We start from the raw sequence: 57,671 nt of genomic DNA on the forward strand, positions 1-57,671 counted from the left end.
CCTTTTCGAGATTTCCTACACCACGGTTGTAGTCATTCTTTGCATAAGAATCATAACCGTTATCATCAATTTCTTTTTTGGTTTCTACTGCTGTACTGTAATTTGCAAGCAGATTATAACGGTCGATGATTGATTTTGCTGCTGCATCCGGATCATCACTGTCTTTAAGACCATTAAGCAGATAATCAAGTTTATTCATCTGGTCAGGACAATTTTCCTCTGCGCCTGCATCAATTGCAGCCTGTCTGGCATCATTAATCTGTTCCATAAGCTGAGCAAGTTTTGCAGCTTCTGAAAGACCCTCATCTTCAATATTCTCTGATAAATCTTCTACTGCTTCTGTTACTTCCGGAGCCTCTGGAGTTTCTTCTTCAGCGGCTGGTTTTGAACCGCAGGAAATGAAAAACAGAAGTGTGATAATAGAAAGAAGGATTATACTAACTTTCTTCATATTTACCTCACGTTTAAAATATATTAACTATAATTTTACTATAAAATTTCTAATCTTACAACGATAATTTAATTAGTCGTGTAAAGTTCAGTTTCTCCCGGTAAAAATGGCACTCGCCAACGGGGATGATGTTGTCGAGTACCATTTTTACCTGCGAAACTGAACTTACATAGCTGTCAATTTATTATCGTTGTAAGTTACTAAAGGAGGCGGAAGGAATGGATGATTTCTCATTTAAAATCGAAAAGAGTCTTGGAACTGTTGCTGAAGGTAAAGGCGGCTGGAACCTGGAATTGAACCTTGTTTCCTGGGGTGGAAGACCTGCAAAGTATGATTTGCGCAGCTGGTCACCTGATCATCAGAAAATGGGAAAGGGGTCGACTTTTACTGAAGATGAGCTGAAGGCTTTGAAAGAATTATTGAATAAACTTGAGTTTTAAATACGGTGATTTCGATACACCGCTTCGCGGCACTCAATCACCGTAACACCATTGATTACTCAACCACCGCTGTATCATAGATAGATAACTGAGCGCCGTTTTTAATTACTATCTCGTAAATCATTTTCTCCAGAAGTACATCTTCCATCTGTGTACCTCCGGAACGTATTTCCATATCAGTTGAGGCAAGCACTGCTAAGACTGCTGCAGCCTGTCCCATTGTCCAGACCTTAGCAGCAGAGCGGTACTGCTTTTGAAGCATCTGCTGAGGGATTGCCTGCTCTCCCCTTCTATGCCAGTCCTGCAATCTTCTGAAGCAGGAAGCAAGGCCCGCAATAATCATTACAGAAGAATTTTCTTTTGACAGTCTGATTTTCTGAAGAATCTGAAGGCCCTTTTCTAAACGCACCGGCGCAGGGTCTGAAGAATTTGCAAGTTCCTTAAAAAGGCTGAAGGCATTTTCTTCGCGGTTGTGAGTAAGAACTGATTCTACATCATCTTCCGTAATCTCATGATCTTTTGGAAAGAGAACAAAAAAACGGGAACATTCTGCAGCAAGAGACTGAGTATTATTTTCTATCAGCTCCAGAATAAGCTTGGCCGCGCCCTGCTCTATACGATACCCGTTTTTACTGAAGTAACTTGTAACCCATGGCAGTTTTTCATTTTCGAACATTTCCCAGAACTTTTTGCGGTTTGGAGTTGGTACAAGTTTTTCGAGCTTTGAATCTACAGAGATTTCGTCTGAAACAAGGATGAGCACAGCAGAGGGCTCCGGATTTTCAAGCCAGTCTGCAATCATCTGAATTTCATCTTTTTTCTTTATAAGCTCAGCGTTACGGCAAACAACACAAACTCCATCAGAAAATAAAGTACCACTCTGAAGAATTGTCATAACCTCACTTAGAGGAGTTTCGAGAAGATAAAAGGAATGTTCATCTATTACACCAAACTGTTTTTTATGGGAAGCCTTAACTGCTTCTACAGCATCATTACGCTTTCCAAATTCAGGGCCGGTATAAAGATAAATAGGACTGTTATTTGCCATCTTAAGTGCTCACTGCTGCTGCAAAAAATTAATATGTTCTGACGATGTTTGAAAGAATACCTACAATACGAACGTCTGTGCAGTAAATAGCCTGGAACTGTGGATTTTCCGGCTGGAGGCGGATTCTTCCAGATTCCTTATAGTAACGCTTAAGTGTAATTGCATCATCAATAACCGCAACAATAATCTGTCCATCCTGGGCTGTAGAAGACTGCTCTACAACTGCAAGGTCACCGTCTAAAATACCTGCATTAATCATGCTCTGACCGCGTACACGAAGAGCAAAATAACTCTTGCCAGGACGTACAAAAGGTTCTGTAAGATTTACATAGCCATCAAGATTTTCTTCGCTCAAAAGAGGCTTGCCTGCTGCAACAGTTCCAAGAACAGGAACCTTACCGATATAAGTTTCAGGCTCTTTTTCGCGGCAGTCTGAAAGAACACGAATTGAACGAGCCTTTTTCTGGCTCTGAGAAAGAAACCCCTTTTTCTGTAAAGCAAGAATATGATCCTGAACAGCACGAAGAGAAATACCAAAATGCTCACTAATATCGCGGACTGTTGGAGGATAAGAGTTTTCTTCTGTGTAAGAAGAAATATAGTTTAAGACTTCTTTCTGGCGGTCTGTTATTCCTCGCATCAAAGCCTCCTTATTCTTCTTCGAATTTGCTGTTAAAGAGCTCTTCAATTACAGAAGCAGCTTCTGACTCGTCAGGGCCAATAACCTGCATTGTAAGCTGAGTATTATAGCCGGCACCCATTGCAATTACACCCATGATTGATTTTGCGTTTACAGCAGCACCATCACGGGAAAGTGTAATTTCACTTTCAAACTTGTTTGAAGTCTGTGCAATGATTGCTGCAGGTCTTGCGTGAATTCCTGCTCTGTTCTGTACTGTTAAAATCTTCTCTATCATATCTCTTTCCTTGGCAGCCTCCCTGCCTGATTTCATATTTTAGTAAGAATCGTCATTTCCGTTATAAACGGTCTGCGCTTCTCCTGTTTCAATCCATTTTAATACATTCTGATTAAAATCTTTTGCCGAATTATAACCCATATTTTTGAGACGCTCGTTCATAGCGGCCGCCTCAATAATAATAGGAAGGTTTCGTCCAGGGCGAACCGGAATCTCAATAACAGGAACCTTTACTCCAAGCAATTCCTTGTATTTTGATTCTGTACCAAGACGGTCGTAAGCCTTTGAAGAATTCCAGTCTTCCAGCTGAACAATAAGCTGAACTTCCTTCTGGTCGCGGATGGCACCTACACCATAAAGCTGGGAAATATTAATGATTCCAAGACCGCGGATTTCCATATGGTGGCTGATAACTGTGTTTGCACCACGGCCAAGAATAATGTTTCCGTTTACACAGCGGATTTCTATAATATCATCTGCAACAAGACGGTGGCCGCGTTCTACAAGTTCAAGAGCAGTTTCTGACTTACCTACTCCGGAGTGGCCGGCCAGCAGTATACCAATACCGTAAACTTCGACAAGAACTCCATGCAGAGTCTGATGCGGTGCGAACTGATTTGCAAAAACACGGATTATACGGTTAGAAAACTCTGTAGATGTAAGACTGGTCTGGAGAAGAGGACAATAACTTTCTTCTGCAATACGGCGAAAATCTTCTGTAGGTTCAAGATTATAGGTAAAGATACAGCAAGGCATCTGTGAACGGAAAAAGTTACGGATTGAATCTGTATTTTTTTCTTTATGAAGCTTCTGAAGGTAGGCTGTTTCACCGCGGCCAAAAACCTGAACACGGTTAGAGGCAAATGACTCGTAAAAACCTGAAAGGGCAAGTCCCGGACGGTTTAACTCTGGTACGGTAATTGCTCTTGGCAAACCACGACGGCCCGCAATGCATTTTAAATCGAGGGCATCATGACCTGAGAGTTCGAGATCGAGCAAATCCAACACAGTGAATTTCTTATCTGCCATACGCGTTTACTATACACAGTTTTAGATATCTTATCAATAGAAAAAGGTTTTTTACATAATATTTTTATCTTTTTCAAATTCTAAATTTGTTTTTTCGCTAAACCCGTGTTACTATAAAGGTGATGAAGAAATGTATTTGTTGTGCATTCTCATCTGCCTGCGTATGCAGGTTTACATCACTTTTAGCCGAAGTAAAGCAAATTTACTTCACAAGGAGACAACTATGACACCATCAATTACCGCAGTAGGTTTCTCACTTTCACAGAAGCAGTCTGAAATGGTTGAGTCAAAACTCAAGAGAATTGCTTATGCAGATGACCTGATTGTTGACTTGCTTATGAAAATTAAGCAGGACAAGGCTTATGTCTTCGATACTACAGTAAACTTCAAATGGGGAACTCAGGCTCACGTAACCGGAGAAGATTTTGATTTTGGCGCAGCCCTCAACAAGATGATGGACGTGCTTGATAACAAAATCAAGAAGGAAAAAGATAAGGTTCAGAAGAAGTAAAAGAACTATGTCATGCTGAACTTGTTTCAGCATCTTTAGGATAGATCCCGAAACAAGTTCGGGATGACATTTTTACCGCTTATAGGAATTTTTTAATCCCAGCTGGGCGCGATATTTTGCAACTGTTCTACGTGCAATTTTCGCGCCCTTCTTATTTAACAGCTCGCAAAGTTCCCTGTCTGAAAGATTTTCATTACCAGGCTCAGCAAGCACTTCCTGTATTTTCTTTTTAATTCTGTCAGAAGAAATCTTTTTACTTCCATCACGATTCGAAACCCCGGATGTAAAGAAATACCAGGTCGGAAAAAGTCCCCATTCAGTCTGAATATATTTTCTTCCTTTTCTGGCAGAAGTCCGCGAAACTGTAGATTCATGAATTCCAAGATCTTCGGCAATCTCTTTTCGTGTAAGTACTTTTAAATGACCAGGGCCTTTCAGAAAAAAGTTTTTCTGGGCTCTTACAATTGCACAGCCCTGCATTATGATGGTAGACTCCCGGAACTGCAGGGAATTAATAAGCAGCTGGGCTTTGGCTACGGCAACCTTATCCATCTGAAAATCTGGTGAAATTCGAACTTCCGGTAAAGCTCCCGAAGCATATTTTATCTGAAAATGACAGTCTTCATTTCCCGAGACAATACCAAGAGAAAAGTCATCTGCTGCAGGACCTTCTTCTTTGCTTATTGTCAGCACTACATCCGGGCTGGCAGAATCTACTGCTTTTTCTGAATTGTAGCCCTGGGCCGGATGCGGATTAAGCGAAAGAATGAATTTTAATGCAGCCGAAGCAGATTTTTCTGTAAGCTCAAGAGCATCGAGTTTACTTGTGCCGGCAAAGGCTTTTTTATGCCAGGCCTCACGAAAGTTATTCAGTTTGCGGTTGATTTTTGCAGGCTCAGGCGGGTCTAGAAAATCAATATGACCATCAAGAATAAAAAGCGCAAGAGGATCCGGATTTTCAGAAAGCTGAGCTTGAATCAAAAGACTTTCTTCCGGGTTTCTACAGCAGGTACCAACAGGATCGAGTGACTGCACTATTTTTAAACAGCGTTCCAGCAGGGCTCTTTCAGCAGCCGGATTCTGCCGGGGCAAAAAAGTTTCGGGAGAAAGCATAGAACCGTAAAAGCCGTTTTTATCAAGGTTGTAAATAAGTTTTGTACAAAGCTCAATTTCTTCATCTGAAATTTTCATGGCATTCAGCTGATGAAGAAGATGAGCCTGAAGTGTTTCTCCATAATCTTCCTGATTTTCAAGAATCTGCTGAAATTTATCTGCCTCTTCCGGATTCCCAAATTTTGAATAAGAAACAGGCTCGCGAACAATTTCAAGGGCAGGATTATCACTGACAGCCCTGTAAATTTCTTCGCGCAAATCTTCATTGCCCATTGCAAGAAAATTCAAAGCGGTTATCTGAACCTGAGAAAGTTTTTGTACCTGTTTAAGTTGCTGGTGAATTTCCAGATTGAGTTTGTTAGCCATAAGCTCTTACCGCAAAATTATAGCATAAAAGCCCCGTAAACTGTATACTTGCATTTATGAAAAAGATTGAAGATTTTGGAATCCGTGTACCGGAAATCCTTTTGCCAAAGAATATTGATGTTGCCAGCTGGTCTGTAATTGCCTGTGACCAGTATACCCAGGATTTAGATTACTGGAAGCGTGCTGAAGCGGCTGCCAGTGGAAAGCCTTCTACGCTGAATCTGATTCTGCCGGAAGTTTATCTTAATTCTCCGGACAAAGCTCAGCGCATTGAAAAAATAAGAAAGACCATGAAAGAATATATTGAAGGCGGTGTTTTTGATTCGCCACGTAAAAGCATGATTTATATAGAAAGAAAAACTGCTTTTGGCCGAACCCGTCGTGGTCTTGTTACTCAGATTGATCTGGAAACTTACGAATGGAAGCCATTTTCAAAGGCCAATATCCGCGCCACAGAGGCAACAATTGTAGAACGAATTCCTCCACGCATGGAGATTCGCCGTGGTGCACCTCTTGAACTGCCCCACATCATGCTTTTGGTAAATGATAAGGATGATGTACTGATTGGCGGAACCGGTAAGGCTGTACGAGGCAAGGCTCCAATTTACAGCGGTGAGCTGATGTGTAACGGCGGTTCTATCAGCGGCTGGGCAGTAGAAAGCGAAGCTGAAATTACAGGCGTAACAGAGGCTGTAAACAAGATAGCAGAGACTAACCGCGCCGCAGACGGTTCTACCTTCCTTTTTGCTGTAGGTGACGGAAACCATTCTCTTGCAACCGCAAAGGCTGTCTGGGATGAATATAAAGAAAAGCTTATTGCAGGCGGAGCTGACGAGGCTGCCTTAAAAGAATGCCCTGTGCGCTATGCCCTTGTTGAAATTGTAAATATTTATGATACAGGCCTTACCTTTGAGCCTATTCACAGAGTTATTTTTGATTGTGATGTTGAAGGCCTGATTAAGAGCCTGGCAGAAAAGCTTGGTGGAAGTGTAAGTGATATGGCGGGCTCTGCAGAACTTGAGGCTGCTGTAAAAGCTTCTCATGCAGATTTTGGATTTGCTTACCGCGAAGGTGGCAGCGGAGCGCAGAAATACAAGCTTTTGAAAACCGGAATAAAAGAACTGGCTGTCGCAAGACTGCAGCCGGAAATTGATGACTTCTTAAAAGCTGCTGCCGGCACAGGCGCTGCAAAGCCAGAAATTGACTACATTCACGGCAGTGAAGAAACACTTAAACTTGGCGAACGCGACAATGCAGTTGGCATCTTACTTCCACCAATTGCAAAGGACAGTTTCTTTGAAACAATCAACGGCCGCGGCCCGCTGCCACGCAAGAGCTTTAGCATGGGCGAAGCTGATGAAAAACGCTTCTACCTCGAGTGCAGGAAGTTGTTTTAGTTAAGAAAAAAACTGGTTCCCTACAACATGGGGAACCAGTGAGAAAGGAGTGTTTTTTATTTAGTTATTTAATTTATATATATAGCATCAATAAAGAGACTATTTTCTTCTGCAGTTTTACCTACAACTCCTAACTGATGTAACAAAGCACCTTCTGAATATTCTACTTCAATTAACTGCCATTCATTAGAACCTGTAATTAAAGTTTCAGCATCAGGTGCTACAGGTTTAATAGATGTATTTTTTTCAGAATAACAAGAAACATAAAGTTTCTGACCTGCTGTTACCTGTACATTAAGATTAAAACAACCACAAGCATTATCACCCTTTGTTATAATTTCATAAACTTTCTCTGTTGCTGAGAAGTTATCTGCTTTAATAACAAACTTACCACCTTCTGGGACATACCAAGGATTATTATTTGGAGTAAGAACAGAGTTTGCAGCATCATCTGCTTTAAATAATACAGTTGCTCCTTCTGGGATTTCAAATTCTGACAGAGACTCGAATGGAAGAAGTGGAAGTTTTGCAGCTTCAAATTCTACTTTTGCTTCTGAAAGCGCATAAATTGCAGCATAGATTTCTGACTGAGTAGAAGAAGAATTGTCATTTACAGCATTTGCAGTTTCTATTGCGTCAGCAAATGCTTCATAACTAGTCTGAGGATACTGACCTCCACTAGTTCCAACGATTGCATTGTCCTTAAACTCAGTAGCTGCTGTAATCAAATCTACCAAAGGAGTTCTGAAAACTTCAATTTCTGAGTCTGCCTCAAGATACCAGGATTTTACAGTAACACTTCCTGTACCAAAAAGCTGAAGAGCAATCTGTTTACTAGTTGCAGCTTTAGTAGACTCACTAATATCAACTACGTAAACAGACAAACCATCTTTTTCGATTGGTGTTACTGTAATTGATTCATCTCCAGAACCTGCAAAAAGAATAACTGCATTTGATGCTTGGAAATTAGATTCATCAACATATGCTACAACACGGTCAAATCTTGAAAAATATCCAGCTGGAATATCACCATATGCAAGGTTTACACGAGGAGCACCCCAGTTTGTACCTGCAGTAACGGTAATAGATCCATCAGGATTGTCAGTATATCTTGAACCGTTACCCCAATCCTGAAAATACTTAAAAGCATCAATTGCTCCGTCTCGAGTTCCAACTAAATATTCCCAATACACGCCTGTATTCGGAATCGTTCTGTTAGTGTTTCCGCCAGTGCTACCGCCGTTAGAATTTCCACCGGTTGTGTTTCCACCTGTAGTTGTACCGCCGTTTGTTGTGCCGCTGTTGCTGCCTGTTTCTTCTGGACTCAATGAAACTGAAGTATCTTCTTCAGCTACAACATCTTCTACCGGTGAAGAACATCCTGCAAAAAGCAGAGATGCAGCCAGAATTGCTGTTCCTAAAAACTTAATTTTTTTCATTTTTTTTGCTCCTGTATGTTTTTTTATTTTTTATTCGTTTCTTGATGGTACTGTTTCATTACCAGCTTCATCTAAGAACTTGATATTTTTGATTGAAATAATTGTTCCGAATGGATTATTATCTCCACCAATATCAAGTACACCGTAATCTCTGTTTCCAGGATTCTGCAATGTATATGTTTTTGTTTCAAAAGTTGTAGTAAGACTTACGTTTTTAACATTCTGCTTTTCAGCATTAGCATCACTCTGAGAAACCCAAATTGTTACAGGTGAAGAAGCTTTTGCATCAAAAGTAATTGTTTTTATACCTGTCATATTAAATGTCACAGCACCTTCATCAGCGCCTACATCTGCTTTATTACAGAAACACATACCCCACCATTCAGAGTTTTTTACTTTAATTTCAAGACAGTCTGCAGTTGGTGTAAGAGTTGCTGTGTCAACCCAAATCTGCATATCTGCGCCCTCAAACGTAGACCAGATTGGACTTGAAGAATTACTTCCAGAAGAATTTGAAGATTCTCCGGAAGAAGCACCTGCATCTTCACCTTCTTTTGTTGTTGCACCAAGGAGTTGTTCCTCTGTTGGCATATCGCATGCAACAACCGAAATCAGCATGGAAAGCATTCCTAATGCTGCCAAAAGTTTTAAACTTTTTTTCATAAAAAGCCTCCTGTTTTTTTTACTCTTTCACAATTACATTCTCATATTGAAATTGTAAAATTAAAAGTCCGATAATTTTCAGAAAAGTGTTATTTTTTCTGTTTCGGACTTTTTTTTCTGGGCTGCACAAAGTTTGTAAAAAATAATGTTTGTTATAACTAACAAACATTATTGATAAACGCGTACGTAGTCGATTAAGAATTCTGCATTACCACCTAAACTTGGTGCAAAGCCTGTTCCACCAAGTTGTCCGCCGATTGCAAGATTTAAGATAATGTAAAATTTTTGATCATATGGCCAGTCTTCAATTGTCCCATTATTCTCATAGCCTCCCACTGCAACATCATCGTAGTAACAAGTGATTTCCTGCTCGGTCCACTTAATTCCAAATGTATGCCATTCAGATGAGAGATTTTCATCATAAGTCTTCCCACCAATACTTTTTGGATTAGCTGCAAAATGACCTCGTGCATGAAGACTACTGAAAACTCTATGATCACAATTTTCAATTGCTGGAGCATTCTCCATAATGTCAATTTCACCACAATCAGGCCAATCAGCTCTTCCATCAGGCATCATCCAGAATGCAGGCCATGCACCCTTACGGTCTGTAATTTTAAGGCGAGCTTCTATGAAACCATATTTCCATGATTCCTTAGAATTTAAGCGTGCACTTTTCCATTCGCCGTTTTCATATTTTGCTTTAATTTTAAGTACGCCTTCTTCTACAACAGCAGTATCTGCAGTTGTAGTATTATCTGTATAGTTCTGAAGTTCCTGATTACCCCAGCCATCATTTCCATGGCCAGTCTGATACTTCCACTTTGTAGTATCAGGAACCCCTTCATAATCAAACTCATCATGCCATACACAGGTGAGACCATCTTTTTTGTAAATTGTTGTACCATCTTCTGCTTCTTCAGCTTCAGTTTTAATTGTTTCTTTTGTATCTTTAGGCGGCATAAACATACATGATGTAGTCATAAATACTGCTACTCCTGAAAGGAGCAGCAATCTTAATTTTAAAGAAAGCTGCTTTTTCATAAACTTATAATCCTATATTTAAGTAACTTGTGATTTCTACATAAGTAGAACCGTTCATTACAGAACCCTTTGGCAATGCACCGTATGGGTCTGAGCTGTACTGACCGAACTTGCGGCCACTTACCTTTACACCGATTCTGTTTGTTGGTTCAAGGAAAGATGGTGCCTGGTCAAAGCCGTAGGCAATATCAAAACTGAACTGGAGCGGGAAGGTCTGGTTGAAGTTGCGCCACCAGGTTTCCGGTCCCCATGTATTGAATGACCAGTTAGTTGAGCCTATCCAGTGATTGTAGCGGACAGCGAGTCCTGCATTTACAAAGGTAATAAGCTCTGGTGTACCGGCTCCTTCATAAGCTCCTGTTGTTGCTCCAAGACATCCACCATCAGCTGTTGCAATAATGCGCAAGCCTGGAATAGGATTTGTAACAAGTCTTGCACCAAGCTGCCAGAGGTTTTTCTGTGCAGGAAGAGCACCACCGTCGTACCAGATATAGTTACTGAGTTCTACACCGTTTGGCTTTGTTACAGATGTCCATGTATTACTCTTGAACGGAAGGTTATCTGTTTTACCGGCGTAGATTGTATACATACCTGTAAGAGAGAAGGCAATTTTTGCACCTTCAATATCATCACTATTCCATTCGTGGAACCAGGTTGCTCCTTCAGGGTCGTAAGTAAGAACTGCTTCAATTTCAATTGCCTGACGGTTTCCAAGTCCTACTGCAAATGGTGAACCTGTAAGAAGGTCTCGTCCATTTGGCTGCTGAAGCGGAACACGGGCGCGAATAACCGGCTTGAATACAAAATCTCCATAACTTGCATCTACTCCAAGCTGAGCTTCAAATCTGTTTCCTGCTCCTGAATCTGCAGTAAAGAAACTTCCGCGAACTGCAGCCGGATTTGTATCTGCTACAAGACCGCGGTAAATTGCGTTACCGTAAATGTACATGTGCTGGAACATATTTGTACCAAGCTGAAGGTAAGCACCAAGTGTATCTGCATAATTAATCTTTGCAAGCTGACCGTCTGAAGTTGTATACTTTGCACCTACCTTTTCGTTACCTGCATGAAGCACACCGATTTTCATTGTTGCCCATGGATCAATAAAGGCATCTGCATAAACAGAAAGTTTTCTTCCGGCTCCGTATGCATTATAAGGATCAAGAGTAACATCTGATCTTGCACCAAACTCTTCTGCATAAACTACGCCGATTGTAAAATCCGGAACATAGGCAGAAACTGTAGGGAACCAGCGGAAGTAATTTGCCTGAACCTGAGGTTTTGCACTTCCCCAGATTTCCGGTCCACCGATTACTGAAAGTCCCTGCAAGAGTCCTTTACCAACAAATTCTACGGCAACAGGTCCTTTTGAACCGTATGTGTCGTAACCGATAATATCAAATGCTTCTTTTGAGATATTGAATACATCACCTGTATTTTCAAAGCTTGCGTGACCAACATGGTAGTAGCCGTTTACATCAAAAAGATTTCCAGTGTAATTCATTGATGCAGAATAGAGGTCTACATACTTAAGTTCCCGCTCTGGAGCAACATCTGCAGAATCAGGCCCCTTCTTGTAATATGAGGCATATTCATCACCAAGATTTGTCTGAGGTGCATCTGTCCAGGCTTTTAATACTACAGAGCCCGAAAGATTTTCTACCGGCTTTACTGTAAGACCAAGAGTAGCTTCTGCACTTACACTTGTTTTCTGATTTTCATCTTTTTCATTGATGTATTCAAAAGCGTCTTTTGTACCACGTCTCTTTTTAAGAGCACCCATCATTCTGTTTGCATAAAGAGGTGTTGTTGTCTGTACATTTGCACTAAGGGTATCAATCTTAATGATATTATTTTCATTAATCATTTCTTTGATTGATTTTTCATTTCCGTTTGCAAGGTACATTGCTGTGTCGAGTGACGCAAAGGTCTTATCAATATCAGCTTCTGTAGACTTGTAGAGAGAAAGCTTCCAGATATCCTGAAGAAGATAATATGCTGCACGAGGAATGCGCTTATTGATTCCGCGGTCTGTCAACTTACTCTGAGCACAGATACCGAACCATTCCTCATCCATGTTGTTGAGGCCATCACGGTAGTCGAGCTCGTAACCAGAGTTTGACCAGGTACCTGTATCATTATGAAGCTCAAGATCTTTGTTCTGATAATGCTTCCACCATTCATCAATCCATTCAAAAACGAATCCACCAATTACATTCTGAGAGCGGCCCTTGCCGTAGCCCTGCTGGTAGATTTCTTTCCACTGGCTCATAAGATAAACCATCTGAGCATACTGGTCTTCCTGATGAGTAATTTCGTTATAGGCATCTGCACCTGCTTCTGTAAACATAAGAGGCTTGTCGAGAACCTCTGCAACATTCTCATAGAAAGAATCATAGAAGCGGAAACCACGATAAGCGTTTACACCAAGAATATCGAGAGAAGGACAAAGCTCCTTAATCAGCTCGAGATACTGAGTATCACCGTTTACAATTCCAACAGGGTGGAATGGGTCGATTTCTTTACAGGCTGCCATTGCTTCTTCGAGAAGGCTGTAGAGGTAGCCTGCTTTTACTGTGTTCTGTTCACCTACAGGGAGGTTTTCAATTTCTGAACCAGACCATACAAGTCCGTAGTTACTTTCGTTACCGAACATGTACATAAGCACACCGTTTACTGCACGGTATTTTTCTGCTGTCTCTTCTGCCATGGCAACAAGAGTTTCGCGGGTGTACTGGTCTGAATAATCTGTGTTTGCATACCAGGTGCCGTTTACTGTAACACCGTAGCGGCCAAGCAGATTATTTACGATTGTGTAGATTCCATATTTTGTGTAAATGTACTCTACCCATTTTGGAGGAATATCACTAAAGCAGCGGATTGCGTTTACGCCCATTGCTTTAAGCATTGGCATATCTGTATCAATCATGCGTTCAATGTATTCGTCGCTCTTTGACCACAAATCATAAGTATGAGTTTCACCAATTGGTGTGTAAGACCATACGATTCCTTTTACTTCAATTTCCTTGCGGCCATCCATAAGGCGCCAGCCGTTTGCATCTTTTTTTACATTGATGAACTGAGCGAAAATTGAAAGATTAATAAAAGCAAGGATTGCTGTAAATACAGCTATACGTTTTTTATTCATCATCTGCCTCCAGTTCTGCATCAAGATCTACTACAACTCCGTCGCCCCATGAACTTGCGTCTACGTAAGTATTATCCCTAGCACTGTTCCAGTGGATAAGGCGGGCACGTTCTTTTCCTTCGTCTGCATCGTTAATCTGGAAGTCGCCGCGTACCTTCTGCTTTGGCTTGAGTTTCTTAATGCTCATAAGTGAGAAAGGAACTGCAGCTTCGATTTTGTAACCATGTTCGCTGTAAACAACGGCAGCCTTAATGCTTCCGCTCATTGAAACGTCGTTTACACTTACATCGTAAGCTACTTTATTTGATTTGCTCTGTGGTACAATTCTTACACGATGATCTGTTGATTTATAGAAAGTGTGATAACTTGTATCTGTACCAAAGAAGAATTCGATAGAGTCATCGCGCCAGGCCTGTGGAGCAGGAAATTTATTTTCCTGTGGCTGGTCATCATTAATATCTGCAAAAATATAGAGGAAAGAATCGTCTGCTCGAACCTTAAAAAGTCCGTCTGTATTTTCCGGATTGAACATTCCACCGTAAACCATGCGGCGTACGTGGATTCCATCCAGCCCTTCCCACTCATTAAATTCTCCATCGATTACAGGAGATTTTGAGCCTGAATAATAAACTTTGAAGTTCTTTTCCTGTTCACCAGCATCTGCATATGCTTCTTCCGGAGGGAGATAAGGAGCTTCAACAATTTTTTTTGCGTGAATTGTAAGACATGATGAAAGAAGTACCATTGCTCCTGTCAAAAGTCCGGCGCAAAGAAAAATCTGCTTTTTCATTTTTTACCTTCCTGATTTTTTTATCTCTCTCCGATTGGGTATGCCGTTCACGGCGAATGCAGCGAACGGCAGTGTTTTTTTTACATTCCCAGTTTTTCTTTATTTGCCTGCATCAGCTTAGACTGAGCTGCAATTACCTTGTCGATGCCCTTGTCTTTCTTGTACTTGTTGTAGTCGCGTACAATCTGATCAAACTCAGCTTCTGTTTTCGCACGAATCAACTGTGGAAGGACCTTACCCCAGCGGCGCTGGATGTCTTCATAAATCAGCTGCTCTTCTGAACCAACAGGAAGTGTAAGTCCGTCGTATGCTGCAAATGATTTTACATAAGGACGTGTCCAGAGCTGTGGCTGTCCAAGTGAAGGAGCATATTCTGTTCCCCACTGTGCCTGCCATGCTGTATCCATAAGCATCCAGTATGTATACATAATTCCTACATCAGTTTCCTGTTTGTTCTTGTCTGTTGAATCAAGCTTCTTCATTTCTGGAGTAAGTTCAGGAATACCGTTCTTCATTGTGTATGTTTTGCCTTCGATACCGAAGTTTGTATCCATCTGTCCTTCATCTGAGATGAGGTAAGAAAGGAACTGAATTGCACGAGCCTTGTCTTTACAGTTCTTAGAAATCAGAGTAACTGTCCAGCCTGCAATTCCGCCTCCTGCGAGAGTTGGGTCATCACCGCGGCTGTTCTTTGGACCGTCTACTGCAATGTAAACTGAGTTTGGATCACGAGCATAAAGTGCGTGCTGAGCAGCCTGCATATCCCAGTTCTGATAGAGCATACAGAAGTAACGTCCCTGTGCTGCTTTCTCTTCAATCTGGCTTCTCTTGTCTACGAACATATCAGTTGGAATCAAGCCTTCTGAATGAGCCTGGCGGAGTGTCTTCATCCAGCGGATATACTCAGGATCATCAGTAAGGCCGAGGTCTGCATTTACAAACTTGCCGTCCTTCTCTGGAGGAATTGCGAGGAAGTGAGCAAGATAGCCCTGAAGCTGTGAACAACCTGTATCACCAAATTCATTTGTTGTGAAAGGAATAAGTGGCTGGCCGTTTACTGTAGGGAACTTAGCCTTTGCAGCGCGGAGTGCCTTTAAGAATCCTTCTGGAGTTGACATATTTGGCTTACCGATAGCTTCCCACATATCTTTGCGAACGAGGAAAGTTTCGTTTGAAGTTAATTTACCTTTGTAGTTAGCATAGTCTGTTGGTGTATAAGATGCGTTTGGATATCCGTATACGTGACCGTCTTCCTGGCGGTACCAGCCGAGTTTATCCGGATTAGCAACCTTGAAGAAATATGGGTCGTATTTTTTTGCAAGTTCATCGAGAGGTTCAACGAGACCTGCATCAATCATCATTGGAACCTGACCTTCCCACCATCCGATTGTAATTAAATCTGGAAGTGCGTCGCCTGCAATCATTGAGTTTAATTTTTCAGATTCATTTCCAGCAGGAACGATGAAGTTGATGTCTACACCAGTTTTGTCTGTGATGTACTTTGAAACCATAGAATCGCCCCAGTGACGAGCGAACCAGCTGAAGTTGATGTACCAGTCTAACTTAATAGGCTTGTCTGTGTTGAGAGTCCAGCCTGCTGTTTTAGCAGTTCCCGGTACAGTTCCTTTTGATTTTGTTTGTTTTTTTGGCTTTGCATATGTTGAAGAAAGAATTACTGCAAGAACCATTGCAAATGCGATGAGTTTAGTTTTTCTCATACCATACTCCTAATATAAAATTTGATTGAGCCTGTTAGCCCAGACTCTCTTTATTTCAGTCTGAAGTATAGTAGTGATGGATTTATAACGAAAGTCTGAAAAATTTCATATAAGGGGTATTTTTTTCGGTTGAAGAGGAAAATACAATCTACTAACTAACGTTAGTTTGTTAAAATTAGATAAATTTGGGGAAAATTTAGGTAAATTCCACTATATATGGGGTCCATTCGGGGTGATTTAAGATGTCGGCAACTTTTTTGCAGCGTTTTTTACAAAGCTCAAAAATGCCGTTTTCGTCCTTTTGAACAAGAATTGTGCGGCGGTGGCCGGCGTCTTTTGCGTTGAGTTGACAGACTGCTTCGAAGGTTGTTCCGCTGCCAGCGAAGAAATCGAGGATAAGGGCGTCGGAAGGCTGGCAGGTAATTTCGATTAAATGTTTGATAAGACTAACAGGCTTTGGGTTATCGAAGGCGTGTGGACTGCCCAGAAGCTCGTCCAGGTGGTGCTGGGCGGCACGGGTTGTTTCGAGCGGTTCTATGATGTTGCGGGGAATAACTTCTGACTGCTGGTCGTTGAAGATTTTTACACGTGGAACCTTGTCGTAAGCGGGTGCCTGGCCCCAGAAGATGCGATTGTCGGCAATAAGCTCCTTCATATGAGCTTCGTCTGTCTGCCACTGGCGGGTCCAGACCTTGCCGCTCGGAGAAGTTATTGTGTAATAATTTTTATGATTTGGATTTGAGCGCTTTTCTGTAAAAGATATACTGCCCGAAAACCAGTTTCCGCGCGGGTCATTGTCGGCATTCGTGGTGGCCCAGTCTGTACTTTGTACTTCGCGGAAGGCTTTCAGATTTTTTTTATCGCGGGCGTAACAGAGGGTGTGCTGCTGGAGGGTGCGTGACCAGGTGTCTTTTTTACCTTTACCGTGCAGCCACATAAAGTCGTTTACAAAGTTTTCTTCACCGAAAATCTGGTCGCAAAGGAGCTTAAGTGTGTAAAGCTCGCTCTGGTCTATTGCTATGAAGATGCAGCCGGTTGGCTTGAGCAGGGGGCGGGCCGCTGAGAGGCGGCGCTGCATAAAACTGAGCCACTGGCTGTGGCGGTCTGTGGCGCCATGGGCGTCGCGGGCGGTAAAGTTATCGTTATAGGTAAAGTCGTTGCCGGTGTTGTAGGGCGGGTCGATGTAAATGATATCAACAGCCTCTGTTAAATCCGGACAGTCTTTAAAAGCTCGAGAATCTGCCCTGCCTGCGGAAAGAAGCTTAAGAACAGGATAGTTATCCCCCTTTATTAAAAGGTGTTCAAAATCTTTTGGGAACCGGGGCTCAAATGCAGCGGCATTAAAAAAATCCGGCGAATCGGCGGGCTCCGGGTAGTCTGTCCAGGAAAGTTGTAAAGGCATGCGTTAATTATATGATTTCAAAGATTGTCGGGTCAAGCCCGACAATGACAGCTCGATAATGACAGTCCCACAATGACAGCCCGACAATGACAAGTCAGCCGAAAATCACTGGACCTGAATATCAATAATGCAGAAAAACTAAACTTTTGAAAAAAAGACCATATATTATTCTGTACTAAGGAGACATAAATGGCCAACGTAAACACAAAAGAAAAATCAATTTTACAGATTATTATAGACCTTTCAGAAAAACTCCAGGGCTGTAAGCTGGAAGAAGAGTTTCTTAAAGAAGAAAAAGAAAATCTTGAACATCTCGCTAATTATCTTAATGTTGACGAAACCTCTGCTGTTTTCTTTACAGTAATTTTTTATCTTCAAATGCAGGAGTCTTCTGCCTCCTCTCTTGCGGAAATTGCAGATTTTCTTGAAATCCCTCATATCAGCATATTGATTTATAGTCAGAATTTCAGTCTGCTTCAGAAAAAATTCCTGATTGAACAGAAAAAATCAGACTCACGTCTTGCACGCAGAAATGACAGAAATTCAGGCTACGAAGTTACAGAACCGGTTGTAGAAAGCATTGTCGAAGGCACTCCAATTATTCAGATTGAAGAAAGCAAAGATACCACCGACAAAATCTTTATGAATTTCTTCAATCTCTTTAAGAACTGTTTAAGAAACTCCTGTGTTGATGAAGATTTTTACAGAACCATCGCAACTTATGAACGAAAGTATGACCAGGATGAAATTATGGTCAATATCAAAAAGGAATTTCCGGAAGATCAGGAATCACGCATTATTCTTTATCTGCTCAGTTCTCTTTGTATCTGCGGAAAAAATCTTATGGATGAAGATTCTGACTTTTTCTCGGATATTATCGGAATGTTTGTAAAATATACCCGTGCAAAACGATTAAGAGAGAAGACTGATGTTCTTTATGAAAAAAATCTTATAAAAACATCTTTTGAACAGATTTCTAATGATTACAGACGCCGTGACTGCTATGCAAGTATTTTAAAATTAAGTTATGAAGGAGTGAAGAAGCTCTTTGGAAGTCAGGCAGAAAAATATGCAGAAGAAGAAGATCAAAAATCTAATCTGGAAATTACAATTGATGCTCTCCATGAATTTGCAATGACCTACGAAAAGCGGATGTCGCATCTTTTAAAAAAGCGTGAACTGTCTTCGCTGGAAGAAAAGTTTGCAGAGCTGCCTTTCTTTAAGAAAATTCTGAAAACTAAGCTTGAGGCTCAGGACAGATTTTTTCTTTATGACTGTACAAAGGACTTTCTTGATGGTAATGAATCCTGTCTCTGTTCTACTCTAAGTGACTTATATGCAAAAACTAATGCATACTTTACAAATCTTCGTAAAATGCTAGATGAAAAAGATGCTTTAAGCACCAACGGCTTTATCGAAATTGAAAAAAATGACGTTGTAGAAAGAACAACAGTTACACTCAGCGACCGTACTATTGAATTGATTTACGGCAAGAATGCGGATTTGTATAAAAAGAAGCCGATTTGCAACAAGAATATTCTTGAGCCGGAAAAGCTGAAAGAAAAGCAGCTTTTTTACTCTGAAAAGGTACAGAAGCAGATTGATATGCTGGAGGAAAGCCTTTCGCAGAAAAATCTTGTTGCCATGCAGAAGCGTCTTGAAAAAAAGGGTCTTTCAAAAGGCGTTGCTGTGCTTCTTTATGGCGCACCAGGAACCGGAAAGACTGAAACGGTTTATCAGCTTGCAAAAAAGACAAACAGAAAAATTCTTCATGTTGATATTTCTGAATCAAAATCAATGTGGTTTGGAGAGAGCGAAAAAATCGTAAAGAAGATTTTTACTAATTACAGAAAGCTCTGCCAGGATTCGGAACGTCACCTCGAAAACACACCGATTCTTTTGTTCAACGAAGCTGATGCACTGATTTCTAAACGCAAGGATGTTACCCAGGGAAACTGTGCACAGACAGAAAATGCCATTCAGAATATTCTTCTGGAAGAAATGGAAAAACTGGATGGAATTATTTTTGCAACAACTAACCTCTGCAACAATATGGACAAGGCCTTTGAACGACGCTTCCTTTTTAAGGTTGAATACGAAAAACCAAGTCTTGAAGCCCGCAAAAAAATCTGGGGAAGCAAGCTGCCTGAGCTTTGCGATTCTGACCTTGAGAAACTCGCTGACCGCTTTGATTTTTCCGGTGGCGAAATTGACAATATTGTGCGAAAATGTGAAATGACAGAAATCATAAAAGGGACACTTCCTTCTTATGACGAAATCGCTGAACTCTGCGAAAACGAGCGGCTGGACAAAGAAGAAAACGAGTGCCGTGTAGGCTTCTGTTTTTCATAACAAAACGCAAGGAGCAGGCTCGTGAAAAAGACAGCAAGCAAAGTTATAAACAATGATAAAGATTCCAATAACACTGTTTTAAAATTCAGAAAGCAGCTTGAAGCAGCATGTGAAAAATCATTTGGAATAATAGAAGAGTTTTTTGATACCGGCTACATGGTCTTTCTAGCCAAGCTACTTGTCTACCTGCCGGACCAGCGTCGAGAAGAAGCGCTCGCAAAGCTGCCGGAAGCAATTCGTCAAAACGTGAAAAGCTTATTCGATGCAGACAGTGAAAAAACTAATATTGAGCCAGGTGTTTTAAGTGCGGCAGGAACAGTTCTTAAGCGTTCAGGATTTTATGCAAAAGCTTGTGCAGCTGAAGTAATGAACAATTCGATATTGCCATGCAAACAGACAAAAGAAGAACTTGTAGACTTTTATACAATAAATCCTATTCTTGCAATGAATGTAGATTATTATGCAACAGATTTATCTATTCTCTTATTTCTTGATGACAGGGCAATTCAAAAATGGCTGCGCGAAGTAGACCAGATGGATCTGGCAATAGCACTTAAAGGCCTTGATAACGAAATACGAGAAAAGGTATTCCAGAACATGAGCTACCATGCCGCTACCCTGCTTCGTGAAGACATGGAGTTTGTTGGGGAGGTAATAAATCAGGCTGATATTATAGAAACACAAAAGGAGCTTATTGAAATACTGGAAAGCCTGGAAGAAAAAGGCGAAATCTATATTTCAAGGGACTCTTTTTCAGATATTGGTAGCCGTTTTATTAATTAGTTTATCAGAGGTTTTAGATTTTATGATTGATCCTAAGCTCGAAAAAAAATATTTCTATCGTCAGTTTGGAACAGCAGATTTTGTTTCCAGCAAAACAGAAAAGCAGATTATTCCAATACGTCTCAAAAATAATTATATTCCGGACACAATTGTTTTTAATAATGAAAAAAGAATCTGGGAAAAATCAGAAGAAATGCCTTCCTCAACTGAAAGCCAGATTCCGGAAGAGTTTGTAGAATTTCCATATAATCCTGTAAAACCTTATTTTGTGGGAAATTCTATTTTTGATAAAAATAGGAATATAGATTTTGAAGATTTATCTCCTTGTGAAATGAAAGATTATTATGACTGGAAAAGAGAACAGAGCCGATATTTTATAAATTCAAAATATTATAAAGACAACAACAAAATCAGTAAGGATTATATCGCCGCAGAAATAATTACAGATATAGAGAAACTGACACTAACGCTGTCCTTCATAAAGTTTAAGCGCAAAGAATTGACAGACTGGAAAGCCCAGTGGAACAATCCAGAAAAAAGTTTTGTCACCTTCCCCTGTTATTCCGACGCCCTGCCTCCACCTTCAGAAACAAGCCGTGAAACTTTTTTTTATGATATGAAAAATGGCATCTTCTCTGAGAACTTTATAAATCCAGAAGATACTTATTATAAGTATTACAGTGATAATCCCTCTTTTGCGAGACATTGCAATCTTATGAACATACTGAGAGACCTTGAACTGTCGGCTTATCCTACAGCTGTACTAAAAGAGGCTTATCAGGAGCTTTGCAGACTGGCAAAAATTTACACAGGACTTGAAACTACACCTACAGTCAGCGATATGTCCCTGGACAATAAAACTCCTCGTTATCTCACAGAAATGTATTATCTCACAATGCTTCCCTGCGAACCTAAACTTTTCGTAGTTCTTAAAAACAAGGAATTTGATTCCTTAAATATCCGCTTTAAATATGAACGAACAGACACAGAGGTTCTCAATAAATTTCTGCGGAAGAATCATATAAATGGTTACAGAGTTCTACGAAAAGTATATTCTGAAGCCCCTCTTATCCTGTTTACCTATATAAGGCTTCACGCTGCAGGTTTTAGAGATGTAAATCTTTACAACAAGGTTATTCAAGATTCTAAAAACTACAATTTTATAAATGATTTACCACGAGAGGCCTTTATTTTCTTTTCAAGATATTGCATTAAACGTCGCGGAGAAATTGCAGCTCTGAACCTGTTGTTAAAGCTGATTGATCAGGAAAAACTTGATGACAATGATTTTACTTTCCTAGACAGGAATGATGCTTTTACTATGTTTCATAAATATTTCCGTCATATACCAAAGCAACTAAAGAAAGATATTCTTAAAGACGGCTTTACTCAATTTAATCATGATGCACTTTCAAATTTGAGTTATCGGCTGACAAGTAAAAAAATCACCTTTAAATATTCAGAAGAAGAGAGAAAACTTGAAGATGATATTGACGGATATTCCTTCCGCCTGCCACGAAACTCTAATCAACTCTGCGAAATCGGAACCAGTCTTCACAATTGTGTTGCCTCTTATGCCGACCAGATTTCAAAGAAGGTATGCACGATTATTTATGTCACAAAAAATGATAAGTATAAAATCTGCATTGAAGTTCGGGGAAAAGAAATTTTCCAGGAACGTGTAGACAGAAATGACTGTCCTGATGAAGAAGAAGAAAGGATTCTTCAGAAATGGCATGAAGGTCATGCTCTCACACAGCATAATTATTCATAGTAAACGGGACTAAAAGACAAGATGAATCGCTACTGGGGATATGACATTATAAAAAACTCTTTTGTGCCGCACCAGGATGAATCGCTTTCTGTTTTCCCTACCATTATAAACCTGAAGCAGAAAACGGTTTTCTGCCGCCAGCACAAGAGGTGGGAAAAGATTGCCGCCTTCCAACAGAATGTGCTGAAGACCGCCTGCGGAAAACTTTACACCGGCCCTTTTACTCAAGACGACACAGTTTTTAATTATAATTATGCCGTAAGCAAAAAAGAGGGCAACTGGTATATCAAGGTTAATTCACAGACGGTCTCAACAAAAAACAGACGCCTGCTGGAAAACATTTACGAAGTAAACACTAAAAGAAAGCGCCTTTTCAAAAACGGAACACCGATTTTCGAGCGCGAAGATCTGACCGGAGTTCTCTGCAAGGAAATCACTTCTGAAATCTTAAGCGACATGGGAGCGGCCTACAAGGAAGAGTTTGGAATCTGCCCTACGGTTGCCTCAAAGCTCGGGGGCTTAAGTGTTATTCTGGGCTATATGCTCAGCCCCTTCAACATCAACTTTTACCGCATTGCCCAGCACTGGGGCTTGAATCCTTACGACCCGGATTTTGCGGCTCTTTCTTCGGGCAACACTCCGACAGCAGAAAACGAAATGTTTGACAGCATGGACATTAAGCCGACAAAAACTCTTCGCAAGCTTTATCAGAAATTTCCTCAGAGCGTAATCTGCTATGCGGCCGCTCAGGATATGGGCTTTACCGATGTAAATCTTCTTCAAAAGTCCCCTGCTCCATCTTTTTACGCTTTTCTAAAATACTTTATGATTTCTTTTGCAGGCGGCCAGATTACTTACTTTATCCGGGAACCGCTCAAGCAATTTGTACGCGACATGCTTGCCCTTTCAAATCAAAAAACCGTGTGGAATTCTATTGAGCGCACCGTGGGCTTTTTTGCAGATCAAACAGTCTCGCCAATAATCATTACTGATGCAATCAATATGTATTCTGTTTGTGCTCCTCATCTCACCGACCAGGAAAAAAAGGAAGTAATGCGTGAGGGCTTTAATCAATATACTCATGACTTTTTTCTCCGGCGACAGGAGCAGCTGAACCTTGAAGGATTAAGTTCAAGCCACAAGGTTGAGGCAAATGTTCCTTTTACCATCGAGCCTGAATTTATGGCTCTGGAGTATAAGGCCGGTCGTCAGTTCCGGGAAAATCCGGTTACCAAAGAGCTGGAAGAAGTGCCCGATAAAGAACGCTTCTGTTTTTATGTAGCAAAGGATAGTTATACCCTCAAACAAATTGGAAGCGCAATGAGCAACTGCGTTGGCTGGGGTTACAAGAATGCGGTGCTGGAAAGGCGGGCAACTATTGTCTATGCAATGTTCCAGAACAAATACCGCATCTGCATAGAGGTAACTCCGGACTTTTCAATAAGGCAGGCACTGGGCCCTCATAACACTCAGCTTTGTGATGACGCTCTTCAAGCCTTTTTCGAATGGTGCGACAAAAAAGATATCAAAAGAACTCACGCCTTCGGCCAGATACACGTTGCACCTCACGGGTAAAATCTATTTTATTGCTTCTAATGTAAGCATAACCTTATTAGACTTGCTTTTTATCTTTCCATTCTTTACAGGATAAGCTTCGGAAAGAGATTCCAGTTCTTTTACCTGCTGTGGTTCTGAATCACAGAAAGCAGCAGGATCTATATATTCTATAGTTGAAGGAAGCTTTACTGACTCTAGCGCAGGGCAAGGGTTAAAAGCAAATTTATCAATTTTCTTTACACCTTCATTCAATACAATTTTTTTGAGTGATCCACAGTACGAGAAGTTACTTCCGTCAACTGATTCAAGGGTGCCTGGAATTTCTATTGATTCCAGAGACTCGCAAAATCTAAAAACCTGATATTTCATACTCGTAAGATTCTTTGGAAGTGTAATATTCTGAAGCTTCCTGCAATAAATGAAAGCTTCATTACCTATTTTCTCTACAGAATCAGGAATATTGATTGACTTTAGTTTAAGACATCCGGCAAAAGAACAAGCTCCTATTACAGTAATTTTTTCTGGTAGTCTAACAGTCTCAAGTGCATTGCAGTGTTCAAAAAGCCTGGCCTTCAATTCTGTAATAGCTTTAGGAATTTCAATTGACTTAAGATTTTCGTTTCCACTGAAAACTTCATAATCAAGTTCTTTAAGATTTTCAGGAAGTTTGATTTCCTTAAAACCACAACGGGCAAGAGAAAGCTGTTTTATTACAGTAACACCCTCCGGGATGGTTAGTTCTTTTAAGGATTCACAATTGTTAAACAAAGAATATTCGAGACTCTTAATTCCAGACGGAAGATTTATTTTCTTCAAACTGGAACAACCATCAAAAGCAAATCGACCTATCTTTTTTACACATTCAGGAATTTCAACTGTTTCAAGATTCTTAAATCCCTGGAAAGCGCTTTCCCCTATTTCTGTAATTCCTTCTGGAATAACAACTTGCTTTTGATTTGGCCGCATAAACTTTACAAGCACATTATTTTCAATTAAGAACTCAGGATCTTCTGCTTCTCCATCCTGACACTTAACAGAGGATGCTTTTACATCTGAATTAAGAAGATATTCCTTGCCTTCCACCTTTTCCCAATCTTCTTTAGAACCGGCAAAATTGATTTCAGATAAAAGCTGACATTCACTAAAGGCGCCTTCCTGAATGACTTTCAATGATTTTGGAAGGGTTATTTTTTTTAATTTTAAGCAAAATTTGAAGGTATCGTATTCTATTGTTGAGATTCCTTCTGGAATAACAATTTCTTCCAGAGCACGACAATTGTCGAATACATAAGCTTCGAGTATTTCAAGTTCTTTTGGAAGTGTAACTTTTTGCAGGCTCCTGCAATATGCAAAGGCACCGCGTCTGATAGCTTTTACACTGTCTGGAACTACAACGCTTAAAAGAGAAGCACAGCCACTAGCGCATTTTCCAGCAAAAGCTTCTCTGGCAATTTCTGTAACTCCATCTGGAATTTCAATATCAACTGCATTTTTTGAATTTGCACATTTTTCAAGAATATTATTTTTGATTGTAAGAACTTTCTTTTCGTTAGCCATTTTACACCTCTGAATTTATTATAAATGTGAAATTTGGTTTTATCAAAGAATTTTTTTGCCATTCTAAAAACTTAATGTATAATCAAACATAAGGTGAAGTTATGAGTAGTATAAAAGAACACATTGAGTTAATTAAACACATTCCTGTTGAAAAACAGATCTCATTAATCAAAAGGAAAAACTGGCTGAAAGATGACGAGCATTTACACGATAGATTTCAAGACATCAATAATCAAGAGAAAATATTAAAACACCTGAAAAGCATTTTTTCTAAAAATGATGAAATCTTAATTTCTAGAAGTGATATCTTTGATGAACAAAATCTAGAGAAAAAAATATTAAAAACATTAATGTGGGGCTATCCTTCAGGCGGACAGGGGTCTCTCTCAAAAAATATTTTTTGTAATCTCTCTATAATAAAAGAAAAATTAAATAAATACAAAAACAAGAACATTCCAGAAGGCTCTGAAGATCAAGATACAAACTTTAAGGAGCTCCTTGTCATTTCTGGACTTGGTTTTTCAACCCTTTCAAAAATACTGTATTTCTTCCAGGTTACAATTAATGATAATCCTTGTTTGATTTATGACAGACAGGTTCTTTTATCGTTAAATAAAAACACTATTGATGAATTTGATATAGGACATTCATGGAAACAAAACTATGATGATTATTGTAGTTATCTGGAAAAAGTTAATGATCTTTCCAAGGAACACAATGTTACCAACGCACAAATCGAATTCTTCCTTTTTTATACAAATCTACATTTTAAGTTAGATTGATTGTTTGAAATTACTGTTTTTTTACTTTACGTTTCAAAAAAATAGCCTATATTAATAATACATTCACTTTTTATAGGCTTACTAAACATTTAATTTCTCATTTTTTCAGGCATATAAAATGCCGGGGAGTCACTATGTCTACACAAAATCTTTCTAAGCTTGAGCTCGCTGCAGAGGAAATTGATCAGGGAATCAATTTCGAAAAAAATCTGGCTTACCTCAATGAAGAGGGTGAAAAAGGCAATATCTTTGCACTTAAAACTTTGGGATTTCTTTACAGTCTGGGGCTTTATGACTCGCAGGATGAATCTAAAAAGCTCCTTATCGACAACATGTCTGAAGAAAGCGAAAAAAAAGCCCGCGAATATTTTACAAAGGCCGCAGAACTTGGTAGTGTTCACGCAAAAATCTGGCTTGCGATGGGAGAATGTATAAGAGTTGCTTTGGACGATAAAAGTAACTCTGAAGCCGGCGAAAATTTTCCGACTGCCCAGGATTTTCTCAACGCAGAAAAGCTTGCCCTACACGCAATAGAAGAAAGCAAAAAGGAAAGCTGTGACTGTACTCAAAATGCCGTTGCAATGATGTGCCATTGGCTTGCACAGGTTTACGACTCAAAAAATCCATCAAACCCGATTTACGATGAAGAAAAAGTAAAATATTGGGAAGAAGAATATGAAAAAAAATTGAAAAATTTTAATAATTTTTCGCAATTTTGAGAGTTAAGTTAAATATATTATTAACACCCTTAATTAATTATTTTCACCAAAAATAAACATTCTCATTTAATCGACATTCAACATGTCAGGAGGTTTCTATGTCTATGTCTAAATATCCACACTTCAACATTCTTTCCCGCGAGGAAGAATATGAACTTGCAGTTCAGGCTGCAAATGGAAATGCAAAAGCACGTAATCTTCTCGTTCTTTCAAACATTCCTTATGCAATTAAATATTCAAGAAGCTTTAAGGGTTACAATTTTGATGACGAGGATTTAGTTCAGATTGGACTTATTGGTCTGATTGAAGCCGTAGATAAGTTTGATTTTGAAAAAGGCTTTCGCATTATAACCTACGCAAAAAACTGGATTCGTAAAGAGATTATGGATGCAGCCGGTAAGTCTCTCAAAAATCCGGCCTGCCCTATCAACCGCAAAAATGATCCTGATTTTGATGAAGAAGCATTTCTTTCTTCTCTCTGTGATAATTCAAAAAATTCCGTTGAAGAAGAATGCATAAATAATGAAATGATTGGAAACATGAAAAAAGCGCTGACAAGCCTGTCGTCAAAAGAGGCTGATATTCTCACACGTCACTACGGTCTGAATTACAAAGAACCGCAGGCTTTCAGCGAGATTGCTGAAAGTTATGGACTGTCAAAAGCTCGTATTCATCAACTTGAACAGGCAGCTCTTTCAACGTTAAAAAATGAGTTGGATGGTTTGCATGATTTTTATGATTTATGCGCCTAATAGATGAAAACACAAAGAAAAAAAAGGAGGAACGAATATGTCTAACGGAAATGAAGAAATACCATCATTCAAAGAAATAATAATTCCAATGCAGTGTATATCATTCAGCATAGCTTTTCTCTTAATAGATGCAGAATTACCGGAAGATTTTGACAAAAGCTTTCTTTATAAAGTTATGGATCTTGTACATGCCTGTATTTCAGAACCTTCAGGAATATATAAAATGCTCGATAATGCAAAGCTGCTAAAAGAAGAAATCTCAGATTATCCTGTAAAAGAGAGCTGTAAAGAGTTTTTCTTTTCTACTCTTCAAACCTTTGATGAGATTCTTTAGAAGGGTCTTTGTAGCGAAACTAAAAAATTGCACATATAAATAAAATCAATTATAATTTTTTTATGCCTATTACAAATCTTGATACTGACTTGACTCGTATTCTTCGCGCCCGTGATGCAGACCTCGGACTCTTTGTACTTGCAATGCACTCTCTCATGGAGCGCTGCCTCAAGCAAAAATATGCAATAAATAATTATGATTCTGATAATGATTTTGGAGTTCTCATTAACCGCTATACCTCTGACTTTTACACTGACCATGGAAAACCGATTTACAAAGGAGCAGAAAAACGCACTCTCTCAAATGAAGACTGGGCTCTCTTCAAAATCCTGAAAAAGATTTACAAAAATCATTACCTTGCAAATGATGTACGCCACAAGTTTGCAGAAATATCTCCCGAAGATGCACAGACCACAGTTGAATGTTTTCTTGCTTTTTCACGTGCAGAAAAATGGGGAGAGCTCCGGGCTTTAACTGAGCTTCAGAAAGAACTTCAAAACTGGGATTCACACAGTCCGTATCAAAGTGAGGAACTTACAAAGGCAATTGCGCAGATTGAAAAACTCAAAAAAGAAAATGAAAATCTGGCTCAAAAAGCAAATGATTATAGTGAGCTACAGGACAAGCTCCGTACTGTTGAGGCACATGAAAATTATTTGATAATTGAACTTGCAGAAAGTGAAAAAAGTCTCTCCAGAAAAAATGAAAAACTCGATGAATTGCGCAAAAAAAACAATGAACAGTTTATGAAACTCAAAAAAGAAAAGGATGAAATTCTTTTACAACTTAAGGATTATGCGTCCACAAAAGAATATCTTTCTTATCTTGAAAAGGTTGCTGCTTATACAAGAACCCGGCACGACTACGAATCTTCGGTAATTCGTCTTACTCCAGAACAAAACGAGGTGCTTGAACAAATCTTTATGAACAGCGACAACCTTGTAAAAGGAGCAGCTGGAACCGGGAAGTCTTTCGTGCTTTTGAAGACGCTTGAAAAAGCAATAAATGAACTTAAATCTGAGTTCAATTTTGAAGACGCTACATCTCCGTTAACCTCAAAGTTTAAGCTTCTTACTTATACAAAAAGTCTTGTTAAATATAATCAATACGTAACAAGACTTTTAGGGACTGAAGTACCGGAAAATTCCATTACAACGGCAGACTCTTTTTTGCACTCAATGCTCAAAAAGTTTTTTCCTTCAAAAGAGCTCGCTTTTGGTTTTGAACCATCATTTGAAACTATTTTTGCCAGTGAAAGTTTTTCCGCTAAAGACATGTATGTTGAATGTCAGGAATTTATATGGGCGAACTGCATAACAAAAGATGATTATATTGTGAAAGTTTGTGACCGCAGTGGCATGAGAAATCCGTTAAAAAAAGCAGAGCGTGAAGAAATGTGGAATACGCTTGAAAAGGCTGAGAAGACACTTGAGAACTCTAATGTGTGGCCTCGAAACTTTGCTGCAAAAAAAATTATCAACGCAATGGAAACTGCCTGCGCAGCAGACTTTTGTACAGAGTTCTCTTTTGTAGATGAGGCTCAGGATTTACCTCCAGTCATTCTTGCGCTTATCAAAAAATCTACAAAGCGCGGAGTATTTCTTGCCGGTGACAGCGATCAGTCAATTTACCGAAAAGGCTTTAACTGGAATCTTTCTGGTATAGATATTCGTGGACGCACAAAAATTTTAAAAACAAATTTCAGAAATACCAGTCAGATTCATGCCTATGCAGAAAGCTATCGGGCAAAATTTAAGAATATGGATAAATCAACACAGCCCCTTGCCTTCCGTCCAGGACCACCGGTTGAACACACATGCGGCAAAAATACTGATGAGTTAATAAGTGAGATTTTACAGCAGGTAAAAATGCTTTTAGGCACACTAAATTATGAAGAGGAAAATATCTGCATAATTGCAAATCAAACTAAAAAACTTGAAAAGATTCAAAATCGTCTCGACGCAGAACTTAGCATAAAGGCCGTACAGATTGGAGAACGTAATTTTGATTTTGCTGATACAAAAGGAATCCGTCTTTGTACAATGCAAAACTGTAAAGGATTGGATTTTCCTGTTGTTCTTCTGCTTGCTGATCATCGTGTTCAGGGAATGGAAGAAGGTTCCGCCTTTGACAGCGAAACCTTCTATGAACAGCAATACAATATGGTTTATGTGTGTCTTACGCGCGCAATGGAAATGCTGCACATTTACACAGTAAAAGACTCGGGCTTTGCGCCATTCAGAGACTTAAGCTAGGTAAAAACACAAGTCCACGCTTAGATAGCAGCAAGGCCGCCTTTGAGGTCTTCGATGATGTCGTCAACATTTTCGAGGCCGACTGAAACGCGAACCATACCGCCGTCGATTCCAGCTGCAACGAGCTGTTCGTCGGTGAGCTGGCGGTGGGTAGCGCTGGCCGGGTGAAGAACACAGGTGCGGATGTCGGCAACGTGAACTTCGTCGCAGGCAAGCTTGAGGGCATCCATAAAGCGGACAGCTGCCGCACGGCCGCCCTTAATGCTGATGGAAATTACACCACAGGTTCCGTTTGGAAGATACTTCTGAGCGCGCTCGTAGTACTTGTCGCCCGGAATGCCAGGGTATGTCACCTTGGCAATTTTGTCACTGGTCTTGAAGAACTCTGCAACCTTGCGGGCATTAGCGCAGTAACGTTCCATACGAACCGGAAGAGTTTCCAGACCGAGGTTGAGATAGAAAGCACTCTGAGCTGCAGGGTAACAGCCGAAATCGCGCATCAACTGAGTGCGGGCCTTAACAATATAAGCAGCTTTGCCGAAGTCTCCAACATAGCGCAGTCCGTGGTAGCTTTCATCAGGTTCAACCATATCAGCAAACTTACCGGTAGCCTTATAAGCCTTTTCCCAGTCGAAGTTTCCTGAGTCAATGATTGCTCCACCGCCCTGAACTGCGTGACCATCCATATATTTTGTTGTTGAATGAACTACAACGTCTGCGCCCCACTCGAAAGGACGGCAGAGATATGGTGTTGCAAAAGTGTTGTCTACGATAAGAGGAAGATTATTGTCGTGAGCGGCCTTAGCCCAGGTTTCAAAATCGAAAACTGTGAGGGCAGGGTTTGCGATTGTCTCACCAAAAATACATTTTGTGTTTGGCTTGATTGCCTTGCAGATTTCTTCGTAGCTTGCATCAACATCAACCCAGATACATTCGATACCAAGCTTTTTGAGAGTGAAGCCAAAGAGGTTGATTGTTCCGCCGTAAATGCTTGATGAAGCGATGAAGCTGTCGCCGGCGCAGCAGAGATTCAAAACGGAAAGAAGCGAAGCTGCCTGACCACTGCTTGTGAGCATACAACCAACGCCGCCCTCGAGGTCTGCGATTTTCTTTTCAACTGCGTCGCAGGTAGGGTTTGCAAAACGTGAATACATAAACTCTGTAGGCTTATCAAAAAGGGCTGCAACATGGTCGCAGCTGTCAAAGCGGTAAGTAGTACTCTGAACGATAGGAATTGTTCCCGGTCCACCATTTTCCGGCTTGTAGCCTGAGTGTAAAACTTTTGTTTCAATTTTCATAATTGCGCCTCTTTTTCAAAATAAACTGTTGGCGGAGCTATAGAAAAAAACTTGAACCGCCTTTTTATAGATTTTAATTATACTGAAAAACTTTAATATGATAAATATCTTTTATTTTCGGTTTTATTTCTGGTATTTATTTCCAGCCTTCCCAGATTTTCTGCGCCATGCCAACTGTCGCCTCAGTTTTTCCGTTGCGGCAAACCGGCTGTTTGAGAAGGGCGGCCTGATTTTCAAAGAGCTTTCCTTCTTTTTCGCTGTCGTCCAGGTAAGCGATGCTGGCGTAGTCTTTTGACTTTTTATCAATCAGTGCGTCGAGGGCTGCGTCGCGTCCACCTTCCGTTCGTGCAATGGCCGTCACAACAGAATCAAACTCGCCGGCAGACATCTCTTTTTCCTTGAGATCCACAAACTGAAAAGGAATGCGGCGTTCCTTAAAAAATCTCTGCGCCGCCTTGCAATCAAAACTTTTATTCGTTCCAAAAATCTGAATCATAAAATCAGTATAGCAGAAAACGCAACTATAAGTAACTAAATTGCAACTAGTGTTTGATTTGCGCAGGCGAAAATGTATGATATTATCTAAGCATGAACTTTTCAGAAAAACTACAGATACTTAGAAAAAACAAAGGCCTCACCCAGGAAGCCCTGGCCGACAAACTCAACGTATCCCGCCAGGCCGTAGCAAAGTGGGAAAGCGGACAGGCCTATCCCGACATCGCAAACCTTATCCAGATAAGCGACCTGATGAGTGTAACTGTAGACTACCTTGTGCGCGACCAGCAGTGTATGATGAATGTATGCGGCGACGCCACGGACAAGACCTACCTCGACGAGCTCATCTCCTTCCGCCTGGAAGCAAACATAAACACCTATTCCGCCTTTATGAACGAAACAGAGTCTACCCGCCTCGACTCCCACGACTTCCGCTACACGAACGGCGACTACACCTATCACGACACTTACGTTGGCGGCGAACAGTTTGCAGGCGAAGAAGCCATCTGGAAAAAAGGAAAAGCCGTATACGCCATGAACTACCTGGGCCGCGTACTTGAAAAAGAATTCAGCGGTAACTTCTTAAAAGAAGCCCTGCGCGCCGCCGACCACAAAATGCCCTACCGCGGCCCAGAATATTACCAGAGCGGCGAATACACCTACAAGTGCTCAATAAACGGTGACTTCACCTGGTTCCAGGGCTACGAAGAAATCTATTTTCACGACAAAAAAGTCTACGAATGCTTCTTCCATGGTGGAGTAATGAAATAAAAAGCGTCACACATCCAATTCCACCGGTCTGGAACTCTGAAAGCCGCATACTGATTCTCGGAACCATGCCCTCGCCAAAAAGTCGCGAAGCCGGATTTTTCTACATGCATCTACAGAACAGATTCTGGAGTGTAATGGCTGAGGTCTTCGAAGAATCATTCAAACATCCGAACAACTCACCAGACCGCACCGCCGCCATCACCGAGCGACAGGATTTTCTTCTCCGCCATAATCTCGCCATGTGGGATGTGCTCGCCTCCTGCGAAATCACCGGCGCCACCAACTGTCTGCCCAGCACCAGTCCTGCAAATGCTCAGTGGAGTAAAGATAAGTTGATTAAGGAATATAAAAATATTATATCATGCTACCAATCTTCATAAGGTAGAATCTCTACATAAAGATTATCCCATCTAGTATAGAAATTTAATGTATATTTATTTCCTGATTTTGACTCAACTTTTACACAATCTATTTTAGTCCAGTCAAAGTCTCCAGGCACTCTTTTTGTTTGATTATTAGTAAGAGTGTAGGTTGCATAGGTTGCAAAACGTTCTCCAGAATTTGCATTAAGTTTGAATCCATGAGACGTTTCATTAGCAGAAACCCCCTCAGACATGTGTATTTTTATTCTGAAAGTATCGTCTTGTCCGCTATGATTTACCAATATCATTTGTTCATTTGCCTCTGATATAAGTTCAAATTCCTGCGCATACAAGATACTGATAAAACTAAAAAATAGTATTATAAACAGTTTTTTCATATAACCCTCTATCTAAATATAACTGTATAAAAATATAAGATTAAACATCAAAAAACTTAATCTTATAAGGTAATTATAGTGTGTCTCCCCAAAAGATGCAAATTACCGAGATAATATTTAAATTTTTTATATGCAATAGTATTACTACAAAAACGCCATTCTTAAAGCACAAACGCTATACGAGACACTTTTGTTAATAAACTAAAAGATTACATAAATCAGATAGAAAATCGCGACTCTTGGCCACAGCCAGAAATGGTAGACAAAATTGCCGTTTCACTTGGTATTCCGTCTTCAGCACTTTTTGAAGATAAGTTTGGAAAATCACTGGAAGAAGAACTTATTTCCCGAATTGAAAAAGATATTAAGGATGTTTGTAAACTTGTGTAATCATTATTTATGCTTATAGTGAGTTCCACACTGAACTATATAGAGTTTTTCATCTTCGACTTTATAAACAATTCTGTTTTCTGAATCAATTCTTCGGCTCCAATAATCAGATAATTCATATTTTAATTGTTCTGGCTGTCCACGCCCTTTATCAACTCCATTTCTTTCAATATCCTTTATAAGCAGATGAACCATTTTTATTTGTTTATGCTGATGAAGTTCAAAGAATTCGCAATATCCATCCCAGGCAATATCCGCCCAAATTTTTATCATTACTACTTCTCCTTTAGCTCATGAATCTTTCCATTTCCACTTTCTATTTGAGCGATTCCCTGACGAAGATATTTCATATTCTCCTCAGAATAAATAAATGGATCATCAACTACTTTCAATTCAAACGGGATTCCTTTTTCACGAATTGTAGCCTTAACAAAAGCATTTATTGCAGTTGAAACATTGAGGCCAATAGATGTAAGAATAGATTCAAAAGAACTTTTATCTTCATTTTCGATTTTTGCAGAAATTGTAGTCATATTTACTACCTCCGCTTACAATATACTATTAATTAGTTTCATTTGTCAAATTTCCTATAAATTCCACCTATACAACGTATATCTTTCATGCAAATGTCTCTCCTTTTCGCTTATTACATTTTTCAATCTCAAAAGTATTAATAGTTGCAGCTTCACGAATAAACCAGTCGCAATTTGCGACCAGTTCATCCATTTCCTTACTTGTTAATTGAAACCTAAACTCTTCAGGAAATCGTTCAATATTCCTCTTTACAGCTTCCGTAATGCGTTTTGTTTCCACTCCGTAAAGTTCCGCAAGGTCACGGTCAATCATAACCTGTTTGCCACGAATCATAAAAATCTTACTTTCAACTAAAACTGATGTTATTTCATTTTCCATACCTAAATTATATTTCACATATAAATGAAAAACATTAAGTTAGAAACTTAATTCTGAATACCAGAAAGAATTGTTTTCTTGCCTTCTAACAAAATAAGTATTATTTTTATATTGATGCAGGTTGATAATAACTCTAGTTTTTCAATTCCTACAATTGATGTACAAGCAACATCTCAAAACCTAAAAAAATTGCGAGAAAAGAATAACCTAACTGTAGCCCAGATTCAGGAATTTCTTGGAATGGAAAATCCCCAATCAATCTATACATGGGAAAATCCAGAAAAAAAATATCTTCCTCGAATCGATAATCTCATCACCCTTGCAAAACTATATAAAGTTACCTTAGATGAGCTTATTATAATAAAGAAAGAAGAAAACACAGTTCTTGAAACAAAGGAAGCAAGACCACTATATGGAATCTCAAAAGATACTTTGATTTTTATGAAGGAAAATGCATGCTTAGCAACAAGAACTGCTATTAAAAACTATTATCATTTGTAGTTATGCAATATATTCTAGAAGGCAACGAACAACATTAAGTTTCTAGTTTTATTATTAAAATCAAAAAAAGAGCGCGGCCTTTAAAAACCGCGCTATACCAAACTGTTTACTGACTGGCAATTACTAACCCAGCAAACACAAAAAAAATAAAGAAAAGTTAATCGAAGAATATAAAAAGCTTTATTTTCTTGTCCATGTGAAATTACAATAGTCACCAGTTAAGAGGTTGGCCATACCTGTTGCGGTTTGATGAATGGTGTCATTATTAACATTATCAATTATCCATTCATAACAACAACTAGATGCATCATTTGGAATAACATCTACTGAAGCAAGATTACTACATCCCTGAAATGTTCTGGCTGGAATTTTTGTAATCGTATTAGGTAATACTACAGAAGTAAGCATTACGCAGTTTAAAAAAGCATAACGCTCCAATTTTTTTCCAGCAGCAAGTGTAAAACTAGAAGATGTTTTACCTCTTGGATAAAACAACAATGTATCACCGAAATATAAAACACCATCTATACTTTCATACTGACTTGTTGTATTTCCAAACGAAATTGACTGAAGCGAATTACAATTTTCAAAAGGTTTTGAATCTGACAATGGAACCATATAACTATCAGATAGAACAATACTCTTCATGTATTTTAAATCCTTAAAACTGTTAGAAATACTGTAGTGGGTATCATACAATGTAAAATCCAATGTATATTGTTTTGTATTTGTGCTTTCTCTTGTTTTTAAGGTTGAGGCAATCTTTTCGTAATCTCCTGATTTCCATGAACCTGTAATGTTAATTACAATATCATTTTCATGTTGGTGTGCATTAAGAACTGATGAAAGAGTATCAACACTCGCACCATAGCCATTCTTCCAAATTGCATAAAGAGTGATATCCGTTGTCCAAAAAACACTTTCACCATCTTTATATTTTGCAGTTGCTGCATCAGCCTCAGTAGCCCAGCCTATAAATGTTGAACCGTTTTTTGAAAGACTTAATGATTCTGCTGTTGGCAAATTAAAGAATGATGGGTCTCCATTATTAATGGTATACTTTTTTGCTGTTGAATTTGTCATACTACCAGAATCTGATAAGAATCCGCCATTTGCATTGAATATAACTGTAATTTCGGTTGTATGTGAATCCACCGTATTGTTCGGATCATCACATCCAAAAAACAAAAATAAACTTGCAATAAGCATACTTAAATATATTATGCTTTTTTTCATAAAATCCTCCTACGATTTTATTATTTTTTGGGCGAAGTCGAGTTTACGAGACTTCGCCCAAAGGAATATTTCAATTCCTTTGGGTAGTGTACACTACCCAAAATTTTTAAAATCTTTGAATAGGAAGATATTACGAATTTCAATTTTAATCCCAATAATTCAACGACAGTTTCGCAAAAAAATCTTCCAGCAAATACCTAGAATCAATATCTGTATAAATCCTGATTTTTGGATTCCCTTTACCGAAGCTTGAAGATGTGTCTTCGTTGATGAACGGAGCCTCGTGCTCAATGTAGTGACCGCAATCAGGATTCAACGCAACACCAATTGCAGGCGAATCACCGAGCGACCAACTTTCGCCTTTTGTCCAGCCGGCTGCCGGAGAATTATTATAGGTGACCATATTTTCAAAAAGATGGCGACCAATTTTTCCGCAGGGTAAAACTTTCTGCTGAAGTTCAGCGAGACCAACTGTAATTGTTACATAAACGTTAGATGGAATCAGCCAGAGATTTTTTGCATGACTCAAAACGTAATTTGCCGCCGCAACATCATTCCCGGAATTAAACTCACGCCATGGAATCTCAGCAAGTCCATGAGTTCCAATCCAGACAATTGTCATTCTGTTCAAAATCTCCGGGCACTTTTTGATTGCAACTGCAACGTTAGTTATCGCTCCCTGACACAAAACAAAAAGCGGAGCCTCATCGTCACGCATTGCTTCTGAAATCAAAAAATCAGCCGCTGAAGACACAGCCCCTGCGCCCCCGGCGCTCTCAGACCTTTCAAAATATCCCGTCGCCTTCGCGCCAGGCTCCCCCATAAAAACAGGCACCTCTTTCATATCCATGGCATCAAGAATTGTGCAGACTTCATCATAACTTCGCTTCACCGAGTCCTCAACCGCAAAGTGCTCAGCAAGAATTCCCTTTACCATCAGCTTGGGACTCATCAAAGCCTGGGCAATCGCAAAAGGATCATCAGCCTCACAGGCAGCATCGGTATCAATAATCACACGCAGCTTCTTATACTGCGGAACGTCGAACAGCAATTTTGATTTCATAGTTTTTACTCCTAAATCATTTTACCCCCTACCTGTAAACTTAGCAATTACAGAAAGCACCTTTACATGCTATACTTTCCTCATGAAATCCATCATCACAAACACAGTAAAAATTACCGTGGCCGCCGCTCTCGCAATTCTCTGCGCCCAGGCTCTCAAGCTGGACTTTGCAGTTTCTGCCGGCATCGTTGCAATTCTTTCGGTTCAGCCGACTAAAAAAGAAACACTGCGTACTGCCCTTGCCCGCCTGCTTGCCTTTGTCCTGGCGCTCGTAATTTCTATCACGCTCTTTAATTTACTGGGCTTCACGATTCCAGTCTTTTTTCTTTATCTTTTGATTTTTATTCTTATCTGTCAGTGGCGCAAATGGATTTCTGCCATGGCAATGGATTCCGTTCTGATTTCACATTTTCTTTCCTTTGGGAAAACCGGCCCTGCTGAAATTAAAAATGAAGTTTTACTTTTTGTACTTGGAGTTGGTTTTGGAATCCTTGTGAATCTTTTACTTCACAAGAAGACAAATTATATTGAAGAATTGAAAAATCAGACTGATGACAAAATCAAGCTTGCCCTTCACAGAATGGCATTGCGAATCCAAAATCCCGCCCTTGCTGATTACGACGGCTCCTGTTTTAAGCAGCTGAACCAGAGTCTCTTTACCGCAAAAAAGCAGGCAGAAGAAAATTACAATAATCAGTTTTCAAAAAAAGATACCTTCGACTCCCGCTACCTTGAGATGCGGGAAAAGCAGACAAAGATTCTTTACGAGATGTTCAAGGCCGCCCGAGCACTTGGCACAATTCCGGCCACCGCCGGACTGCTTTCAGATTTTCTCGAAAAAGTTTCAAATGAATATCACAAGGATAATGATGTAAAAGCCCTGCTGGAAGAACTGGCCCTCATCCACGATAAAATGAAAGCACACCCCTTGCCCCAGACCCGCACCGAGTTCGAAGACCGCGCAAATCTTTTTATCCTCATGGAGCGTCTTAAAGAATTCTTGCAGATAAAACACGATTTTATGATTGCACAAAATACCAAGTCGACACTTCAATAAAATTTTATTTTTTACCCAACAAAATCTGCCCTTTCTCGACTATAATAGTGTAATCGATTACATAGTTTCCAAGGAAACAATTACAAAAAGTGGAGCTTACGGTGGACAAGGTAATTACAGACGATTTGATGGAAAAGACTTTTCTTTTTTGCTGGAAGAAAATTTCAGACAAGGAAGAGGCTCAGGATCTTGCACAGGAAATCATTGTTGATGCCCTGCTGATTTTGCGAAGTGGAAAGAAGATTGAAAACTTCTATGGTCTTTTCTGGCAGATTGCGCATAACAAGGTTGTTGATTTTTACAGAAAAAAGCGTCCGGTAAAAATCTCTCTTGATGACATGGAAAACAGTCTTCTTGGTTTTGATAAATCGCTTGGAGATTATATCAAGCAGGAAGAACTGGAGCTGCTTTCAAAATCAATGACAAAGCTTGCCAATATTCACAGAGATATTCTGGTGCGCTTCTACATCAAAAATCAGAGTGTAAAAGAAATTGCCACAGCCCTTAAGCTCCCCACGGGTACAGTTACAAGCCGCTTATCTGATGCCCGCAAAAATCTTAAGGAGAATTTTGAAACTATGGAAAATCGAAAAGAAAAACCTGAAAAGAAAAAAAGTATTATCGATTTTGAGCTTGAATTTTATGGGGATGCAAATCAGGCCTGGATGGCAATTTCTTCTCTGATAGACAGACAGATTTTATTTGCATGTCGTGAAAAAAGTCAGACTGTCAGTCAGCTTGCGTCACAGCTTGACCTACCCCAGCTCTTTTTGGAAGACAGCATTACAAAGCTTGTTCGGGCGAATGTTCTCTTTGAAGAAAAGAAGGGAAAGTATCTTACAGACTTTACAATTTTTCCAAAGTCAGTACGTAGAAAGGCAGAAGAAATTGACCGTCAGATTTACCGGGATTTAAAAATCGCTGAACGCTATTTTGAAATTCTTAATGGCATGAAGACGGAGCTTTTGAAGGAAGATTTTTACGGAAATGATTTTGAATGGGAATATCTTCTTCCATATTTCATTATCCGCTCGGACAGAGAGTTTGGTAAAAAGACCGGTGGAGACTATCTTCGCGAAAAATACGGTAAGGGACTGCCAGACAGATTCTGGAGAAACTTCTATCTTACCGGCTGGTATGAAGATGAGCCTGAAGACCTTTCTAAGGAAGAAGCTTCTTTGATAGGCCCCGGCTACAATTTTAATGTTTATACCATTCCTGAATACGGTCATCTTGAATTTCATAATACAATCAACACAATGCATTATGAAAAAGACGAGCATGAATGTACTCTCACTCTCGACCGACTTGACTGGCTCAACAGTGGCAACACAGGCCTTTATCTTGAGCTCATAAAAAATCCCAAAAAGACTCTTTCAGAAAAAGAAGAAATGCTTGTTGCAGATATGCTGAACAATGGTGTGCTCGAAAAAACTCAGGCCGGCTACAAGGGAACAATTCCGGTCATCACTTTTGCGCAGGTGGACAAGTGGTGCAAAAGCTGGCACGAAAAATTCAAAGAGCTTTCAATAGAATATTATGATGCGCTTTACAAGGCACAGGAAAAACTTGTGCTGCCTTATATCCGGCATGATCTTTTGTGGGCTTCCTTCTGGCATGTCATTCCGCTTGGAAACAAAAAGAATTTAGATTCCATGCTGATGCAGTACGCAATTGATAATAAGCTGGTTCGTTTTGCAGAAGGCAAAAACGCTTCATGTGCAGCTATGGTTTTGCTTTGTGAGTAAAGTGTGAGTAAAGGAGATTTTAAAATGAAAAAGATAGATAAACAACTTTCCTATGCACCCGCAGAATTTCGGGTTTCTTATTGCGGATGGGCATCTCCTGCTATGCGCGAGATGAACGGTATTTTCAGACAGCAGCTTGCCTTGCTTTGTTATGACCAGGCAAAATCTGTTGAGGAGCTTTCCCAGGCACTTCAGACTCCTCACGAATACATTCAGGACGCACTTGATTCTTTTTGTAATGCAAAAATGATGAAGAAGATTGACGGAAAATATCTTACAATTTTCCCAATGCTTCATCTGAAGAAAAATTACGAAGCCGGACTTTTGTGCTATAAGTTTTCCGAAGAGCACGAAATTCCAAAGAAAATAAATGACATACTTTTTTCTTTGAAGGATAAAATTGCAGCTCTGGATTTTTACGGAAATGATTTTGATCTTTCATACTTAAACTGGTTTTTGTATACCATAACCGATAACTGTATGATTTCAGAATTCCGTTCTTACTTTTCTGACAAAACTGATGAAGTCATCTTCAACAATAGCGACTGGAGAACAAATAACTATAATTATTCACTTTGCGCTTCATATAATTATGCTGATGAAAAAATCGAAGATGATCACCTGGAAAGACGACTTACACAAACTTCGACCTATTATCAGCATTATGGTCAATACCGATACAACAACGTTTTTGATTACAATCCTTTCCCCTGCAGCTTTGAAGAAGTGCCGATTGGAATGGCTTCGGAATGCGGCAGAAATAATTATCTGACCCGTGAAAATATTGATTTTTATCTGAAGCTTGTAAAAGAAACAAAGCATGACTTTACAGAGGAAGAGCAGAAGTGTCTGGAAAATTTTGAAAAGCATGGAGTTGTAGAAAAGAGTGGCGACAGCTACAAGCCTATGATTCCTGTTTTCACAGAAGAAGTTTTTTCTGAGCTGGAGAAAATCATCACCAGAGCTGTCATTCCAATTGTAAAGGAAATTGCGGAAGCAACAGAAAAACCAATGGAAGAAATTATGCTTCCTGAGATGCGGGGCGTAAAAGAAAGAATAGATCAGTTATATGTCTTCTGGCTCTGCAGCTTCCTGAGTCCCCGACAGGAACTTTACTGGTACGGCATGAATGTAGAAGGCCTCGCAATCCCTAAAGATTACAAGGCCTCTTCCGCAGGACTCTACATCATTTGCTAAAATTTTATTCTTAAGAAACGAATAAAGTTTATCACAGCTCGGATTGCTTCGTCACACAAAACTGCAATGAAGACGCCAAGCATTCCGAGCTTAAATACAAATACACAAAGACAGGCCAGAGCGACAACTCCGACAGTCCCCAAAGCCTGGGTAAAGAACATCCATTTTGTATCGCCATAGCCGCGGATACCGTTCCCGATGATTATGTTGCCGGACTTTCCGAAAAGATTTGCCGCAACAAGAATTATATAGATTACCGACATCTCAATAACTTCTTTGTCCGTAGTAAAGAGGCTCAAGGTAAGTCGAGGGAAAATCGAAACAAAAATCAGGGCAAAGGCCGCAACCAGAAAGGCCCATCTGACGGAAGTCTTAACTACCGATCGGTAGAGTTTCATATCCTTAGCACCGGTTGCTTCCCCAGTCAAAGTCATGGTTCCACTACCAATAGCACCGATAACTACAACAAAGAGAATCTCCACTGTAAATACCATAGAGTAAATTCCAGCCGCCCTCTCATCAATTGTGTTGAGAATACGAATAATACAAAGATTTCCCAGATTCCAGAGCAGGTCTTCACAGGCAGTAGGAAGCCCAAGTTTTATAGATTTCAAATAAGGAGCAACCTTAGAAGAAATAATTCTCTTTAAGCCAGGGCTTGTAAAAAACTTATTCTTCTTTGCAATGGTAACATAAACAAGATATAAGGCGCCAACATATTCAGCAATTGTAGTACCAAGAGCCGCACCCGCAATCTCCATGCGAGGAAAGCCAAAGTTTCCGAAAATCAAAAGATAATCAAGAATAATATTTAAAACCGAACGGATAATTCCATAGGCAACCAGCGGCTTAGTATAATTAGAGGTCTGAAAAACAACAGAGTAAGAAGCACCAAGGCCAATAATCAGATAAACCGGTGCGTAGATTCTTGTATAAGTAACGCAGAGTCCCATTACATTTTCCGAAACGCCCATCAGTTTAAAAACAAGAGGACTGCAGAAGGTCCAGAATAAAAAGAGCAGAACCGGAATTACATTATGAAACTTTATAAGGGAAGCAGCAAAGTCTTTGGATTTTTCAATATCCTTTTCACCAACCGACTGGCTTATAATAATCGAAGCTCCCATAGAAAGCGAGTAGACAAAAGACATGGTAGTCCACATAGGAGCCGTAGCATTTCCAACTGCACTCATAAAAAGAATATCCATACGTCCCAAAAAGATGCGGTCAATCAACATCTGAACCTGAGCAATCAAATTACTCAGCATGATAGGAACAAAAATTTTTACGAGTTTGTTTTTGTATTCTGTTTTGAAAAGCATGTGGGCCTCGACAATTAAAAAAAAAACGGTGGTTTCGATACACTTCACTTCGTGAAGCACTCAACCACCGTTTCTTCAATTAGTGAATATTAATGATGGAAAAGTCTAATTCCATTAAATGCCATAACCATTCCGTATCCATCAGCAGCCTCAATTACGAGGTCATCGCGAACAGATCCGCCCGGCTGAGCAATAACTGTTACACCAGACTTTTTTGCACGGTCGATGTTGTCGCCGAATGGGAAGAAGGCATCTGAACCAAGTGCAACGTTTGTATTCTTTGCAATCCATTCAGCCTTAGCTTCGCGGGTGAATACTTCAGGCTTTACCTTGAAAATATTCTGCCACTTGCCTTCAGCAAGAACATCCATATATTCTTCGCCGATGTAAACGTCGATTGCGTTGTCGCGGTCTGCGCGCTTAATGCCGTCTACAAACTGAAGTCCAAGAACCTGTGGCGACTGACGCAGCCACCAGTTATCAGCCTTCTGACCGGCAAGACGAGTACAGTGAACACGGCTCTGCTGACCGGCACCAATACCAATTGCCTGACCATCTTTTACAAAGCAAACTGAGTTAGACTGAGTGTACTTAAGAACGATAAGAGAAATAATCAGGTTGCGCTTGTCATCTTCGCTCAAAGTCTTGTTCTTAGTTACGATGTTAGACAAAGCAGACTTCTCGTCGATTTTCAAAAAGTTGTGACCCTGTTCAAAAGTTACGCCGAACACCTGTTTGCGCTCAAGCTCAGCAGGCACGTAGTTTGGATCAATCTGAATTACACAGTAGTTGCCATTCTTCTTAGCCTTCAAAATCTCAAGAGCCTTATCAGAATAGCCCGGAGCAATAATACCGTCAGAAACTTCCTTCTTAATCAAAAGAGCAGTAGCTTCATCACATTCATCACTCAAAGAAATAAAATCGCCGAAAGAGCTCATGCGGTCAGCACCACGAGCGCGGGCATAAGCGCAGGCAAGCGGAGTAAGTTCAACATTGTCAGTAAAATAAATTTTCTTGAGAGTATCAGAAAGAGGAAGTCCAACAGCAGCACCGGCAGGAGAAACGTGCTTAAAAGAAGTAGCGGCAGGAAGGCCGGTAGCCTCCTTGAGTTCCTTAACAAGCTGCCAGCCGTTCAAAGCGTCGAGCAGGTTGATGTATCCCGGTCTTCCGTTCACAACAGTAATAGGAAGATCGCCATTTTCCATAAAAACCCTAGCCGGCTTCTGGTTCGGGTTGCATCCATATTTAAGTTCGAGTTCTTTCATGCGGACATAATAGAATAAATAATGGAAAAATTCAAATCATTCTTCTGTCGGAGCAGGATTTTCCATTCTCAAAAAGATATCCTTCGCAGTACGGCTTACAAGATAAAAAATAATCGAAGGAATAATTAAGATTCCCGAATAATAGATATACTTAGATAAATAAATCAAAAGCAAACCTGACACTACCCAGCCCTGAGTCCGAAAACTAATTTTTGTATTCATTGCATAGAGTGCGATAGAATTTTTCAGCGTATTAATGAAAGTGTTTGAATAACGCGCAATCAGCGGGTAAGCATATAAATTCACAACCAAGACAACCAGAGCATAAACCGTAAGCGCTGCAATTATAATCAGATTAAAACCGTAGTCGCGCGCGCGGTCAAAGAAAAAATAACCAAGGCCGCAGCAGGCACCCGTAAAAATAGAAAGCACAAGCCCCTGTAAAAAATCCTGCTTAAAGGCTTTGAAAAAACGGCGGACAATTCCCCTTACACTCTGAACTTCTTCATCCTCATCTGCAAGGCGCAATGCTACAGCATAAGCCGCACAGGTCGCACCACCAATTGTAATTACCGGAATGCAGCAAAGCAGCCACAAACAATTCAAAAAAAATAATTGAAAAAGTTTTTTTATTAAATCCATATAATCTCCATCATTCCACGTCATGCTGAACTTGTTTCAGCATCTATTAAATAGATTCCGAAACAAGTTCGGAATGACAGGCTATTGTTCTACCCACAGCTTCTGCAGATTTCTTGCAACCGTAGTTGTATTCACCTTTGCAGCAGGGCAATTTGACAACACAATTATAGAAAGCTTATCATCAAAATAATAGCCGTCGTAAGAATTAAAAACATTCGTAACACCGGCATGAAAGATTGAACCCTCGTGGCAGTAAACCCCATAACCATAAGAGTCAGAATCAATCATTTTTCGGAAGGTCTTTTTCTTAACTACTTTTCCACCAGTAAAATAAACATTCCACTTAAAAAGATCAGTTGCGGAAGAATTAACGTCACCGCAGCCCAGGGCAAGCGAAGCCGGAATACTGTAATAGCGGCCCTTGTAATCGTAGCCGCGTGTATCAGTTTTCTGAAAGTCTAGATTTGTGCGGGACATACCACAGCGGTCAAAAATATTTTTCTGCATGTAGTCGGCAAACGACATCCCACTCACCTGCTCAATAATTCTTGCAAGCAGATAGTAATTTGTATTGCAGTAAAAATATGTTGAATCAGGTTCCGCAAGCAGTGGTGCCTGGTTCAGATATTCAAGAACAAGATTTTCATCTACCGGCTCACAAGCCATTTGTTTTACTTCGATTCTACGGTAAATATTTTTTGGAAAAAAATCATCTGCGGCATTGATGTGGTCTGTAAGGCCCGAGCGCATATTCAAAAGCATTTCAATTGTGATTTTATCGCCAGCTTCGAAATCCGGAAAGAACTTTGTAAGCTTGTCAGTCGTCGCTAACTTCCCCGCCTGGACCAGCTGCATAACCGCAGCGGCCGTCATCTGTTTACTTATAGACCCGGCCTCAAAAGTAGTGTTAATTCCTATCGGAACCTGGTCGGGGGCCTCCGCCTTTTCATCACAAACTCCGTAGCCCTTTGCAAAAATTATCGTCCTTCCCCGGCCAACCAGCACCGCGCCCCTAAAGCCCGCTTCCTGCAGATAAGAGTCGGCACGCGCAGCAAAGTCCCGGTATTTTTTATCGACAATTACCTCGTCTTTCCAGGTGCGTTTTTTTACACTGGAGCAGGCCGAAAAAAATAAAATAAAAAAAGAGGCTATAAAGAAAAAAAAGTGTATCGCTTTTCTTTTCATTATAAACCTCCTCTCGAAGCAATCCATGTTATATAAGAACTATTTATTCTTATTTATTATCTTTTCTTCAAACTTACCAGTCGCAAGATCAATAAATCTCACAAAAAGTGAAACCTTATTATCCTCGTTCAGCGAGCTCCAGATTGTGTTTGCAAACTCTTCAATTCCACCTTCAATCTTGAGCTTTACAGGCTCTCCTTCAAAGCTTGGAAGAGGATTTCCATCACCCATATAAGTATGAATGTAGTGCCCCTCCCCGGCCACAGGATTATCATAAGTGTAAGTAAAGCGCAATGTATTGTCGCCGTTTCCACAGTCACTCTTCAAAATAGAAAGTGAATAAGCATAACCGCCGTCAACACCGCCTTCCAAATCAAGCAGAGAAGAAATACGTGGAGTGTAGTTTGGAGCGTCGTGCTCGTACTTGCGGCTGCGCAGAGACTGCTCAAAAGTAAGTCCCTTCTTCAAGCCTTCAAAAATTGTATCTGTCTGGTCACCGTTTGTTACGATTGTCTTTTTTCCAAGCTCGCGAACTGCGGCATAAATAATAAGGCTTGGGTCGCCTGCAATCAGAGACTCATCAAAAGCCTTTGTACGTACAACCTCGCTGCCATCTTCCTTGTCTGTTACAAAAACACGGTTGCGGCTTCCTGCACTGCGGCCCATTGTCCAGTAGGCAGAAACTGCATATTTTCCATCAGCTGATTTTCCAGCGATAATACCGCGTCCAGGATATGTTGTGCTTGATAATTCTTCTTTAATTTCTTTCATTGTTATCCTCTGTATTCTAGATTCCCCGGTCAAGCCGGGGAATGACAATTTATGTCATTGTCGGGCTTGACCCGACAATCTCCTATTTCTCAATCGATGCCATGCTGTCTCTCCAGATATTCCATAACAGCATCAACAGTCTTCTGTTTTGGATCAGCCTCGTCTGCCGGCAGACTTTCCAGAATCTTATTTCTGAATTCCTTACAGTCAATAACAGGACTTGCAGTAAAGGTACACTTTCCTGTCTCCATAATATCAGCAAGCATATCATCCGGATTTTCAGGATTAATGCGCAGACAGTTTCCGTTGATTGAAACAAGAATCATCTTATCGAAAAGTCTTAAATAAGAATCAATCTCTCGAAGACCGCGCTTTGTTTCCGGCTTACCAGGACGGTATCTTGTACCGCTTGGGAAAACCAGAATCATCTGACCACGCTTTTTACAGCTGTCCATTGCTCGCATTGCCGCAAAGTTGATTTTTCTTGCACGCTGCTCTTCTGCAATTTTTTCTTCTTCAGAAATTTCTTTTCCTTCAACAGCGTTCAAAGAACGGGTAGGATAAATTACAACGCGGGTAAAACCTTCTGTAAATGCACGTACTCCAGGATTTGCTTCGTTAAGCTTCATTCCCGCAACAGCGACAATTCTCTGAGACATATCCTTTGCCCATTCTTCGCCCTGCTTTTCGAGAAGATAAAGAATTCCCGGCAAATCAAGATTAGTATAATGCTCCATCAAAATAAGGCCGGTTTTTCCTTCCTTTGTAACAGTATCATAAAAAGCCTTAAAGTTTTCAACATTTCCCAAACCTGATTCAGAATTAAAGGCTTCATCCAGCAACTGCCACATATAAGGTCTTAGCTGCATGTTTGCTTCTTCATAAACTTTTGTTTCGTCAATTTTGGCAGCAGCGTGTGACATTTTAAGCATTTCTGCAAAAACACTGCCAAATTTGTCTTTCAACATAATTCCCATAAATGAGTTCCTTTTCCTTACGTTATGCAAACCGCAAAAGCGGCTGCTTTTATTTAAGAATAGTTGAATTCCATTATAGATTATTTATGACTTAGAGACAATAATAACAATTATGATGAAACGAATGATTTTAATTCTTACTGCGGCACTTATAATTTTTACCGGCTGCTCTGCAAAAGCCCCGGCTTCCAGAATCATAGAAAACTCAGATGGTTCTGTGAATATCACCCGGATTGATGAAGATGGAAAAGCCATTCTCTTCAATAAAAAATACGGTGACAAGAAAAATGTAACTCAAGTCACACTCTCAAAAGCTTCCCGTTCAAATCCAGTTACAGTAGATTTGTCTGCTTATGAAGGAAAGGATATTGAAATTCAGCTTTCCTGCGAAATGCTTGTTGAAGATAAATCAAAAGAAAAAACTCAGATTATATGGATGATAAACGAGCTTGAAGAAAACTTCCCAAAGCTTTTTGACCGCAAGGTTGAAAACGGAAAATGGTTTTCTGTAAACAAGAGGCTTACACTTCATCTTTCAGGAAAACGCCAGCTCTATGTTTCAGGCGGAACTCTCAATAAAGATTCTTCTACTATCTACATACGAAACTTTAAGCTTCGCCTTGCCGGAGAAGGTCTTACTTCAAACAGTCCTCAGCCAGCCTCATGGACAGAAGTTACCGGAGTGAAGGATGCACTTAAAGATTATTTTGATTACTTTGGCTTCTGCGTATCTTACAACGACGGGTTCCGGGAACCTCTTCTTCAGCAGGGCCTCCCCCTCCATGCAAGCGTAATCACAATGGAAAATGAGTTTAAACCGGATTTTATTTTCGCCTGGGCTAAACCAAACAAGCTCACGGACTTCAAGGCAGAAGACGGAAACTACTACGAAGTACCTGCAGACATGCCAAACTTTAAACAGATGGACAACATTCTCTCTGATATGAAAAAGCTTGGCTTAAAACTCCGCGGTCACACCCTCGTATGGCACAGCCAGACTCCGGCCTGGTTCTTTATGAAAAACTTCAGCTGTAACAACGAAACTCAGCTGGTAACCCCAGCAGAAATGAATGCCCGCATGGAGTGGTACATAAAATCAGTTATGGACCATGTTGCCCAATGGGAAAAGAAAAACAACAATGGCGAACATATTATTATTGCCTGGGACGTTGTAAACGAAGCTGCTTCTGATAATGCAACAAATACCAACTTCCTCCGCGATGCCAGCTCAAGCAAATGGTTTGCAATCTACCAGAACGAAAGCTTTATTGTAAATGCCTTCCGCTACGCAAATAAATATGCTCCAAAAGATGTAAAGCTTGTTTATAACGATTACGGCTGTGCTTCAATCAATAAAAACAAGGCCATCTGTAAAATCATTGATGCAATTCAGGCCGCTCCGGATGCACGCATAGACGCCGCCGGCATGCAGACCCACATAGGCATTAATGATTCACCGGCTGATTTTGAAAAAGCAGTACAGAATTTCCTCGCAAAGGGCATAAATGTTCAGATTACAGAAATGGACGTAGCAAACGGCGCTTCAAACTACAATGCAATGAAACTTAAAGCCTGCTATCACGATTATTTTGCAATGTTCATCAGAAACCGTAAGCAGCCTGGCAAAAATGGAATTGAAGGCGTAACCCTCTGGGGAATCCGCGACGAATGGACCTGGCTCAACAGCATGCATAAGGGCCACACTCAGTATCCGCTTTTATTCAAGGGCAAAAACTTTGAATGTAAACCGGCCTATTACGGAGTTATGGAAGCTGTCAGCGAAGCCCGTGCTGCCGATGCAAAATAAAACCCCGGTAGTTGAGTCTGTCGAAACCACCTTACAACTTTCTTCTAAAGAAAATCCCTTTTTCTGCCGATAACATAATGAGGTATTATATATGAAAAAGGGAACTTCATTTTTTTACATTTCTCTCGCACTTATCGCAGTCTCACTTCTTTCCTGCAAACTCAAAACCGAAGAAGAAGATCTTCTTGATAAACCTGGTGTAAATATCACAGAAAATCAGGTTACTTTAATTATCCCAAAAACAAGCAACAGCACAAAATATATTAATATTTATAGACGCGACAAACAATTTGATGAAGATATAAACATCGGAGTTATTTATCATCCACAGGCTCTCGGAAATGACGGCAAAAACTACGTTTTTATAGACAGTTTAATCAAAAAAAATCATGCCTATGATTACAGAGTACGCTATTGTACAGACGGAGAATACTACTATACTGCCTGGTCAGATAAAATCTATATTGAAGATAACTATAATGCTTATGAAGAAAATGTTAATTTAACTTTCAGAACAACCAGTGGTACAGATTTGTTTGATTTGTTATACGAACCAACAGACTTTACTTTATTGATTAACAGTACAATTGTCGCACCTGAATTCCCTGAATACACAAGCCAGAATTTCAAACCTATGATTATTGTTACAAACGGAGAATCAACTCAGGTTTTCGAAATTCCTGCCCTCACTCAAAATACAAAGATTGCATTAAGAAGTTTGCTTCCTGCAGACTTCCTTGACACAGATATTTCTTTCGTAGGAATTGTTGGCCAGAAAACCATATTTGATGATGACACAAATGATGTTCTGGAAAACAATGACACTAACCACGATGGCAAACCTGATGAAGAAAAACTCAATAAAATAGTTATCTGGACCGACCCTACTCCTCTTACTATTAATCCTAGTGCAAAAATAGTAAACATTCCTTCTCAGTCTGGAACAACAGGTTTGGACTACGGCCGCAGAGTAAAATAGGCTTCCATAGCATAATGCCACCATTATGACAATTGAACAAAAATTGTTAAAATGGTATTTTAACCCAGTATGAATACTCTGGTCGCATTATGCGCTGTAGGTGCCGAGCGAATTCTCGGCAACGAAATCAAACATTTAGGTTATAAACTCAAGGGCAATGCCCCAGGCCGCGTTTATTTTACAGGCGACGACGACGCTCTTTTTAAGGCAAATCTTTGTTTACGAACAGCAGACCGTCTTTACCTGCAGCTTGCAGAATACAATGCTTTAAATTTTGATGAACTTTACGATGGAACTTATTCTGTTGCATGGCAGGACTATCTTAATAAAGATTCCCGCATTGTAGTTGATAAGGTCCGCACTTACAAAAGCAAACTCAATTCTGAACATTCAATTCAGGGAATCGTTCATAAGGCAATTTACTCTAAGCTGGGTGATGTCTGGAAAATGTCTTCCATGCCGGAATCCGGTGAGCAGAGTGATATTCGCGTTTATGTTGATGAAAACAAGGTTTTAGTTCTTCTGGATCTTTCCGGACTTCCTCTCCACAAACGCGGCTACCGTGTAGACGGCGGTATTGCTCCACTCCGCGAAACTCTTGCGGCAACACTCTTGCAGGAAATGATGTGGCGCCGCAAAACTCCGCTGCACGACCCTTTCTGCGGTTCGGGAACCATTGCAATTGAAGCAACTCTTTACGCCTTCAATGTTGCCCCGGGCTTCGGCCGCCGCTTTGCTCTGGAAAACCTTCCGATTTATAACGAAAAACGCGCTGCCGAAATAAAAGCCGAAGAAGCTGCAAAGATCCGCACAGATGTAGAAGTTCGCATTACCGGATCTGATATTGATAACGCTGCAGTTGAGCGGGCAAAGAAAAATGCCGAGTACGCCTGTGTTATGGCCGGCCGCGCCCTTAAATCAATTGATATAAGCGCCCATATTCCACGCCCTGATTTTATTCAGTCTGATTTTGCAGAGCTTGCTGCACCATACGACGAAGGACTTCTTCTCTGCAACCCGCCATACGGTGAACGTCTTGGAGATGCAGACCAGGCCCGCGAGCTTTATACAAACATGGCCAGTCTCTGGACAGACTTTAATGGCTGGGATTTAGGAATCATTACTTCAAACGAAGACTTCCAGGAATGCTTTGGTCACAAAACTACGGCCATCAAAAAACTCAAGGCCGGTAATCTTGATACCTCATTCTATATTTACAGAAGATAAGGAGATATGCTAAATGGCAATTGTTGTTGAGCACGATAAACGCAAGCAGGAAATCTTACAGAAATCTCTCGACGTATTTATTGAAGAAGGCTACGAAGATGCAACCTTCCAGAAAATTGCCGACCGCTGCGGAATTACCCGCACTACTCTTTATATCTACTTTAAGAACAAACACGAAATCTTTTTAGGAAGCATTAAGGAATTACTTTCTGAACTGGAAGAAGCCCTCAAAAAAATCATGATGGACTCTTCCCTGAATTCAGAAGCAACCCTCAGAGCCGTTCTTTCAACTCTTGCAGATTCTATCGAATATAATAAAAAACTCTTCAGTGTTCTTCTCAACTATCTTATGCAGCTTAAAAAATCCGGGGTTGATACAAACGAAAGAGTCCGCCGCAGAGTAATACGTCTGCGCCACCTTTTAAGCACAATTCTGATTAAAGGAATTCAGGCTAAAGAATTCAAAGAAATAAATGTAAAGATTATAAACGACACTCTCTACGGTCTGCTCGAATCTGCAATCTTCCGCATTGCCGTTTTGAACAAAGATGATGTAGCCGACGTACGCGCTGCTCTCAACACTACTGTAGATTTATTCAAAGCATAAAAAAACGGTGGTTTCGATACACTTCGCTTCGCGAAGCACTCAACCACCGCTCTTTACTAAACATACGGTGGTTGAGTAGTACGGAGCTGAAGCTCCTACCGTATCGAAACCACCGTCGTCATGCTGAACTTGTTTCAGCATCTATTAGAACTTAGCTTTTCTAAGACGTACTTTCTCAATATCCTCGCAGAATAGCTCGCGAAGGTCGTTCAAGCCAAGTGCCATCAATGCCATACGGTCAATACCAATACCCCAGGCAAGAACAGGACAATCAAGCCCCATAGCCTTTGTAACTTCCGGACGGAAGATACCTGAACCACCAAGTTCAAACCAGCCCAAAACAGGGTGCTTGATATGAACTTCGATAGAAGGTTCTGTGAACGGGAAGTAACCTGGAACATATTTTACTTCTTCTGCTCCGGCAATTTCGGTTGCGAACATCTTGAGCATACCAAGAAGGTCGCGCAGTGTTACGTCGTTTCCGGCAATAATACCTTCTGTCTGATAGAAGTCGCTCAAGTGAGTTGCATCTACCTTATCATAGCGGAAACAGCGGGCAATACCAAAGTACTTGCCAGGAACTTCAGCCTTGTGAAGCTGATGAGCAGACAGTACAGTTCCCTGTGAACGCAAAATCAAGCGGCGTGTGAACTCGTTATCAAAAGTGTAGTTCCAGCCACGGCTACCAGTGTTTCCACCGGTTTCGTGAGCAGCCTTAACATTGCTCAAATATGGTTCTTCAATAAATTTTGCATGTGTAGGATTTTTAATGCGATATACATCGTGAATATCACGTGCAGCATGGAACTGTGGCATAAAGAGAGCATCACCATTCCAGAATTCAGTTTCTACAAGCGGACCATCAAACTCCTGGAAACCAAGAGAACAAAGCTTGTCTTTTACGCTTTCAAGGAACTGAACGTATGGGTTTGTGCGGCCAGGAATAATACGTGCAGGTGGAATTGCAATGTTGTAACCACGGAAAGTTCCGTTCTTCCACTCGCCAGATGCAAGCATTTTTGGAGTGATTTCTCCAATTTCATTACCAGTTACACCGGCATTTTTAAGAGCATCGCGAACCTGTTCAAAACCAGACTGAAGCTTATAGAATACAGTCTCGCGCTCAATCATCTTGAAAGGAGAATCTGCAGCACCGCGCTTTTTAGCAAGACCTTCCATAGCAGAAGCTTCAGCAGCGCTTAAATCATCTTTATTAAGAAGGCCACCTTCAGCAGCGATAGCCTTTTTTACAAGGTCCATAGTTGCCTTAATGCGCTCAGGAAGAGCTGCACCAGTGTATTCAACCTTCTTTTCTGCATTCATTTTAAGAACGCCGTCTTTTACAAGAGGTCCAAAAGCAGAACCAACATCCTTCTGCTCAAGACCAATTCCTGCAGCAATTTCCGGCATAGTGTGAGCGCCCTTATCTTTAAGGAAGTTTACCATGCGCTCTTCTACAGTACCAGTTTCTGCAAGCTTGCGGCCCATTTCTGTAATTTCAAAGAATGTATGTGGAGTACGGCGAATTTCTTTAAGAAGTTCCTTTCCAGAAAGCCATGAGAATGCCTGATTTGCATGACCCTCTTTATACTCCAGTTCCTTCTGGAGTTTTTCTGATGTAAGCTCATCCTGTCCTGAATACTTCAACAAAACCTTAATTTCAAGCGGATGAAGATTTTTAATGATGTTCTTAACGTCCATTTTTATATGTCCTGTAAAAAAATAAAGACTGCTTAGTAGTCTGGTGGTTGAGTGCGCCGCAAGGCGTGTATCGAAACCACTGTCAACAAGCAGTCCTTATTTTACAATATTTTCAATAAATACTAAATAGGTTAGCGAATTAATTTTATATGAGATGAATACATAGCCTTGCGCTGCTTGCGGTCATCCTTAAAGTACTTAACCTTATCATCTTCCATATATTTATAATTGTAATAGCGTTTTCCGTTTTCAGTTGTTCCTTCATAAGTATAATATTTATATTCCTTAAGAAAGTCCTGAAGACATGCCATTACGGTATTCATTGCTTCACCCTTATCAAAAGTAACATAAAGTGTTTCATAATAAATACGCAGCTCATCATGAATAGGTGTATACTCAATCCAAACCTTTCCGTTCTTATCTGTACAATGCTGATCTTCCGGTACAATTGTCTTTGTAGTTGTTTTTTCAGCATCATATTTTTCTCTTTCAGCAAAATCATCTCCATATGGAGCGGCAAACACTGCAGTAGTCAAAACTGCAAAAACTGCTAACAAAGTTAATATCTTCTTCATAAAGTCACCTCTCTAGTAAACACTATACTCTACTATTCTACCGCATTCTAGGAAAAAATCAAGATTTATTACATATCGCCCTGAATCAATCCCCAGAGTCGGAAACTTTCTGATTAAAACAGAGCCATTTATTTCTTTAGGCTTGTTTTTTATTGTTTTTCTATAATGATTTCTTATGGCAGCTTTAAGAGACTCCCGGGCAGCCTCCTCTATCCCTTCAAACCCCTTTTCCACAGAGCCATAACCAAGGCCGGCAATCACCGGGTTCTGTATAGAAGCCCAGAGATTATAGCTTTGAACCTGAGAATCAGTACGTACATACTCAATCCAGGCATTCAGATTATTATTTTCAATCCAGGGAGAAGAATATTTTATTCCACCCCGAATTACATCTGCAGGAACAATTTCTGTAATTTCAAGATACTCTTCTACTCCGCGGGCCTTATCGTAAGGAACATAAACAAAGTTCCAGCCGTAAACCATGCCGTTTATAATAAAAGGGGCAATTTTATGCATTTGAGAAACCGGAAATGCAAACTGACTCCAGTCCTTTCTTTCGCCGTCTTCTTCAGAAAACTCAAGTCCAGGATAAGCATCAAGCTCTGCCCAGAGAGGTAATCTGATATTTCGTATAACGGAAGGAGTCTGCGAAAAAAGCGGACTTATCATGCCGGTCAGAAAAATCAGCATAAAAAGAGTTTTTACCAGTGCTCCGGATTTTATCTTCTGTATGTATCTTTCCATATTTTTATCGGGTGAATTCCCATTCTAAGCACAAAATAAAGCCAGGCTGCAAAAAAGCCGAATAGATGGGTCATATGAGCAACATTCGAGCCTCTTCCAAAAAGCTGGCTTCCAATTTCAATCAGTGCATAAATGAATACCATTAGTGGAGCCGGCACAGGAACTATTCCCCATATAAAAAACACAGAACGCGGAAAGAAAACTGCATAGGCGAAAAGCACAGCATAAACCGCGCCGCTGGCACCAAGCAGAAAAACTCTGTTCTGCCCGGTAAATCTGTATACAAGGAAAGAGAAAAAGCCGCTTAAAGCTCCGCAAATCAGATAGAAAAGCAGAAACTCCCGGCTACCCACAGCCTTTTCAAAGCCTATTCCGAATATCAGCAGAGCAAGCATATTAAAAAAAACATGCTGAAAATTCTGATGCAGGAACATGTAAGAAAAAAACTGCCAGTACATATGTCCATGCTCCACCAGAATCGGATTCATCGCACCATAGTAATGAACATATTCAGCGAGGTTTGGATACACAAATCTTATACCAAAAATAATAAAATTTATGAGGATGATAAATAGAGCATATCGTCTGTATGTATAGGGAAAAGGACGTCTGAGAATAAATCTATTTTTTGGCATTTGCAGCCTTCAGCGCAGCCTTGCTTTTAGGATCAAAGTAAGTTACGCGGTTTCTTCCGTTATTTTTCGACATGTAAAGGCCCTGGTCTGCCTGATTTACAAATTCGTTTGGTGAGCTTACCAGATTTGTTTCTGCATCAAAAACAGAAATACCACCGGAAATTGTTACATGCAGGTGCTGGTCATTATAAACAAAATCGTGCTCATTTATTGTTGAGCGGATTCTTTCAGCAACAACCATTGCCTCATCTTTACCTGCCTCCATCAAAAGACAGGTAAACTCTTCTCCACCGTAACGGCTTGCAACATCAGATTCACGAAGATTTTTTCTGATAAGATCTGCAACACTTTTAAGGACAAAATCTCCGCATTCATGGCCATAGGTATCGTTAAATTTCTTAAAGAAATCAATATCAAACATAATAACGGCCACATGCTGCTTGTTCAGGAAGGCAGCATCTATAGCTTCTGTAAGAAGATTAAAGAAATAATACTTAAGCTTAAGATGGGTCATCATATCTGTAGAAGACATTTCCAGAAGAGCCGCATTATTAATTGCCACAGAAGCGAGGCCTGCAATAGACATAATCTGATTTATTTCATACTCAGAATAAGTTGCATCATCTTCAATTGCAATTCTTTCCTGCAAAATCAGCATACCATTCAAGTGATTTTTCTGAATAAGAGGAACAATGAGAGTAGGATTCAAAGATTCAAGAATAGAAATATGAGGACAGTCTCCACAACTTTTCTTAAGTTCTTCAAAAGTAAGTGGTCTTTTTTCTTTATTTAATACAGTAGCAATTGGTGTACTTACCGGAAGCATTACCTTGTTTTCAGAAAGGAAGTCTTTAGAAGTTTCGAGAATGAAATTTTCGTTGGTGATTAAGTCGCGGACAAAAATTTCGGCTCCAAGAACATGCATCTGAGCCATACAGATATAAACAATAGATTCAAGAAGATTACTGAAATCGAGATTCTGACAAAAAGACTTAGCAATATCAAGAAGCTGTTCCAGATCATATATCTTCTTTTCATACTGAATGGTCTGTTCCAGTACCTGCTGTTTTTGAGAGGATTCTTTGCTTTCGAAAATCTTCTTTTTACTCATGCTTTATATCACCACTATTAATAATAACATAGTTTTTCATAATTTCAAAAAATATATTCCATTTTTCGTAATTAGATTCCAGGAAGTTTGTATTATCCCTGTTACGAGAAGACATCATGAGAACTTTAAGATTTGAAATTATTTCACTCGAAGGTTTTTTAGCATCTGCAAGGAGTTCTCCTAACTGACGGCTTAAAGAAGAAAGGTTTGTACACTCTGTCTGCAAAACCTTATGGGCATCGTCATTAATAGACTGCACCATTTTTTCAAGTTTTTTGAAAAAGTCTTTATCTTTTTTACTGTCTTTAATATAGCTTTCAAGAACGGCAATACTGTGCTTTTTATCTGCACCAA

General features: G+C 40.1%; 57 protein-coding genes (2 of these 57 cut by a window edge). 23 read left to right on the forward strand and 34 right to left on the reverse strand.

Going from position 1 to position 57,671, the window contains the following annotated elements; translation table 11 throughout:
• Positions 1–451, reverse strand: the beginning of a protein-coding gene (locus G626_RS0105670; protein WP_022931823.1) for a hypothetical protein. Its footprint begins 554 nt before the window's first position; 451 of the gene's 1,005 nt are visible here — the first part of the coding sequence; it begins with the start codon at positions 449–451; its stop codon lies off the left edge, out of view.
• Between the two features lie 218 nt (positions 452–669).
• Between G626_RS0105670 and G626_RS0105675 the strand changes: the two genes are divergently transcribed.
• Positions 670–891, forward strand: a complete 222-nt coding sequence (locus G626_RS0105675; protein ID WP_022931824.1) for a YdbC family protein — start codon at positions 670–672, stop codon at positions 889–891.
• A gap of 55 nt (positions 892–946) precedes the next feature.
• Here G626_RS0105675 and holA read toward each other — a convergent pair whose 3' ends face one another.
• From holA to hprK, 4 genes are read right to left on the reverse strand one after another with little or no spacing between them, the layout of a single operon-like run.
• Entirely contained in the window at positions 947–1,939 is a 993-nt protein-coding gene (gene holA, locus G626_RS0105680) for a DNA polymerase III subunit delta (protein WP_022931825.1), read from the reverse strand.
• A gap of 28 nt (positions 1,940–1,967) precedes the next feature.
• Complete coding sequence (lexA, locus tag G626_RS0105685) at positions 1,968–2,579, reverse strand: transcriptional repressor LexA (protein WP_022931826.1); 612 nt, start codon at positions 2,577–2,579, stop codon at positions 1,968–1,970.
• A 10-nt stretch (positions 2,580–2,589) separates the two neighbouring features.
• Entirely contained in the window at positions 2,590–2,856 is a 267-nt protein-coding gene (locus G626_RS0105690; protein WP_027726998.1) for an HPr family phosphocarrier protein, read from the reverse strand.
• A 39-nt stretch (positions 2,857–2,895) separates the two neighbouring features.
• Positions 2,896–3,885 (reverse strand): HPr(Ser) kinase/phosphatase, encoded by a 990-nt coding sequence (hprK, locus tag G626_RS0105695; protein ID WP_022931828.1) that lies wholly within the window; start codon positions 3,883–3,885, stop codon positions 2,896–2,898.
• Between the two features lie 223 nt (positions 3,886–4,108).
• Between hprK and G626_RS0105700 the strand changes: the two genes are divergently transcribed.
• Positions 4,109–4,396 (forward strand): HPF/RaiA family ribosome-associated protein, encoded by a 288-nt coding sequence (locus tag G626_RS0105700; RefSeq protein WP_022931829.1) that lies wholly within the window; start codon positions 4,109–4,111, stop codon positions 4,394–4,396.
• Positions 4,397–4,468: 72 nt separating this feature from the next.
• On the opposite strand, the gene G626_RS0105705 is transcribed toward G626_RS0105700, so the two are convergent.
• Entirely contained in the window at positions 4,469–5,875 is a 1,407-nt protein-coding gene (locus tag G626_RS0105705; protein ID WP_022931830.1) for an RNA polymerase factor sigma-54, read from the reverse strand.
• Between the two features lie 56 nt (positions 5,876–5,931).
• Between G626_RS0105705 and G626_RS0105710 the strand changes: the two genes are divergently transcribed.
• Entirely contained in the window at positions 5,932–7,272 is a 1,341-nt protein-coding gene (locus G626_RS0105710) for a DUF1015 domain-containing protein (RefSeq protein WP_022931831.1), read from the forward strand.
• A gap of 68 nt (positions 7,273–7,340) precedes the next feature.
• On the opposite strand, the gene G626_RS0105715 is transcribed toward G626_RS0105710, so the two are convergent.
• The 7 genes from G626_RS0105715 to G626_RS15545 form a co-directional block, all read right to left on the reverse strand.
• Complete coding sequence (locus G626_RS0105715) at positions 7,341–8,711, reverse strand: hypothetical protein (protein ID WP_022931832.1); 1,371 nt, start codon at positions 8,709–8,711, stop codon at positions 7,341–7,343.
• A 30-nt stretch (positions 8,712–8,741) separates the two neighbouring features.
• Positions 8,742–9,374 carry a hypothetical protein gene (locus G626_RS0105720; RefSeq protein ID WP_022931833.1) on the reverse strand — a complete coding sequence of 211 codons (633 nt, stop codon included), beginning with the start codon at positions 9,372–9,374 and terminating at the stop codon, positions 8,742–8,744.
• Positions 9,375–9,542: 168 nt separating this feature from the next.
• Positions 9,543–10,358 carry a glycoside hydrolase family 16 protein gene (locus G626_RS15540; RefSeq protein ID WP_196800461.1) on the reverse strand — a complete coding sequence of 272 codons (816 nt, stop codon included), beginning with the start codon at positions 10,356–10,358 and terminating at the stop codon, positions 9,543–9,545.
• Positions 10,359–10,422: 64 nt separating this feature from the next.
• Entirely contained in the window at positions 10,423–13,566 is a 3,144-nt protein-coding gene (locus tag G626_RS0105730; RefSeq protein WP_022931835.1) for a glycoside hydrolase 5 family protein, read from the reverse strand.
• Complete coding sequence (locus G626_RS0105735; RefSeq protein WP_022931836.1) at positions 13,559–14,356, reverse strand: sugar-binding protein; 798 nt, start codon at positions 14,354–14,356, stop codon at positions 13,559–13,561. The genes G626_RS0105730 and G626_RS0105735 overlap by 8 nt, the downstream gene beginning before the upstream one ends.
• 80 nt (positions 14,357–14,436) lie before the next feature.
• Positions 14,437–16,074, reverse strand: coding sequence for an extracellular solute-binding protein (locus G626_RS0105740; protein WP_022931837.1), 1,638 nt, complete (start codon positions 16,072–16,074; stop codon positions 14,437–14,439).
• A gap of 196 nt (positions 16,075–16,270) precedes the next feature.
• Entirely contained in the window at positions 16,271–17,476 is a 1,206-nt protein-coding gene (locus tag G626_RS15545; RefSeq protein WP_022931838.1) for a site-specific DNA-methyltransferase, read from the reverse strand.
• 189 nt (positions 17,477–17,665) lie between these two features.
• Here G626_RS15545 and G626_RS17310 point away from each other — a divergent pair, with 189 nt between their 5' ends.
• From G626_RS17310 to G626_RS0105765, 4 genes are read left to right on the forward strand one after another with little or no spacing between them, the layout of a single operon-like run.
• Positions 17,666–19,828, forward strand: coding sequence for an ATP-binding protein (locus G626_RS17310; protein ID WP_022931839.1), 2,163 nt, complete (start codon positions 17,666–17,668; stop codon positions 19,826–19,828).
• A 21-nt stretch (positions 19,829–19,849) separates the two neighbouring features.
• Complete coding sequence (locus tag G626_RS17315; RefSeq protein WP_022931840.1) at positions 19,850–20,611, forward strand: FliG C-terminal domain-containing protein; 762 nt, start codon at positions 19,850–19,852, stop codon at positions 20,609–20,611.
• Between the two features lie 22 nt (positions 20,612–20,633).
• On the forward strand, positions 20,634–22,385 hold the full coding sequence (locus tag G626_RS0105760; protein ID WP_022931841.1) for a PcfJ domain-containing protein: 1,752 nt from the start codon (positions 20,634–20,636) through the stop codon (positions 22,383–22,385).
• 21 nt (positions 22,386–22,406) lie between these two features.
• Positions 22,407–23,960 carry a PcfJ domain-containing protein gene (locus G626_RS0105765; protein WP_022931842.1) on the forward strand — a complete coding sequence of 518 codons (1,554 nt, stop codon included), beginning with the start codon at positions 22,407–22,409 and terminating at the stop codon, positions 23,958–23,960.
• 3 nt (positions 23,961–23,963) lie between these two features.
• On the opposite strand, the gene G626_RS0105770 is transcribed toward G626_RS0105765, so the two are convergent.
• Positions 23,964–25,499 carry a leucine-rich repeat domain-containing protein gene (locus G626_RS0105770; RefSeq protein ID WP_022931843.1) on the reverse strand — a complete coding sequence of 512 codons (1,536 nt, stop codon included), beginning with the start codon at positions 25,497–25,499 and terminating at the stop codon, positions 23,964–23,966.
• A 101-nt stretch (positions 25,500–25,600) separates the two neighbouring features.
• On the opposite strand from G626_RS0105770, the gene G626_RS0105775 reads away from it, so the two are divergent.
• The 5 genes from G626_RS0105775 (at position 25,601) to G626_RS0105795 (ending at position 30,341) form a co-directional block, all read left to right on the forward strand.
• Positions 25,601–26,281, forward strand: a complete 681-nt coding sequence (locus G626_RS0105775; protein WP_022931844.1) for an 8-oxoguanine DNA glycosylase OGG fold protein — start codon at positions 25,601–25,603, stop codon at positions 26,279–26,281.
• A gap of 134 nt (positions 26,282–26,415) precedes the next feature.
• On the forward strand, positions 26,416–27,000 hold the full coding sequence (locus G626_RS0105780; RefSeq protein WP_022931845.1) for an SEL1-like repeat protein: 585 nt from the start codon (positions 26,416–26,418) through the stop codon (positions 26,998–27,000).
• Positions 27,001–27,098: 98 nt separating this feature from the next.
• The gene (locus tag G626_RS17320; protein WP_022931846.1) at positions 27,099–27,752 is read left to right on the forward strand and encodes a sigma-70 family RNA polymerase sigma factor; all 654 of its coding nucleotides are present in this window, start codon (positions 27,099–27,101) and stop codon (positions 27,750–27,752) included.
• A gap of 37 nt (positions 27,753–27,789) precedes the next feature.
• On the forward strand, positions 27,790–28,086 hold the full coding sequence (locus G626_RS0105790; protein ID WP_022931847.1) for a hypothetical protein: 297 nt from the start codon (positions 27,790–27,792) through the stop codon (positions 28,084–28,086).
• A gap of 62 nt (positions 28,087–28,148) precedes the next feature.
• A complete protein-coding gene (locus G626_RS0105795) occupies positions 28,149–30,341 on the forward strand; it encodes a UvrD-helicase domain-containing protein (RefSeq protein ID WP_022931848.1) in 2,193 nt (730 codons plus the stop codon).
• Between the two features lie 20 nt (positions 30,342–30,361).
• Here G626_RS0105795 and G626_RS0105800 read toward each other — a convergent pair whose 3' ends face one another.
• Positions 30,362–31,639 carry an O-acetylhomoserine aminocarboxypropyltransferase/cysteine synthase family protein gene (locus G626_RS0105800; protein WP_022931849.1) on the reverse strand — a complete coding sequence of 426 codons (1,278 nt, stop codon included), beginning with the start codon at positions 31,637–31,639 and terminating at the stop codon, positions 30,362–30,364.
• A gap of 136 nt (positions 31,640–31,775) precedes the next feature.
• Positions 31,776–32,135 carry an arsenate reductase family protein gene (locus G626_RS0105805; RefSeq protein ID WP_022931850.1) on the reverse strand — a complete coding sequence of 120 codons (360 nt, stop codon included), beginning with the start codon at positions 32,133–32,135 and terminating at the stop codon, positions 31,776–31,778.
• 92 nt (positions 32,136–32,227) lie between these two features.
• Between G626_RS0105805 and G626_RS0105810 the strand changes: the two genes are divergently transcribed.
• Entirely contained in the window at positions 32,228–32,905 is a 678-nt protein-coding gene (locus tag G626_RS0105810) for a DUF5680 domain-containing protein (protein WP_027726999.1), read from the forward strand.
• Positions 32,906–33,039: 134 nt separating this feature from the next.
• The gene (locus tag G626_RS18250; RefSeq protein WP_051142199.1) at positions 33,040–33,285 is read left to right on the forward strand and encodes a uracil-DNA glycosylase family protein; all 246 of its coding nucleotides are present in this window, start codon (positions 33,040–33,042) and stop codon (positions 33,283–33,285) included.
• On the opposite strand, the gene G626_RS0105820 is transcribed toward G626_RS18250, so the two are convergent.
• Positions 33,270–33,665 (reverse strand): hypothetical protein, encoded by a 396-nt coding sequence (locus G626_RS0105820; RefSeq protein ID WP_022931851.1) that lies wholly within the window; start codon positions 33,663–33,665, stop codon positions 33,270–33,272. The genes G626_RS18250 and G626_RS0105820 overlap by 16 nt on opposite strands.
• A gap of 255 nt (positions 33,666–33,920) precedes the next feature.
• On the opposite strand from G626_RS0105820, the gene G626_RS18335 reads away from it, so the two are divergent.
• Entirely contained in the window at positions 33,921–34,055 is a 135-nt protein-coding gene (locus tag G626_RS18335) for a hypothetical protein (protein ID WP_022931852.1), read from the forward strand.
• A 3-nt stretch (positions 34,056–34,058) separates the two neighbouring features.
• Here G626_RS18335 and G626_RS0105830 read toward each other — a convergent pair whose 3' ends face one another.
• From G626_RS0105830 to G626_RS15565, 3 genes are all read right to left on the reverse strand, one after another.
• Positions 34,059–34,328, reverse strand: a complete 270-nt coding sequence (locus G626_RS0105830) for a Txe/YoeB family addiction module toxin (RefSeq protein ID WP_022931853.1) — start codon at positions 34,326–34,328, stop codon at positions 34,059–34,061.
• Between the two features lie 2 nt (positions 34,329–34,330).
• Positions 34,331–34,588, reverse strand: a complete 258-nt coding sequence (locus G626_RS0105835) for a type II toxin-antitoxin system RelB/DinJ family antitoxin (protein ID WP_022931854.1) — start codon at positions 34,586–34,588, stop codon at positions 34,331–34,333.
• An 85-nt stretch (positions 34,589–34,673) separates the two neighbouring features.
• The gene (locus G626_RS15565) at positions 34,674–34,967 is read right to left on the reverse strand and encodes an ORF6N domain-containing protein (RefSeq protein WP_022931855.1); all 294 of its coding nucleotides are present in this window, start codon (positions 34,965–34,967) and stop codon (positions 34,674–34,676) included.
• A gap of 114 nt (positions 34,968–35,081) precedes the next feature.
• Between G626_RS15565 and G626_RS17330 the strand changes: the two genes are divergently transcribed.
• Positions 35,082–35,468: a helix-turn-helix domain-containing protein gene (locus tag G626_RS17330; RefSeq protein ID WP_022931856.1), complete on the forward strand. Its 387-nt coding sequence runs from the start codon at positions 35,082–35,084 to the stop codon at positions 35,466–35,468.
• 180 nt (positions 35,469–35,648) lie between these two features.
• Here G626_RS17330 and G626_RS0105850 read toward each other — a convergent pair whose 3' ends face one another.
• Positions 35,649–36,704 (reverse strand): leucine-rich repeat protein, encoded by a 1,056-nt coding sequence (locus tag G626_RS0105850; protein WP_022931857.1) that lies wholly within the window; start codon positions 36,702–36,704, stop codon positions 35,649–35,651.
• Between the two features lie 145 nt (positions 36,705–36,849).
• Positions 36,850–37,767: a nucleoside hydrolase gene (locus G626_RS0105855; protein ID WP_022931858.1), complete on the reverse strand. Its 918-nt coding sequence runs from the start codon at positions 37,765–37,767 to the stop codon at positions 36,850–36,852.
• Positions 37,768–37,849: 82 nt separating this feature from the next.
• Here G626_RS0105855 and G626_RS0105860 point away from each other — a divergent pair, with 82 nt between their 5' ends.
• The 3 genes from G626_RS0105860 to G626_RS0105870 all read left to right on the forward strand — a co-directional run bounded on the left by G626_RS0105860 (position 37,850) and on the right by G626_RS0105870 (position 41,769).
• The gene (locus G626_RS0105860; protein WP_022931859.1) at positions 37,850–38,824 is read left to right on the forward strand and encodes an aromatic acid exporter family protein; all 975 of its coding nucleotides are present in this window, start codon (positions 37,850–37,852) and stop codon (positions 38,822–38,824) included.
• Between the two features lie 101 nt (positions 38,825–38,925).
• Positions 38,926–40,572 (forward strand): sigma-70 family RNA polymerase sigma factor, encoded by a 1,647-nt coding sequence (locus tag G626_RS0105865; protein ID WP_022931860.1) that lies wholly within the window; start codon positions 38,926–38,928, stop codon positions 40,570–40,572.
• 24 nt (positions 40,573–40,596) lie between these two features.
• Positions 40,597–41,769 (forward strand): hypothetical protein, encoded by a 1,173-nt coding sequence (locus tag G626_RS0105870; RefSeq protein ID WP_022931861.1) that lies wholly within the window; start codon positions 40,597–40,599, stop codon positions 41,767–41,769.
• Here G626_RS0105870 and G626_RS0105875 read toward each other — a convergent pair.
• The 6 genes from G626_RS0105875 to G626_RS0105900 all read right to left on the reverse strand — a co-directional run bounded on the left by G626_RS0105875 (position 41,766) and on the right by G626_RS0105900 (position 47,931).
• On the reverse strand, positions 41,766–43,091 hold the full coding sequence (locus tag G626_RS0105875) for an MATE family efflux transporter (RefSeq protein ID WP_022931862.1): 1,326 nt from the start codon (positions 43,089–43,091) through the stop codon (positions 41,766–41,768). The genes G626_RS0105870 and G626_RS0105875 overlap by 4 nt on opposite strands.
• Before the next feature lie 89 nt (positions 43,092–43,180).
• Entirely contained in the window at positions 43,181–44,356 is a 1,176-nt protein-coding gene (locus G626_RS0105880) for a phosphoribosylaminoimidazolecarboxamide formyltransferase (RefSeq protein WP_022931863.1), read from the reverse strand.
• A 36-nt stretch (positions 44,357–44,392) separates the two neighbouring features.
• On the reverse strand, positions 44,393–44,998 hold the full coding sequence (locus tag G626_RS0105885) for a YesL family protein (RefSeq protein ID WP_022931864.1): 606 nt from the start codon (positions 44,996–44,998) through the stop codon (positions 44,393–44,395).
• An 81-nt stretch (positions 44,999–45,079) separates the two neighbouring features.
• Positions 45,080–46,183 (reverse strand): serine hydrolase domain-containing protein, encoded by a 1,104-nt coding sequence (locus G626_RS0105890; RefSeq protein WP_022931865.1) that lies wholly within the window; start codon positions 46,181–46,183, stop codon positions 45,080–45,082.
• A 39-nt stretch (positions 46,184–46,222) separates the two neighbouring features.
• Entirely contained in the window at positions 46,223–46,954 is a 732-nt protein-coding gene (locus tag G626_RS0105895; protein ID WP_022931866.1) for an IMP cyclohydrolase, read from the reverse strand.
• A gap of 89 nt (positions 46,955–47,043) precedes the next feature.
• Positions 47,044–47,931, reverse strand: coding sequence for a lysophospholipid acyltransferase family protein (locus G626_RS0105900; protein WP_022931867.1), 888 nt, complete (start codon positions 47,929–47,931; stop codon positions 47,044–47,046).
• A gap of 112 nt (positions 47,932–48,043) precedes the next feature.
• On the opposite strand from G626_RS0105900, the gene G626_RS0105905 reads away from it, so the two are divergent.
• The 4 genes from G626_RS0105905 (at position 48,044) to G626_RS0105920 (ending at position 52,551) form a co-directional block, all read left to right on the forward strand.
• A complete protein-coding gene (locus tag G626_RS0105905) occupies positions 48,044–49,738 on the forward strand; it encodes an endo-1,4-beta-xylanase (RefSeq protein ID WP_081647492.1) in 1,695 nt (564 codons plus the stop codon).
• 91 nt (positions 49,739–49,829) lie between these two features.
• Positions 49,830–50,717 (forward strand): hypothetical protein, encoded by an 888-nt coding sequence (locus tag G626_RS0105910; protein ID WP_022931869.1) that lies wholly within the window; start codon positions 49,830–49,832, stop codon positions 50,715–50,717.
• A 69-nt stretch (positions 50,718–50,786) separates the two neighbouring features.
• Positions 50,787–51,944, forward strand: a complete 1,158-nt coding sequence (locus G626_RS0105915) for a THUMP domain-containing class I SAM-dependent RNA methyltransferase (RefSeq protein ID WP_022931870.1) — start codon at positions 50,787–50,789, stop codon at positions 51,942–51,944.
• A gap of 13 nt (positions 51,945–51,957) precedes the next feature.
• Positions 51,958–52,551 carry a TetR/AcrR family transcriptional regulator gene (locus G626_RS0105920; RefSeq protein ID WP_022931871.1) on the forward strand — a complete coding sequence of 198 codons (594 nt, stop codon included), beginning with the start codon at positions 51,958–51,960 and terminating at the stop codon, positions 52,549–52,551.
• Between the two features lie 144 nt (positions 52,552–52,695).
• On the opposite strand, the gene pheS is transcribed toward G626_RS0105920, so the two are convergent.
• From pheS to G626_RS0105950, 6 genes are all read right to left on the reverse strand, one after another.
• A complete protein-coding gene (pheS, locus tag G626_RS0105925) occupies positions 52,696–54,252 on the reverse strand; it encodes a phenylalanine--tRNA ligase subunit alpha (protein ID WP_022931872.1) in 1,557 nt (518 codons plus the stop codon).
• A 131-nt stretch (positions 54,253–54,383) separates the two neighbouring features.
• The gene (locus G626_RS0105930) at positions 54,384–54,827 is read right to left on the reverse strand and encodes a hypothetical protein (RefSeq protein ID WP_022931873.1); all 444 of its coding nucleotides are present in this window, start codon (positions 54,825–54,827) and stop codon (positions 54,384–54,386) included.
• A gap of 12 nt (positions 54,828–54,839) precedes the next feature.
• Positions 54,840–55,571: a hypothetical protein gene (locus tag G626_RS15575; protein ID WP_022931874.1), complete on the reverse strand. Its 732-nt coding sequence runs from the start codon at positions 55,569–55,571 to the stop codon at positions 54,840–54,842.
• A complete protein-coding gene (locus tag G626_RS0105940) occupies positions 55,547–56,059 on the reverse strand; it encodes a rhomboid family intramembrane serine protease (RefSeq protein WP_331270666.1) in 513 nt (170 codons plus the stop codon). Before G626_RS0105940 ends, G626_RS15575 begins: the two co-directional genes overlap by 25 nt.
• A 133-nt stretch (positions 56,060–56,192) precedes the next feature.
• Positions 56,193–57,317 carry a diguanylate cyclase DgcA gene (dgcA, locus tag G626_RS0105945; protein ID WP_022931876.1) on the reverse strand — a complete coding sequence of 375 codons (1,125 nt, stop codon included), beginning with the start codon at positions 57,315–57,317 and terminating at the stop codon, positions 56,193–56,195.
• Positions 57,310–57,671: the end of a DUF5312 family protein gene (locus G626_RS0105950; protein ID WP_022931877.1), read on the reverse strand. The gene runs 1,228 nt beyond the window's last position; only the last 362 of its 1,590 coding nucleotides appear in the window; the start codon falls outside the window, past its right edge; the stop codon is at positions 57,310–57,312. Before G626_RS0105950 ends, dgcA begins: the two co-directional genes overlap by 8 nt.

This window comes from Treponema bryantii NK4A124, from assembly GCF_000421345.1.
In the GTDB taxonomy this organism is placed as follows: domain Bacteria; phylum Spirochaetota; class Spirochaetia; order Treponematales; family Treponemataceae; genus Treponema_D; species Treponema_D bryantii_B.

What these genes read in the sequence shown, in the direction of transcription:
- G626_RS0105675 (WP_022931824.1), top strand. Translation starts at nt 670, where the DNA reads ATGGATGATTTCTCATTTAAAATCGAAAAGAGTCTTGGAACTGTTGCT.
- holA (WP_022931825.1), bottom strand. Translation starts at nt 1,939, where the DNA reads ATGGCAAATAACAGTCCTATTTATCTTTATACCGGCCCTGAATTTGGA.
- lexA (WP_022931826.1), bottom strand. Translation starts at nt 2,579, where the DNA reads ATGCGAGGAATAACAGACCGCCAGAAAGAAGTCTTAAACTATATTTCT.
- G626_RS0105690 (WP_027726998.1), bottom strand. Translation starts at nt 2,856, where the DNA reads ATGATAGAGAAGATTTTAACAGTACAGAACAGAGCAGGAATTCACGCA.
- hprK (WP_022931828.1), bottom strand. Translation starts at nt 3,885, where the DNA reads ATGGCAGATAAGAAATTCACTGTGTTGGATTTGCTCGATCTCGAACTC.
- G626_RS0105700 (WP_022931829.1), top strand. Translation starts at nt 4,109, where the DNA reads ATGACACCATCAATTACCGCAGTAGGTTTCTCACTTTCACAGAAGCAG.
- G626_RS0105705 (WP_022931830.1), bottom strand. Translation starts at nt 5,875, where the DNA reads ATGGCTAACAAACTCAATCTGGAAATTCACCAGCAACTTAAACAGGTA.
- G626_RS0105710 (WP_022931831.1), top strand. Translation starts at nt 5,932, where the DNA reads ATGAAAAAGATTGAAGATTTTGGAATCCGTGTACCGGAAATCCTTTTG.
- G626_RS0105715 (WP_022931832.1), bottom strand. Translation starts at nt 8,711, where the DNA reads ATGAAAAAAATTAAGTTTTTAGGAACAGCAATTCTGGCTGCATCTCTG.
- G626_RS0105720 (WP_022931833.1), bottom strand. Translation starts at nt 9,374, where the DNA reads ATGAAAAAAAGTTTAAAACTTTTGGCAGCATTAGGAATGCTTTCCATG.
- G626_RS15540 (WP_196800461.1), bottom strand. Translation starts at nt 10,358, where the DNA reads ATGACTACATCATGTATGTTTATGCCGCCTAAAGATACAAAAGAAACA.
- G626_RS0105730 (WP_022931835.1), bottom strand. Translation starts at nt 13,566, where the DNA reads ATGAATAAAAAACGTATAGCTGTATTTACAGCAATCCTTGCTTTTATT.
- G626_RS0105735 (WP_022931836.1), bottom strand. Translation starts at nt 14,356, where the DNA reads ATGAAAAAGCAGATTTTTCTTTGCGCCGGACTTTTGACAGGAGCAATG.
- G626_RS0105740 (WP_022931837.1), bottom strand. Translation starts at nt 16,074, where the DNA reads ATGAGAAAAACTAAACTCATCGCATTTGCAATGGTTCTTGCAGTAATT.
- G626_RS15545 (WP_022931838.1), bottom strand. Translation starts at nt 17,476, where the DNA reads ATGCCTTTACAACTTTCCTGGACAGACTACCCGGAGCCCGCCGATTCG.
- G626_RS17310 (WP_022931839.1), top strand. Translation starts at nt 17,666, where the DNA reads ATGGCCAACGTAAACACAAAAGAAAAATCAATTTTACAGATTATTATA.
- G626_RS0105760 (WP_022931841.1), top strand. Translation starts at nt 20,634, where the DNA reads ATGATTGATCCTAAGCTCGAAAAAAAATATTTCTATCGTCAGTTTGGA.
- G626_RS0105765 (WP_022931842.1), top strand. Translation starts at nt 22,407, where the DNA reads ATGAATCGCTACTGGGGATATGACATTATAAAAAACTCTTTTGTGCCG.
- G626_RS0105770 (WP_022931843.1), bottom strand. Translation starts at nt 25,499, where the DNA reads ATGGCTAACGAAAAGAAAGTTCTTACAATCAAAAATAATATTCTTGAA.
- G626_RS0105775 (WP_022931844.1), top strand. Translation starts at nt 25,601, where the DNA reads ATGAGTAGTATAAAAGAACACATTGAGTTAATTAAACACATTCCTGTT.
- G626_RS0105780 (WP_022931845.1), top strand. Translation starts at nt 26,416, where the DNA reads ATGTCTACACAAAATCTTTCTAAGCTTGAGCTCGCTGCAGAGGAAATT.
- G626_RS17320 (WP_022931846.1), top strand. Translation starts at nt 27,099, where the DNA reads ATGTCTATGTCTAAATATCCACACTTCAACATTCTTTCCCGCGAGGAA.
- G626_RS0105790 (WP_022931847.1), top strand. Translation starts at nt 27,790, where the DNA reads ATGTCTAACGGAAATGAAGAAATACCATCATTCAAAGAAATAATAATT.
- G626_RS0105795 (WP_022931848.1), top strand. Translation starts at nt 28,149, where the DNA reads ATGCCTATTACAAATCTTGATACTGACTTGACTCGTATTCTTCGCGCC.
- G626_RS0105800 (WP_022931849.1), bottom strand. Translation starts at nt 31,639, where the DNA reads ATGAAAATTGAAACAAAAGTTTTACACTCAGGCTACAAGCCGGAAAAT.
- G626_RS0105805 (WP_022931850.1), bottom strand. Translation starts at nt 32,135, where the DNA reads ATGATTCAGATTTTTGGAACGAATAAAAGTTTTGATTGCAAGGCGGCG.
- G626_RS0105810 (WP_027726999.1), top strand. Translation starts at nt 32,228, where the DNA reads ATGAACTTTTCAGAAAAACTACAGATACTTAGAAAAAACAAAGGCCTC.
- G626_RS18250 (WP_051142199.1), top strand. Translation starts at nt 33,040, where the DNA reads ATGGCTGAGGTCTTCGAAGAATCATTCAAACATCCGAACAACTCACCA.
- G626_RS0105820 (WP_022931851.1), bottom strand. Translation starts at nt 33,665, where the DNA reads ATGAAAAAACTGTTTATAATACTATTTTTTAGTTTTATCAGTATCTTG.
- G626_RS18335 (WP_022931852.1), top strand. Translation starts at nt 33,921, where the DNA reads ATGGTAGACAAAATTGCCGTTTCACTTGGTATTCCGTCTTCAGCACTT.
- G626_RS0105830 (WP_022931853.1), bottom strand. Translation starts at nt 34,328, where the DNA reads ATGATAAAAATTTGGGCGGATATTGCCTGGGATGGATATTGCGAATTC.
- G626_RS0105835 (WP_022931854.1), bottom strand. Translation starts at nt 34,588, where the DNA reads ATGACTACAATTTCTGCAAAAATCGAAAATGAAGATAAAAGTTCTTTT.
- G626_RS15565 (WP_022931855.1), bottom strand. Translation starts at nt 34,967, where the DNA reads ATGGAAAATGAAATAACATCAGTTTTAGTTGAAAGTAAGATTTTTATG.
- G626_RS17330 (WP_022931856.1), top strand. Translation starts at nt 35,082, where the DNA reads ATGCAGGTTGATAATAACTCTAGTTTTTCAATTCCTACAATTGATGTA.
- G626_RS0105850 (WP_022931857.1), bottom strand. Translation starts at nt 36,704, where the DNA reads ATGAAAAAAAGCATAATATATTTAAGTATGCTTATTGCAAGTTTATTT.
- G626_RS0105855 (WP_022931858.1), bottom strand. Translation starts at nt 37,767, where the DNA reads ATGAAATCAAAATTGCTGTTCGACGTTCCGCAGTATAAGAAGCTGCGT.
- G626_RS0105860 (WP_022931859.1), top strand. Translation starts at nt 37,850, where the DNA reads ATGAAATCCATCATCACAAACACAGTAAAAATTACCGTGGCCGCCGCT.
- G626_RS0105870 (WP_022931861.1), top strand. Translation starts at nt 40,597, where the DNA reads ATGAAAAAGATAGATAAACAACTTTCCTATGCACCCGCAGAATTTCGG.
- G626_RS0105875 (WP_022931862.1), bottom strand. Translation starts at nt 43,091, where the DNA reads ATGCTTTTCAAAACAGAATACAAAAACAAACTCGTAAAAATTTTTGTT.
- G626_RS0105880 (WP_022931863.1), bottom strand. Translation starts at nt 44,356, where the DNA reads ATGAAAGAACTCGAACTTAAATATGGATGCAACCCGAACCAGAAGCCG.
- G626_RS0105885 (WP_022931864.1), bottom strand. Translation starts at nt 44,998, where the DNA reads ATGGATTTAATAAAAAAACTTTTTCAATTATTTTTTTTGAATTGTTTG.
- G626_RS0105890 (WP_022931865.1), bottom strand. Translation starts at nt 46,183, where the DNA reads ATGAAAAGAAAAGCGATACACTTTTTTTTCTTTATAGCCTCTTTTTTT.
- G626_RS0105895 (WP_022931866.1), bottom strand. Translation starts at nt 46,954, where the DNA reads ATGAAAGAAATTAAAGAAGAATTATCAAGCACAACATATCCTGGACGC.
- G626_RS0105900 (WP_022931867.1), bottom strand. Translation starts at nt 47,931, where the DNA reads ATGGGAATTATGTTGAAAGACAAATTTGGCAGTGTTTTTGCAGAAATG.
- G626_RS0105905 (WP_081647492.1), top strand. Translation starts at nt 48,044, where the DNA reads ATGATGAAACGAATGATTTTAATTCTTACTGCGGCACTTATAATTTTT.
- G626_RS0105910 (WP_022931869.1), top strand. Translation starts at nt 49,830, where the DNA reads ATGAAAAAGGGAACTTCATTTTTTTACATTTCTCTCGCACTTATCGCA.
- G626_RS0105915 (WP_022931870.1), top strand. Translation starts at nt 50,787, where the DNA reads ATGAATACTCTGGTCGCATTATGCGCTGTAGGTGCCGAGCGAATTCTC.
- G626_RS0105920 (WP_022931871.1), top strand. Translation starts at nt 51,958, where the DNA reads ATGGCAATTGTTGTTGAGCACGATAAACGCAAGCAGGAAATCTTACAG.
- pheS (WP_022931872.1), bottom strand. Translation starts at nt 54,252, where the DNA reads ATGGACGTTAAGAACATCATTAAAAATCTTCATCCGCTTGAAATTAAG.
- G626_RS0105930 (WP_022931873.1), bottom strand. Translation starts at nt 54,827, where the DNA reads ATGAAGAAGATATTAACTTTGTTAGCAGTTTTTGCAGTTTTGACTACT.
- G626_RS15575 (WP_022931874.1), bottom strand. Translation starts at nt 55,571, where the DNA reads ATGGAAAGATACATACAGAAGATAAAATCCGGAGCACTGGTAAAAACT.
- G626_RS0105940 (WP_331270666.1), bottom strand. Translation starts at nt 56,059, where the DNA reads ATGAATCCGATTCTGGTGGAGCATGGACATATGTACTGGCAGTTTTTT.
- dgcA (WP_022931876.1), bottom strand. Translation starts at nt 57,317, where the DNA reads ATGAGTAAAAAGAAGATTTTCGAAAGCAAAGAATCCTCTCAAAAACAG.